The organism is Amycolatopsis silviterrae, assembly GCF_042684085.1.
Classification (GTDB): Bacteria; Actinomycetota; Actinomycetes; order Mycobacteriales; family Pseudonocardiaceae; genus Amycolatopsis; species Amycolatopsis silviterrae.
In genome coordinates this window covers 726797-781575 of the sequence record NZ_JBHUKS010000004.1, presented here as the reverse complement: position 1 = coordinate 781575, position 54779 = coordinate 726797, and the positions used below count along the sequence as shown (strand labels likewise).

The 54779-nt window shown below is 69.3% G+C and carries 57 protein-coding genes (2 of these 57 running past the window's edge); 27 read left to right on the top strand and 30 right to left on the bottom strand.

Going from position 1 to position 54779, the window contains the following annotated elements; all coding sequences use genetic code 11:
- On the bottom strand, positions 1–943 hold the 5' portion of the coding sequence (locus ACFSVL_RS07455; RefSeq protein ID WP_378301679.1) for a LuxR C-terminal-related transcriptional regulator. Its footprint begins 68 nt before the window's first position; the window shows 943 of its 1011 coding nt (coding positions 1–943); it begins with the start codon at positions 941–943; the stop codon falls past the left edge of the window.
- A 125-nt stretch (positions 944–1068) separates the two neighbouring features.
- Between ACFSVL_RS07455 and ACFSVL_RS07450 the strand changes: the two genes are divergently transcribed.
- Positions 1069–1605 (top strand): hypothetical protein, encoded by a 537-nt coding sequence (locus tag ACFSVL_RS07450; RefSeq protein WP_378301677.1) that lies wholly within the window; start codon positions 1069–1071, stop codon positions 1603–1605.
- Here the strand turns inward: ACFSVL_RS07450 and ACFSVL_RS07445 are convergent.
- From ACFSVL_RS07445 to ACFSVL_RS07435, 3 genes are all read right to left on the bottom strand, one after another.
- Positions 1551–1970, bottom strand: a complete 420-nt coding sequence (locus ACFSVL_RS07445) for an ATP-binding protein (RefSeq protein ID WP_378301675.1) — start codon at positions 1968–1970, stop codon at positions 1551–1553. The genes ACFSVL_RS07450 and ACFSVL_RS07445 overlap by 55 nt on opposite strands.
- A 64-nt stretch (positions 1971–2034) precedes the next feature.
- The gene (locus tag ACFSVL_RS07440; RefSeq protein WP_378301673.1) at positions 2035–2811 is read right to left on the bottom strand and encodes a SigB/SigF/SigG family RNA polymerase sigma factor; all 777 of its coding nucleotides are present in this window, start codon (positions 2809–2811) and stop codon (positions 2035–2037) included.
- The gene (locus ACFSVL_RS07435; RefSeq protein WP_182893754.1) at positions 2808–3224 is read right to left on the bottom strand and encodes an anti-sigma factor; all 417 of its coding nucleotides are present in this window, start codon (positions 3222–3224) and stop codon (positions 2808–2810) included. The genes ACFSVL_RS07440 and ACFSVL_RS07435 overlap by 4 nt, the downstream gene beginning before the upstream one ends.
- Positions 3225–3374: 150 nt before the next feature.
- Between ACFSVL_RS07435 and ACFSVL_RS07430 the strand changes: the two genes are divergently transcribed.
- The 3 genes from ACFSVL_RS07430 (at position 3375) to ACFSVL_RS07420 (ending at position 5097) form a co-directional block, all read left to right on the top strand.
- Positions 3375–3680 (top strand): WhiB family transcriptional regulator, encoded by a 306-nt coding sequence (locus ACFSVL_RS07430; RefSeq protein ID WP_378301671.1) that lies wholly within the window; start codon positions 3375–3377, stop codon positions 3678–3680.
- A gap of 219 nt (positions 3681–3899) precedes the next feature.
- Positions 3900–4253 carry an STAS domain-containing protein gene (locus ACFSVL_RS07425; RefSeq protein WP_378301669.1) on the top strand — a complete coding sequence of 118 codons (354 nt, stop codon included), beginning with the start codon at positions 3900–3902 and terminating at the stop codon, positions 4251–4253.
- 58 nt (positions 4254–4311) lie between these two features.
- On the top strand, positions 4312–5097 hold the full coding sequence (locus tag ACFSVL_RS07420; protein ID WP_378302016.1) for a metal-dependent hydrolase: 786 nt from the start codon (positions 4312–4314) through the stop codon (positions 5095–5097).
- On the opposite strand, the gene ACFSVL_RS07415 is transcribed toward ACFSVL_RS07420, so the two are convergent.
- On the bottom strand, positions 5063–6043 hold the full coding sequence (locus ACFSVL_RS07415) for a helix-turn-helix transcriptional regulator (protein ID WP_378301667.1): 981 nt from the start codon (positions 6041–6043) through the stop codon (positions 5063–5065). The two genes, ACFSVL_RS07420 and ACFSVL_RS07415, sit on opposite strands and share 35 nt — an antisense overlap.
- 86 nt (positions 6044–6129) lie before the next feature.
- On the opposite strand from ACFSVL_RS07415, the gene ACFSVL_RS07410 reads away from it, so the two are divergent.
- Positions 6130–6972, top strand: a complete 843-nt coding sequence (locus ACFSVL_RS07410; protein ID WP_378301665.1) for an NmrA family NAD(P)-binding protein — start codon at positions 6130–6132, stop codon at positions 6970–6972.
- On the opposite strand, the gene ACFSVL_RS07405 is transcribed toward ACFSVL_RS07410, so the two are convergent.
- Positions 6962–7732 carry a nuclear transport factor 2 family protein gene (locus tag ACFSVL_RS07405; RefSeq protein ID WP_378301663.1) on the bottom strand — a complete coding sequence of 257 codons (771 nt, stop codon included), beginning with the start codon at positions 7730–7732 and terminating at the stop codon, positions 6962–6964. The two genes, ACFSVL_RS07410 and ACFSVL_RS07405, sit on opposite strands and share 11 nt — an antisense overlap.
- Before the next feature lie 187 nt (positions 7733–7919).
- Between ACFSVL_RS07405 and ACFSVL_RS07400 the strand changes: the two genes are divergently transcribed.
- Positions 7920–8465, top strand: coding sequence for a TetR/AcrR family transcriptional regulator (locus ACFSVL_RS07400; RefSeq protein ID WP_378301662.1), 546 nt, complete (start codon positions 7920–7922; stop codon positions 8463–8465).
- Here the strand turns inward: ACFSVL_RS07400 and ACFSVL_RS07395 are convergent.
- Positions 8462–9679 carry an MFS transporter gene (locus ACFSVL_RS07395; RefSeq protein WP_378301660.1) on the bottom strand — a complete coding sequence of 406 codons (1218 nt, stop codon included), beginning with the start codon at positions 9677–9679 and terminating at the stop codon, positions 8462–8464. The genes ACFSVL_RS07400 and ACFSVL_RS07395 overlap by 4 nt on opposite strands.
- Positions 9680–9798: 119 nt before the next feature.
- Between ACFSVL_RS07395 and ACFSVL_RS07390 the strand changes: the two genes are divergently transcribed.
- Complete coding sequence (locus ACFSVL_RS07390) at positions 9799–10143, top strand: hypothetical protein (RefSeq protein WP_378301658.1); 345 nt, start codon at positions 9799–9801, stop codon at positions 10141–10143.
- A 2-nt stretch (positions 10144–10145) separates the two neighbouring features.
- Here the strand turns inward: ACFSVL_RS07390 and ACFSVL_RS07385 are convergent, their stop codons facing one another.
- Together ACFSVL_RS07385 and ACFSVL_RS07380 are read right to left on the bottom strand one after the other, a co-directional pair.
- A complete protein-coding gene (locus tag ACFSVL_RS07385; protein WP_378301656.1) occupies positions 10146–11741 on the bottom strand; it encodes an ABC transporter permease in 1596 nt (531 codons plus the stop codon).
- The gene (locus ACFSVL_RS07380) at positions 11738–12637 is read right to left on the bottom strand and encodes an ABC transporter ATP-binding protein (RefSeq protein WP_378301654.1); all 900 of its coding nucleotides are present in this window, start codon (positions 12635–12637) and stop codon (positions 11738–11740) included. Before ACFSVL_RS07380 ends, ACFSVL_RS07385 begins: the two co-directional genes overlap by 4 nt.
- Before the next feature lie 94 nt (positions 12638–12731).
- Here ACFSVL_RS07380 and ACFSVL_RS07375 point away from each other — a divergent pair, with 94 nt between their 5' ends.
- On the top strand, positions 12732–13217 hold the full coding sequence (locus ACFSVL_RS07375; protein WP_378301652.1) for a GbsR/MarR family transcriptional regulator: 486 nt from the start codon (positions 12732–12734) through the stop codon (positions 13215–13217).
- Here the strand turns inward: ACFSVL_RS07375 and ACFSVL_RS07370 are convergent.
- Positions 13214–13777 carry a TetR/AcrR family transcriptional regulator gene (locus ACFSVL_RS07370; protein ID WP_378301650.1) on the bottom strand — a complete coding sequence of 188 codons (564 nt, stop codon included), beginning with the start codon at positions 13775–13777 and terminating at the stop codon, positions 13214–13216. The two genes, ACFSVL_RS07375 and ACFSVL_RS07370, sit on opposite strands and share 4 nt — an antisense overlap.
- Before the next feature lie 89 nt (positions 13778–13866).
- On the opposite strand from ACFSVL_RS07370, the gene ACFSVL_RS07365 reads away from it, so the two are divergent.
- The 6 genes from ACFSVL_RS07365 to ACFSVL_RS07340 all read left to right on the top strand — a co-directional run bounded on the left by ACFSVL_RS07365 (position 13867) and on the right by ACFSVL_RS07340 (position 21735).
- Positions 13867–14499 (top strand): NAD(P)-dependent oxidoreductase, encoded by a 633-nt coding sequence (locus tag ACFSVL_RS07365; RefSeq protein WP_378301648.1) that lies wholly within the window; start codon positions 13867–13869, stop codon positions 14497–14499.
- Between the two features lie 640 nt (positions 14500–15139).
- Positions 15140–15889, top strand: coding sequence for an SGNH/GDSL hydrolase family protein (locus ACFSVL_RS07360; protein ID WP_378301646.1), 750 nt, complete (start codon positions 15140–15142; stop codon positions 15887–15889).
- Positions 15890–15989: 100 nt separating this feature from the next.
- Entirely contained in the window at positions 15990–16130 is a 141-nt protein-coding gene (locus ACFSVL_RS07355; RefSeq protein WP_378301644.1) for a hypothetical protein, read from the top strand.
- 1875 nt (positions 16131–18005) lie between these two features.
- Positions 18006–18611 (top strand): RNA polymerase sigma factor, encoded by a 606-nt coding sequence (locus ACFSVL_RS07350; RefSeq protein WP_067583896.1) that lies wholly within the window; start codon positions 18006–18008, stop codon positions 18609–18611.
- Positions 18608–19093: a carboxypeptidase regulatory-like domain-containing protein gene (locus tag ACFSVL_RS07345; RefSeq protein ID WP_378301642.1), complete on the top strand. Its 486-nt coding sequence runs from the start codon at positions 18608–18610 to the stop codon at positions 19091–19093. Before ACFSVL_RS07350 ends, ACFSVL_RS07345 begins: the two co-directional genes overlap by 4 nt.
- 53 nt (positions 19094–19146) lie before the next feature.
- Positions 19147–21735, top strand: coding sequence for a CHAT domain-containing protein (locus ACFSVL_RS07340; protein ID WP_378301640.1), 2589 nt, complete (start codon positions 19147–19149; stop codon positions 21733–21735).
- A gap of 171 nt (positions 21736–21906) precedes the next feature.
- Here the strand turns inward: ACFSVL_RS07340 and ACFSVL_RS07335 are convergent, their stop codons facing one another.
- The gene (locus tag ACFSVL_RS07335; RefSeq protein ID WP_378301638.1) at positions 21907–22665 is read right to left on the bottom strand and encodes a polysaccharide deacetylase family protein; all 759 of its coding nucleotides are present in this window, start codon (positions 22663–22665) and stop codon (positions 21907–21909) included.
- Between the two features lie 84 nt (positions 22666–22749).
- Positions 22750–23196, bottom strand: coding sequence for an SRPBCC family protein (locus tag ACFSVL_RS07330; RefSeq protein WP_378301636.1), 447 nt, complete (start codon positions 23194–23196; stop codon positions 22750–22752).
- Positions 23197–23270: 74 nt separating this feature from the next.
- Between ACFSVL_RS07330 and ACFSVL_RS07325 the strand changes: the two genes are divergently transcribed.
- Complete coding sequence (locus tag ACFSVL_RS07325) at positions 23271–25229, top strand: FUSC family protein (RefSeq protein ID WP_378301634.1); 1959 nt, start codon at positions 23271–23273, stop codon at positions 25227–25229.
- 121 nt (positions 25230–25350) lie between these two features.
- Here the strand turns inward: ACFSVL_RS07325 and ACFSVL_RS07320 are convergent, their stop codons facing one another.
- The 4 genes from ACFSVL_RS07320 to ACFSVL_RS07305 all read right to left on the bottom strand — a co-directional run bounded on the left by ACFSVL_RS07320 (position 25351) and on the right by ACFSVL_RS07305 (position 29222).
- On the bottom strand, positions 25351–25608 hold the full coding sequence (locus ACFSVL_RS07320) for an antitoxin (RefSeq protein ID WP_378301632.1): 258 nt from the start codon (positions 25606–25608) through the stop codon (positions 25351–25353).
- 65 nt (positions 25609–25673) lie between these two features.
- Entirely contained in the window at positions 25674–26642 is a 969-nt protein-coding gene (locus ACFSVL_RS07315; protein WP_378301630.1) for a prephenate dehydrogenase, read from the bottom strand.
- A gap of 29 nt (positions 26643–26671) precedes the next feature.
- A complete protein-coding gene (locus ACFSVL_RS07310; protein WP_378301628.1) occupies positions 26672–28678 on the bottom strand; it encodes an oxidoreductase in 2007 nt (668 codons plus the stop codon).
- 1 nt (position 28679) lies between these two features.
- On the bottom strand, positions 28680–29222 hold the full coding sequence (locus ACFSVL_RS07305) for a PadR family transcriptional regulator (RefSeq protein WP_378301627.1): 543 nt from the start codon (positions 29220–29222) through the stop codon (positions 28680–28682).
- Positions 29223–29336: 114 nt separating this feature from the next.
- Between ACFSVL_RS07305 and ACFSVL_RS07300 the strand changes: the two genes are divergently transcribed.
- Positions 29337–30266, top strand: coding sequence for a patatin-like phospholipase family protein (locus ACFSVL_RS07300; protein WP_378301625.1), 930 nt, complete (start codon positions 29337–29339; stop codon positions 30264–30266).
- On the opposite strand, the gene ACFSVL_RS07295 is transcribed toward ACFSVL_RS07300, so the two are convergent.
- The 3 genes from ACFSVL_RS07295 to ACFSVL_RS07285 all read right to left on the bottom strand — a co-directional run bounded on the left by ACFSVL_RS07295 (position 30230) and on the right by ACFSVL_RS07285 (position 32157).
- Complete coding sequence (locus ACFSVL_RS07295; RefSeq protein ID WP_378301623.1) at positions 30230–30712, bottom strand: hypothetical protein; 483 nt, start codon at positions 30710–30712, stop codon at positions 30230–30232. The genes ACFSVL_RS07300 and ACFSVL_RS07295 overlap by 37 nt on opposite strands.
- A 72-nt stretch (positions 30713–30784) precedes the next feature.
- Positions 30785–31633 (bottom strand): SAM-dependent methyltransferase, encoded by an 849-nt coding sequence (locus tag ACFSVL_RS07290; protein WP_378301621.1) that lies wholly within the window; start codon positions 31631–31633, stop codon positions 30785–30787.
- Positions 31634–31683: 50 nt separating this feature from the next.
- Positions 31684–32157 carry a MarR family winged helix-turn-helix transcriptional regulator gene (locus ACFSVL_RS07285; protein ID WP_378301619.1) on the bottom strand — a complete coding sequence of 158 codons (474 nt, stop codon included), beginning with the start codon at positions 32155–32157 and terminating at the stop codon, positions 31684–31686.
- A 167-nt stretch (positions 32158–32324) separates the two neighbouring features.
- Between ACFSVL_RS07285 and ACFSVL_RS07280 the strand changes: the two genes are divergently transcribed.
- Both ACFSVL_RS07280 and ACFSVL_RS07275 read left to right on the top strand, forming a co-directional pair.
- Positions 32325–33287: an alpha/beta hydrolase gene (locus tag ACFSVL_RS07280; RefSeq protein ID WP_378301618.1), complete on the top strand. Its 963-nt coding sequence runs from the start codon at positions 32325–32327 to the stop codon at positions 33285–33287.
- A gap of 155 nt (positions 33288–33442) precedes the next feature.
- A complete protein-coding gene (locus tag ACFSVL_RS07275) occupies positions 33443–34660 on the top strand; it encodes an alpha/beta hydrolase (RefSeq protein WP_378301616.1) in 1218 nt (405 codons plus the stop codon).
- 4 nt (positions 34661–34664) lie between these two features.
- Here the strand turns inward: ACFSVL_RS07275 and ACFSVL_RS07270 are convergent, their stop codons facing one another.
- Together ACFSVL_RS07270 and ACFSVL_RS07265 are read right to left on the bottom strand one after the other, a co-directional pair.
- Positions 34665–35537, bottom strand: a complete 873-nt coding sequence (locus tag ACFSVL_RS07270) for a hypothetical protein (RefSeq protein WP_378301614.1) — start codon at positions 35535–35537, stop codon at positions 34665–34667.
- 275 nt (positions 35538–35812) lie between these two features.
- Positions 35813–36391: a TetR/AcrR family transcriptional regulator gene (locus ACFSVL_RS07265; protein ID WP_378301612.1), complete on the bottom strand. Its 579-nt coding sequence runs from the start codon at positions 36389–36391 to the stop codon at positions 35813–35815.
- Between the two features lie 90 nt (positions 36392–36481).
- Between ACFSVL_RS07265 and ACFSVL_RS07260 the strand changes: the two genes are divergently transcribed.
- Together ACFSVL_RS07260 and ACFSVL_RS07255 are read left to right on the top strand one after the other, a co-directional pair.
- Entirely contained in the window at positions 36482–36928 is a 447-nt protein-coding gene (locus ACFSVL_RS07260; RefSeq protein WP_378301610.1) for an anthrone oxygenase family protein, read from the top strand.
- A gap of 132 nt (positions 36929–37060) precedes the next feature.
- On the top strand, positions 37061–37591 hold the full coding sequence (locus tag ACFSVL_RS07255) for a DUF4383 domain-containing protein (RefSeq protein WP_378301608.1): 531 nt from the start codon (positions 37061–37063) through the stop codon (positions 37589–37591).
- A gap of 63 nt (positions 37592–37654) precedes the next feature.
- Here the strand turns inward: ACFSVL_RS07255 and ACFSVL_RS07250 are convergent, their stop codons facing one another.
- Together ACFSVL_RS07250 and ACFSVL_RS07245 are read right to left on the bottom strand one after the other, a co-directional pair.
- On the bottom strand, positions 37655–39010 hold the full coding sequence (locus ACFSVL_RS07250) for a class-II fumarase/aspartase family protein (protein ID WP_378301606.1): 1356 nt from the start codon (positions 39008–39010) through the stop codon (positions 37655–37657).
- 325 nt (positions 39011–39335) lie between these two features.
- Positions 39336–39875, bottom strand: a complete 540-nt coding sequence (locus ACFSVL_RS07245) for a DinB family protein (protein ID WP_378301604.1) — start codon at positions 39873–39875, stop codon at positions 39336–39338.
- A gap of 318 nt (positions 39876–40193) precedes the next feature.
- Between ACFSVL_RS07245 and ACFSVL_RS07240 the strand changes: the two genes are divergently transcribed.
- Both ACFSVL_RS07240 and ACFSVL_RS07235 read left to right on the top strand, forming a co-directional pair.
- Complete coding sequence (locus tag ACFSVL_RS07240; protein WP_378301602.1) at positions 40194–41291, top strand: tryptophan dimethylallyltransferase family protein; 1098 nt, start codon at positions 40194–40196, stop codon at positions 41289–41291.
- 45 nt (positions 41292–41336) lie between these two features.
- Positions 41337–42710 carry a tryptophanase gene (locus ACFSVL_RS07235; RefSeq protein ID WP_378301600.1) on the top strand — a complete coding sequence of 458 codons (1374 nt, stop codon included), beginning with the start codon at positions 41337–41339 and terminating at the stop codon, positions 42708–42710.
- A 162-nt stretch (positions 42711–42872) separates the two neighbouring features.
- Here ACFSVL_RS07235 and ACFSVL_RS07230 read toward each other — a convergent pair whose 3' ends face one another.
- The 5 genes from ACFSVL_RS07230 to ACFSVL_RS07210 form a co-directional block, all read right to left on the bottom strand.
- A complete protein-coding gene (locus ACFSVL_RS07230; protein ID WP_378301598.1) occupies positions 42873–43460 on the bottom strand; it encodes a GTP-binding protein in 588 nt (195 codons plus the stop codon).
- Complete coding sequence (locus ACFSVL_RS07225; RefSeq protein WP_344287831.1) at positions 43441–43806, bottom strand: DUF742 domain-containing protein; 366 nt, start codon at positions 43804–43806, stop codon at positions 43441–43443. The genes ACFSVL_RS07230 and ACFSVL_RS07225 overlap by 20 nt, the downstream gene beginning before the upstream one ends.
- A complete protein-coding gene (locus ACFSVL_RS07220) occupies positions 43803–44228 on the bottom strand; it encodes a roadblock/LC7 domain-containing protein (RefSeq protein ID WP_009071597.1) in 426 nt (141 codons plus the stop codon). The genes ACFSVL_RS07225 and ACFSVL_RS07220 overlap by 4 nt, the downstream gene beginning before the upstream one ends.
- A gap of 42 nt (positions 44229–44270) precedes the next feature.
- Positions 44271–46634: a nitrate- and nitrite sensing domain-containing protein gene (locus ACFSVL_RS07215; RefSeq protein ID WP_378301596.1), complete on the bottom strand. Its 2364-nt coding sequence runs from the start codon at positions 46632–46634 to the stop codon at positions 44271–44273.
- Between the two features lie 388 nt (positions 46635–47022).
- Positions 47023–49407 (bottom strand): class III lanthionine synthetase LanKC N-terminal domain-containing protein, encoded by a 2385-nt coding sequence (locus ACFSVL_RS07210; protein WP_378301594.1) that lies wholly within the window; start codon positions 49405–49407, stop codon positions 47023–47025.
- A gap of 317 nt (positions 49408–49724) precedes the next feature.
- Between ACFSVL_RS07210 and ACFSVL_RS07205 the strand changes: the two genes are divergently transcribed.
- The 4 genes from ACFSVL_RS07205 (at position 49725) to ACFSVL_RS07190 (ending at position 51814) form a co-directional block, all read left to right on the top strand.
- Entirely contained in the window at positions 49725–50090 is a 366-nt protein-coding gene (locus ACFSVL_RS07205) for a hypothetical protein (RefSeq protein ID WP_378301592.1), read from the top strand.
- 22 nt (positions 50091–50112) lie between these two features.
- Positions 50113–50475 carry a hypothetical protein gene (locus ACFSVL_RS07200; RefSeq protein WP_378302014.1) on the top strand — a complete coding sequence of 121 codons (363 nt, stop codon included), beginning with the start codon at positions 50113–50115 and terminating at the stop codon, positions 50473–50475.
- 167 nt (positions 50476–50642) lie between these two features.
- Positions 50643–51356: a S1 family peptidase gene (locus ACFSVL_RS07195; protein ID WP_378302012.1), complete on the top strand. Its 714-nt coding sequence runs from the start codon at positions 50643–50645 to the stop codon at positions 51354–51356.
- A gap of 89 nt (positions 51357–51445) precedes the next feature.
- A complete protein-coding gene (locus ACFSVL_RS07190) occupies positions 51446–51814 on the top strand; it encodes a DUF427 domain-containing protein (RefSeq protein WP_378301591.1) in 369 nt (122 codons plus the stop codon).
- A gap of 417 nt (positions 51815–52231) precedes the next feature.
- On the opposite strand, the gene ACFSVL_RS07185 is transcribed toward ACFSVL_RS07190, so the two are convergent.
- A complete protein-coding gene (locus ACFSVL_RS07185) occupies positions 52232–53290 on the bottom strand; it encodes a LysR family transcriptional regulator (RefSeq protein WP_378301589.1) in 1059 nt (352 codons plus the stop codon).
- Between the two features lie 183 nt (positions 53291–53473).
- Here ACFSVL_RS07185 and ACFSVL_RS07180 point away from each other — a divergent pair, with 183 nt between their 5' ends.
- Positions 53474–54007, top strand: a complete 534-nt coding sequence (locus ACFSVL_RS07180) for a hypothetical protein (protein WP_378301587.1) — start codon at positions 53474–53476, stop codon at positions 54005–54007.
- A 415-nt stretch (positions 54008–54422) separates the two neighbouring features.
- On the opposite strand, the gene ACFSVL_RS07175 is transcribed toward ACFSVL_RS07180, so the two are convergent.
- On the bottom strand, positions 54423–54779 hold the 3' portion of the coding sequence (locus ACFSVL_RS07175) for a hypothetical protein (RefSeq protein ID WP_378301585.1). It continues 876 nt past the right edge of the window; the window shows 357 of its 1233 coding nt (coding positions 877–1233); its start codon lies beyond the right edge, outside the window — the gene reads right to left on this strand; its stop codon occupies positions 54423–54425.

The window sequence follows — 54779 nt, the reverse complement described above, 5'->3', positions numbered from 1 at the left end:
TCTGCACCCGCATCCGGGACATCAGGTCGTGGATCCGCCGCTGCACGGTCCGCTGGCTCACCGCGAGCCGGGTCGCGATCGCCTTGTCGGTGACCCCCGCGACCAGCAACGACAGCAGATGCCGCTCGTCCCGGTCCGGCCCGGTGCCGCCGGGCGTCCGTTCGGCGTCCTGCGGAGTCCCGTCCGCGCGCAGCGGCCACGCGCGTTCCCAATAGCTTTCGAACAACGCGATCAACGCGGCCAGCAGGCTGCTCTCACGGATCAGCGCGGCGGTCGGTTCGCCGGAGCCGTCGAGGTTCTGCACCAGCGGGCACAACGCGATGGTGCCGTCCGCGATCGCCAGCCGCACCGGCACGACGGTGGACGACCGCGCCTCCTCGCCGTGCCGGATCCCGTGCGCGACGTTCTCGATCATGCCGGGCTCTTCCAGCATCGCCCGCTCGTAGACAACCCGGTACCGCACGCCGCGAGCGAGCGCGTCGTACTCGTCGGCGTTCTCGCCGGACGCCATCGCGATGTGCCCGGCCCGGCAGAACCACAGCAGCTCGTTCCGGGCACCGACCTGGATGTTCGTCAGCTGCTGCCGGATCGCCGCGCTGCCGGTGATCACCTCGACCAGCTGCGTCGCGTCCCGCCGCCGCGCACCGCCCCGGTACTCCTCGGCCATCCGGCTCACCGCGGTGCGCGCCCACTCCAGCGATTCCTGCCCGCGCATCAGCAACGGCCCGAACGCGACGTCCGGCGGCGACGGCGCGTACCGCGGCTCGTCCCCGGCGACCAGGCTGACCAGCCCCTTGGCGTGCAGCGAACGCAGGATCGCCGACACCTGCGCCGGGCTCAGCCCCAGCTGATCGGCCACCTGATGCGGTCCGGCGTCGAACATCCCGACGAGGAGCCGGTAGACCCGCTCCTCGTCCCCAGTCACCCCGATTGCGTCCAGCATCCGGCGAGCGTAAGGCACCGGCAACGGGAGCGAACGAGACAAAACCGGACAGCGCCCGCCGGGGACCCGTCCCGGCGAACCGGACTACAACCGGGCCGAGGCACTCCCGATCGAGAGGTTCGACGATGACCGACGATCCCCGCCCCGCGACGTCCCCGGGCCCGGATGACCAGGCCTTCACCGGCGAGCACGCCGCCGGGCACCACGCGCGGATCAACCCGGCCCGGCGGCCCGCGCTGTGGATCGGGCTCGCGAGCGCGGCGGTCTTCGTCGCCGGGATCGTCTTCTTCCTGCTTCCGGTGACTGCCCTTTATTACCTCGACGGCGACGGAAATCCATACCACGTCGAGACCCTCTACGGGACACGAAGCGATCAGATGCTGGGACTGTCCAAGGACATGTTCGGCCCCGGTGATCCTCCGGATTCCGTCACCAGCGTCCGGGTCGGCTGCGGGACGGCACTCACCTCGCCGGAAACCGACACGATCCCGGACGCGCACGCCGTGGCGGGCTGTGCGGCGGCCGAACGGCCGCGGATGATCGTGGGCTGGCTAGGCGTCGGACTGGGATTGCTCGGTGCCGCCGGGCTCGCGGTGGCAAGCCGTCGTCAGCTGAGGGCGAATGCCGCCCAGACGCACTTCCCGCCCTCGGCCGGGTCGTAACCCCAGCGCCGGGACAGCGCGCGCACCAGCTGGAGCCCGCGGCTGCGCGCCGCGGACGGCGCAACCGGTTCCCTCAACTGCGGAAGGGCGGCAGAAGTGTCGAAGACCCGCACCATCAGCTCACCGTTGTCGAGACGGAGTTCGAGCCGGTCCGGCCGGTCGCCGTGCTCGAAGGCGTTGGTGACCAGTTCGGACGTCGCCAGCAGCACGTCGTCGCGCAGCTGGGCGGGGATGTCGAGCTGGGCGAGCGCGGCGCGGACCTGTGCCCGCGCGATGGCGGGCGCGGTGACGTCGTCCGGAAGCTCCAGGCGCACGGTGGCGGCGGCCGCCCCGGTGCTCCTGGTTGGCATCCTCGACGTCGTCATGGCCTTCGCACCTCCCGACCGCTGTGCTCGCAAGTGGTATCTACCCAACTGGGCCGAAGACAAATCAGGTGCCCTCGGTGATGTCCGTCTCGGCCAGTCCGGTACGGAGTTTTTTCAGCGTCGCCGCGAGCAATCGCGACACCTGCATCTGGGAAACCCCGACGCGGCGCGCGATGTCCGACTGGCTCATCCCGGACCCGAACCGCAACGCCACGATCTTGCGTTCGCGCTCGGGCAGGCTGTCCAGCATCGGCCGCAGCGCCTCGCGCAATTCGGCCTGGCCGAGGTTCGCGTCCGGCGCGCCGAAGCGGGTGTGCGCGGAGTTCTCCAGCAGATTGTCCAGCGAGGCCCCGTAACGGCCTTGACCGGCCCGAAGGCCCTCGTAGACGTCCTCGATCGGCACCCCGAGATGGCGGGCGATCTCACTGGGCTTCGGCGCGCGGGACAGCCGCACGGTCAGCTCCTCGCGCGCGGCCGAGATCGTCGCGTTGAGTTCCTTGAGCCGTCGTGGCACCCGGACCGACCAGCTGTTGTCGCGGAAGTGGTGCCGCAGTTCGCCGGAAATCGTGGGCACCGCGAAGGCCAGGAAATCGGTGCCCTGCGCGGGGTCGTAGCGGTCCACCGCGTGGATCAGCCCGACGGTCGCGATCTGCACGAGGTCGTCCATCGCCTCGTCGCGGTTGCGGAATTTCCGCGCGAGGTTGCGCGCGAGTTCGAGATGCTCGCGCACCAGCTGGTCCCGGATCTCCTCGCGGCGCGGCGAACGGTCAGGCAGCTCGGTCAGCTCGTGGAACAGTGCTGCCACGTCGGTGGGCTTGTCGCCGCCGGCGGGGTTCGTCACGAGCTGGCCGCCTCACTCTCCCGGACCAGTTGCACCCGGGAGAGGTACCGGCCGTTCGCCGGGGTCACGGTGCGCCGCGCCGAAGTCGCGAGCGCGGTCAGCAGCTGCCAGGACAATCCGGTCTCGTCGCCGTGGTCGGCGCGGTCCGAGACAACCGACACAGTGACCTCGATCCGGCCCTCCAGCCAGGAGAACACGCAGGTCAGCTTGCCGTCGGCGGCCGAGGGGAGCAGCATCGAGCAGGCCTCGTCCACGGCCATCCGCAGGTCCTCGACCGCGTCGAGGTCGAAGTCCTGGCGCATGGCGATGTCGGCGACGATGGTGCGCAGAGTGGGCACCACGTGCGGGATAGCCGCCGTCCGCACCTCGATGAGCTGTGCGTCCTCGCGCTCGAGCGGGGCGTTCTCCTCCACGTGCGGTCCTCTCTCCGGCGTTGCCTCGCCAGTCTTTCGTGCCCGATCTGCCACATGCCCGGGGGGTGAGCAAACCAAACCCGGGTTTGACCGCCGCGACCGGCGGGCATGTAGCGGTCGAGTGCTGATCCCGGGAAAGGTGGGGACGACATGGCTGACGTGAGCCGGCTGCCGAACGTGGTGGCCGAGGAGTGGGAGTGGCAGCTTCGGGGCTCGTGCCGCGGCGCGGACAGCAGCCTGTTCTTCCATACCGACAACGAGCGCGGTTCCGCGCGGGAACGCCGGGAGTCCAGGGCCAAGGCGATCTGCCACACCTGCCCGGTGCTGGCGCAGTGCCGCAAGCACGCGATGACCGTCGAAGAGCCGTACGGGATCTGGGGCGGGCTCGGCGAGATCGAGCGCCGCGAGCTGTTCATGCGCGAACGGCGGGCGAAGCGCAAGACGGTGTCCGCCTGAGCCGACCGGCCCCACGACCCGCGCGCCCACCTGCGGCGCGCGGGGTGCTGTGTGTCCGCTGTCTGGCCGCTCGCCAAGGTGTAGCCATGTGCCGACGCGGACTCAGTCACCCACTGGGTTAGGGTTGAGTCTCCAGATGCTTGGGACCGTGACACGGTTGCCGCTTGAGACTACAGGCGCGTACCGGCGCAGGAGCAGCGCCTGACGAGGAGAAACTGCATGCCCGCAGCCGACCAGAACGCCACTCCGCCCGGATTCGGCATCACGCTGGACACCGCGGCCGCCGAGCCGAGGGTGGTGGTCACGGGTGAGCTCGATCTGCTCACCAGCCCGCAGCTGCAGGAAGCTCTTGCCGGGTTGATCGCGGACAAGAATTCCCGTCGCGTGGTGGCCGACCTCACCGGGGTGACCTTCTTCGATTCTTCGGCGCTGAACGTCGTCCTGCACGCCCAGCGCCAGGCCGGCGAGCAGAACGTCGAACTCGAGGTCGTCCCGAGCGCGGCGGTCAGCCGGGTGATCGAACTCACCGGCGTGGCCGAACACCTGAGCGTGTCGGAGGAACCCCCGGCCTGATCTCCCGATACGGTCGCGGTCTGAAAAATGGCTCGCGACCTGGGGGACGACCATCATGATGGGGCGCACGCACGCCCTCACCGGCTGGTGCGCGGGGCTCGCCCTGGCACCCGTGGCCGGCGTCGGCACAGTGCACCAAGCGGTGGTCTTCGCGGCCACCACGGCCGGGTTCGCGCTGCTGCCGGACCTCGACCATCCCAGCGCCAGCGCCACCCGCCTGTTCGGCTGGCTGACCGGCGCGTTGTCCTGGCTGCTGCGCCGGGTGTCTGCAGCGGTATACGCGCTGACGAAAGGCCCGCGTGACGAGAAGGTGACCGGGACGCACCGGCACCTTTCGCACACCCTCTTGTTCGCCGTAGCCCTAGGCGCGGCGACCTCCGCGGGCTGCTCGGCTGGCGGGGCCTGGGCCGTGCTGGGCGTGCTTCTGTTCGGACTACTGCTAGCCGTCGCCGCCTTGGGCGACTGGCTATTGCTGCCTTACGGCGGCGCGGTGGCCTGGTGGTACTTCACCGCACCGGATGACCGGGTAGCCCAGCTGGCGGACATCTCGGGCTGGCTCGGGGTAGCCGTCGCGGCCGGGTGTTTCGTGCACTGCCTCGGCGATTCGCTGACCGTGTCGGGATGTCCGTTCCTGTTCCCGCTGCCGATCGCGGGGGAGACCTGGTACGAGATCCGCCCGCCCAAGCCGCTGCGGCTGCACACCGGGAAGAAGGTGGAGACGCGAGTGGTGTTCCCGGTGTTCGCGCTGGTGGGGGTGCTGCTGGTGCCGGGGGTGTGGGAGTGGTCGGTGTCCACTGTGGAGCATTTGTTCACTCCGTCCGCTTCGCAGACCGCGACTCAGTAGCCCGCCGATACCGCTCCCCGAGAACCCGCAGCGCCTCAACCAGTTCCGGCGGTTCCCCCACGGTGAAATCAACCCCGAGCGACCCGAGATGAACAGCAAGAGTCTCGACGCTGTCCGCCCCGGTATCCAGCACACACCGGTCGTCATCGACCGCCGTGACAACGCCAATCGCCGGAGTGATCCGCTCCGCAAGCTGCTCCGCGGACACCTCCACCACGACCCGCGCCCGGTACCGCCATGCCGCTGACGACGCACCCCGCCGTACCCGGTCGACCGCCTCCTCCGGAAGCGAGCGGGGAACGAACCGAGGACCGCCGGGGGTACGCAGGCTGATCCGGTCCACCCGGAAGTTCCGCCAGTCGTCCCGCTCGACGTCGAACCCGACGAGGTACCACCGCCGACCCCAGTTGACCAGCTGATACGGCTCCACGTCGCGACGGCTCTCAGACCCGTCGTGGCTCCGGTAGTCGAAGCGCACGCGGTCATGGTCGCGGCAAGCGGCGGCGAGGGTGCTGAGCGCGTCCGCGTCCACGCGCGGGCCAGGGTCGTCCCGGGGCACCGCGACGGCGTAGCGCTGGATGGCGTCGACCCGCCGCCGGAGCCGGGCGGGCAGCACCTTTTCCAGTTTGGCCAGCGCCCGCAGCGAGGTCTCCTCGACTCCGGTGATCGTGCCGCCGGCGGCGGTGCGCAGCCCGATCGCGACCGCGACCGCCTCCTCGTCGTCGAGCAGCAGCGGCGGCAGCGCGGCACCGGCCCCGAGCCGGTAACCGCCCACCGCGCCCCGCGTGCCGTGGACCGGATAGCCGAGGGTGCGCAAGCGTTCGACGTCGTTGCGGATGGTCCGGGCACTGACCGACAGCTGTTCGGCCAGTTCGGTTCCGGTCCAGTCGCGCGGCGTCTGGAGCAGCGAGAGCAGGCGCAGCAGCCGTGCCGAGGTTTCCAGCATTTCTTCAGTATCCCCGCGAATAGGAACGTACCTTGCCTAAACCCTTCCTACGCTGAGGCCAGACCCAAACAGCACGGGGGAAACGCATGTATCTCGTCATCGGAGCCACGGCCCACTTCGGACGTCAGGCAGTCGAGGAACTGGCCGCCGCGGGCGTGCCGGTGCGGGCGCTGACTCGTACGCCGGAGCGGGCCGGGCTCCCGGAAGGCGTCGAGGTCGTCCAGGGCGATCTGACCAAGCCCGAAACCCTGCCGCCTGCGCTCGCCGGGGTCGAGGCCGCTTTCCTGGTCCTCCAGTACGGGATGGACGTCGCGCCGCTGCTGGCTGCCGCGGTCGAGGCCGGGGTGCGGCGGCTGGTGCTGCTGTCCTCAGGCGCGGTCGTGCCCGGAGCCGACCAGCAGCCCGACGTGATCGCCCAGTACCACCGCGACGTCGAGCGGGCCGTCGAGGCGACCGGGATCGAGCGGACGTTCCTGCGGCTGCTCTTCCCCGCCATCAACTCCTTGACGTTCGCGATGCAGCTGCAGGGCGGCGACGTCATCCGCGCGCCCTACACCGAGGCGGCCTTCAGTGCCGTGCACGAGCGGGACGTCGCCGAGGCAGCCACCCGGATCCTGCTCGACGGCGGCCACGCCGGACAGGCCTACGACCTGACCGGCCCCGACTCGCTGACCCAGACGGAGCAGGTCCGGATCCTCGGCGAAACGCTGGGCCGGCCGCTCGTCGTTGAAGACCTCGACCCGGAGCCCGTCCGGGAGCAGATGAGCCAGTTCATGGACCCCGCGTTCCTGGCGGCGCTGTTCGACCTCATGGCCGGGACGGTCGGCAAACCCGCGCCGGTCAACGATCTCGTCGAGCAGCTCACCGGACACCCACCGCGCAGCTACGTGCAATGGGCGGCCGACCACCGAGCGGACTTCATCGGCTGACCGAGTCTTGAAGGACGGGCGGCCCCGAGTAGTCCCGGGAGTGCACGATCCGCCCGTCCCGCACCGTCATCACCATCGCGTACGTCGACACATACGCCTTGCCCTCGGACTCCCAGTGCAGGTCGTACTCCGCCACCAGCACCTCCGGATCGGCGGTCTCGTGCACCACGACCCGGTCCGCCTTCGTGATCCGCCGCCGGTCGCCGGCTTCGCGGAAGCGTTTGCGCAGTTCCTCCCGGTCCCGCGTCACCTTCGGCACACCGGCTGGCGCGAACGGGATTTCGATCACGACCTCCTCGGAGTACAGGTCGGCGAGATCGTCCCAGCGGTTCTCTACGGCCGCGGTCAGAAAGCGGTCGAACACCGCCTTCGTCCCCATCAACGTGCTCGCCGCGCCGTTGTTCGGGAAGTCGCGGTACCGGGTGATCTCGCCGTCCCGCACGGTCAGCAATCCGGCCGACGACGGGAGCCGGTAGCGGTGGCCGGTGTGCGGATTGCGGCCCTCGGCGACAAGTTCGACGGCGAATCCGTCGGCGGTTTCGGTGGTGGTGACCTCGACTTTCTCCAGGCCGATCCGGGCCGCGACCGCGCTGCCCGCGCCGAGCGTGGCCAGGACGGCGTCCCGGCCGGCGGAGCGATGGCCGGTGAACGGGATTTCGTAGACGGCGTCCTCGGCGAGGACGTCAGCGAGCGGTGCGGCGTCGAAGGCGCTCAGTGCGTTCGCGACGATTTCGGCCACTTCGGACACGGTGCGGGGCATCAGAAACCTCTTCACGGGAGATGGGCGGATAATCGGAACGGTGCACCCGCTTTTGACGATACGGAGTATGAACTCCGGTTGTCAACGAGGGTCTGGAGATCTGAGACACGGTCAGAAGCGGCGGAGATCGTTCCAAGGAAGAATCGGACGACCGCACCACTTGAGCTGGAAACCGAGGAGGCCGCTGGTGGAGAAGCCTGCGCTCCGCGCGGATGCGCGCAGAAACCGCGCCCGCGTGCTGGCTGCCGCCGAAGCGGCCTTCGCCGTCGACGGGCTCGCCGTGCCGCTTGACGACATCGCGCGGCTGGCCGGCGTCGGCGCGGGCACTGTCTACCGGCACTTTCCCAGTAAGGAAGCGCTGTTCCAGGCGGTCGTCGTGGAGCGGTTGGAGCAGTACGGCGTCGAGGCGCAGGAGTTGATCGACTCTGACGCGCCCGGCGAAGTGTTCTACGACTACTTCACGCGTGTCATAGAGCAGGCGTCGCGTAACCGTGCGATCTGCGAAGCGCTTGGTGAGACAAGCGGTTCTGCGTACAAGGCTGAAGCGGCGGAGCGGTTTCGCGTGAACCTCACGGCGCTTCTGGAACGCGCGCAAGCCGCAGGCGCGGTACGCACTGACATCGACGGCGAAGACCTGCGCGCGCTCATCGTCGGCGCGCTGGCGGTGGAGCGGTTTACGCCGGACAGCCGGCATCTCGTGCGCGTGCTGCTCGACGGTCTGCGCAAGGTCTAGTCCGGCAGGTCGCGCATCGTGCGAAGCGGCGAAGCGAGCAGAATCGTCGACGTCGCAAGGATTCCGATGCCGCAGACGTACAGCGTGACCCGGGTTGTGGTGAGTTCGGCGATAAAGCCGCCGATCAGGCTGCCGAGTGGGGTAATGCCGAAGACGACGGTCTGCGACACCGAGGACACGCGCCCCAGCAACTCCCGCGGCGTGATGGCCTGCTGAAAGCTCGTCTCGAAAATGCCGAGCACGATGATCCCGAAGCTGGACCCGAAACCGCCGGCGACCCACCAGGCGAGACCCCAGCCTTGCGTCGCGAAAGCGTTGAGCAGGAACGAAACGCTGTACACGGCGGCACCGAAATACAACGCCCGCGCGGCGCCGAAGCGAGCGCCGAGCCGTCGCGCGACGCCGCTCGCGAGCAGCGCGCCGAAGAGTCCGACCGTGCCGAGCAAGCCGATCATGAACGGTGCGACGTGCAGGTCGCGGACCATGAACACCATCGACACCGCCATGAACATCGACTGGAACAGGCTCGACGCGGCGCTGTGCAGGGCGATCGCCCGCAGGATCGGGTTGTGCAGCACGGTCCGCAGTCCCTCGCCGATCTCGCGGCGGAGGTTCCGCTCGGCGGGCTCGGGCCGCACGTCCGGCGTGCGAATGCGGCGCAGCCACGCGGCCGACCACACATAGGTCAGCGCGTCGACCGCCATCGCGCCCGCGCTCCCGATGAACTGCACGATGAACCCGCCGAGGCCAGGCCCGGCGATCGCGGCGACGGACAGGTTCGTCTGCAGCCGGGCGTTCGCCTCGGGCAGCTGGCCGCGTTCGACGAGATTCGGCAGGTACGTCGAGTGCGCGACGTTGAAGAACACGGTGAACGCCCCGGCCAGCAGCACGACGACGTACAGGTGGACCAGCGTCAGCGATCCGAACACCGCGGCGAGCGGCACCGAGCCGATGAGCAGCGCGCGGCCGAGGTCGGCGGTGATCAGCACCGGCAGGTTCCGCATCCGGTCGCACCACGCGCCCGCCTGCAGCCCGATCAGCAGGTACGGGAGCGTGCTCAGCGTCCGCAGCAGCGAAACCTCGACCACGGACGCGGCGAGCGTGGTGGTGGCCAGCAGCGGGATCACCAGGAAGTCGATGCGGTTGCCGACCTGGCTGAGGCCGTCGGCGAGCCAGAGCCGCCGGAAATCCGGCGAGCGAAGAATCCCCCTCATAGGATTAGTGTTATATAAGTTGAGCCGGTATATATCAAGTTGCACAGTGCGTAACGACGCCTATGATCAACGCGACGAGACCCTCGTAGCCGAGTGACCGTGCGGCGAGGAGGTGCCGGATGACGGACACCGCTCCCACCTGGGGTTATGTCGTCGTGACCGGTCTGGCCGGGCTGGCTGGCGGCCTGCTCGTCGCCGCGCTGCTGGTCGCCGGTCGCACTCCGCGTCCGGCCAGGGAATCGGCACCGCCCAGCCCGCCGCCCGCACAGCAGGTGACGGTCACGGTGACCGGCCTCCCTCTGCCGCCGATCACCGTGACCCATCGCCCGCAGGCCCCACCGGCTCCGCCGCCGCGGACCACCACGGCCACGGTGTCGGTCACCCCGGCTCCGTCGAACCCGCCGGCACCCCCGCCGACCACACTGAGCCCGACCGCCGGGTTCTTCCGCGGCGACGAACGCTGACGTCAGCCGACGTCGCGCCGCCGCCAGCCGGCCAGTCCCGCCCCCAGCACGACCGCCGAGACCGCAAGCAGCACGATCAGCGGCAGCGCGGTGAAGACCTCGCCGGGCACCTTCGGCGGATGCTGGAACGGCGAGACGTCCAGCAGCACCTGCGGCACGTTGACGACCGGCCCGAACAGGCTGATCAGCAACGCCAGCGCCGCCACACCCCAAGCGGCGGTCGCCAGTTTCGGCAGCAACCCGAAGATCAGCGCGGCCACCGCGACGATCACCCACGTCGCGGGCACCTGCACCGCCACGGCCGCGACCGTGTTCCCGACCGAACCCCCGACGTCACCGCTGCGCAGCCCGTTCGACAGCCCGAGCAGCACGCCCCCGACGAGCACGAGCAACGCGCTGCCGAGGAACGCGAACACCAGGTGGCTCGCGGCCCAGCGCAACCGTCCGACCCGGGTGGCGAGCAGCGGTTCGAGCCGGACCGCGGTTTCCTCGGTGCGCATCCGCAGCGTCGCCTGCACGCCGTAGAGCGAAGCGAGCATCGCGAACAGGCTCACCATCGTCGCGAGGAACGCGTCGACCAGTCCGTGTGAACCGCCGAGCCGTTCGAAGATCTGCCTGCTCTGTTCGGTGCCGCCGACCAGGCCGGAAATGCCCTGCGCGATCGTCCCGAACAACGCGCCGCCGACCGCGAGCCCGACCAGCCAGCCGAGCAACGGACCCCGCTGCAGCCGCCAGGCCAGCGCAAACGGCGAGCGCAGCGACGGTGCGGCCTCGCTGGGTCCGAGCCGCGGCGGAAGCAGGCCGACGCCGACGTCACGGCGTGGCAGCAGCGCGTAGGCCACGACGTGCAGCACGAGTGCGGTCACGATGGGCAGAATCAGTACCCACCAACGTTCTTCGGCGAACGGCCGGATCTGCTGCGCCCAGCCGAGCGGCGACAACCACGACAGCCAGTGCGCGTCGGTGGTCGAATCACCCGCGCCACGCAACAAGAACGCGACGCCGAGCACCGCCGTGCCGATGCCATTCGCGGTGCGTGAGTACTCGCCGAGCTGTGCGGCCACCGCGGCGATGCCGGTGAAGACCAAGCCAGCCAACGCGGTGCTCGCGCCGAGCGCGACGGATCCCGCGGCGGGAACCTTCGAAGCCAGCGTGATCGCTTGCAGCAGACCGATCAGCACGCTTGCCCCGCCGGTCACCGCGACCGCGGCGGTCAGCGGCGCGTACCGGCCGACCACAGTGGACGCCAGCAGCTCGGCGCGGCCGGTGTCTTCCTCCGCGCGGGTGTGCCGGACGAGCGTGAAGACGGCCATCAGGCCGGTCAGCAGCGCCAGGAACCCGCCCATCCGCCAGGCGATGAACCCGCCCGCCGTGCCGAGGTTGAACGCCGGGCCGTAGAGCAGCGCGAACGACGGGTTCGCGGCCGCCGACGTGACGAGTCCCGCCCGGCTCGCGGCGGTCGGATAGAACTGGTCGTAGCTGCTGATCGTGGCCACCGGGATGATGCTGAGCAGCACGATCCAGATCGGCAGGACAATCCGGTCGCGGCGCAGCGCGAGCCGGATCAGCGGTCCGGTGCCGACCAGCGTGCGGGTCATTTCCCGGCCTCGAGTTCGTCGGCGTAGTGGCGCAGGAACAGTTCCTCCAGCGTCGGCGGACGGCTCTCCAGGCTGCGCACGCCGATCTGGGTCATCTGGCGCAGCGCGTCCTCGAGCGAGCGCGTCTCCACGTCGAAGCGGACGCGGTTGCCTGCCACCTTGAGGTCGTGCACGTCGGAGAGCCGGGCCAGTCCGTTCGGCGGTCCGCACAGCTCCGCGGTGATGGAGGTGCGGGTGAGGTGCCGCAGCTCGGCGAGCGTGCCGGATTCGACGGTACGGCCGTTGCGGATGATGCTTACCTTGTCGCACAAGGCTTCCACCTCGGCGAGGATGTGGCTGGACAGCAGCACCGTGCGACCCTGCGCGCGCTCCTCCTGGATGACCTCCTGAAAGGTGGCCTCCATCAACGGGTCGAGGCCCGAGGTCGGTTCGTCGAGCAGCAGCAGGTCCACAGTGGACGCGAGCGCGGCGACGATGGCGACCTTCTGCCGGTTGCCCTTCGAGTACGTGCGGCCCTTCTTGCGCGGGTCGAGGTCGAAGCGCTCGACGAGTTCCTCGCGGCGCTTCTGATCGAGCCCGCCGCGCAGCCTGCCGAGCAGGTCGATGACCTCGCCGCCGGACAGGTTGGGCCAAAGATTGACGTCACCCGGCACGTAGGCGAGCCGGTGGTGCAGGCTCGCCGCGTCGCGCCACGGGTCGCCGCCGAGCAGCCGGACGTCGCCGGAATCGGCGCGCAGCAGCCCGAGCAGCACCCGGATGGTGGTGGACTTCCCGGCGCCGTTCGGGCCGAGGAATCCGTGCACTTCCCCCGCGGGAACCTGAAGATCAAGGCCGTCGAGGGCCTTTACCCGGCCAAATGCCTTGTGCAAGCCGGAGATCGCAATGGCGTTTCCCATGGTTCGGAAGCTACACTCTTTTCACGAAGTTGTGAAGTTAAGAAAACGTCTGGACCGAGTGATCTTCGGTGCGGCCGTGGGAGAGGATGAACGGATGACGACGCCTGAGACAGAACGCGACGAGGACGCCGTCCGCCGATACGTCGAAAGCCTGGGTCTGGTGATGTCCCAGATCGGCATGCAGCGCATGTCAGCGCGGGTGTTCGCGGCATTGATGACCACGGATTCGGGACAGCTGACGGCGGCCGAACTTGCCGAGCAGCTGTCGGTCAGCCCGGCCGCGATCTCCGGCGCGGTGCGGTATCTGGACCAGATCGGCCTGGTGACGAAGGTCCGCGAACCCGGCGAGCGCCGTGACCACTACCGGCTCTACGACGACCTCTGGTACGCGACTTTCCTTAAGCGCGACCGCTTCCTGATCATGTGGCGCGACGCGGCCACCGACGGCATCGACGCCCTCGGCGCGGATACGCCGGCCGGCAAGCGGCTGGCCGAGATGCGGGACTTCCTGGCGTTCATGCTGGTCGAGGTCAACAACCTGTACGACCGCTGGCACGAGCTGCGGAAGAACCGCGACTAGCCGATCTTGGCGAACGTCGCGACGAGCCGGTCCACCAGGTCCGGCCGCGGCGGGCGTTCCTCGAAGGACGCCAGGAACGCCTCCTGGAAACACGCGCCGAGCAGCAACCGGGCGGCCGCGTCGACGTCGAGATCGCTGGGCAGCCTGCCGATCTTCACCTCTGCGGCGAGGTAGCCGGCGACGTGCTGAATCGGCAGGTCAGGGCCGTTTTCGAGGGTGTCGCGGTGGGTGCGGAGCAGGTCGCGCGAGGAGAAGATGGAGACGGAGATCGGGAAGCTCGCGCAGTAGAACGCCAACGCCGTCGTGGTCAGCTCGGCGAGATTGTCGCTGAGCTGGGCTTTCTCCGGTGCTTCAGCGAGCCTCGCGGTCGTAGCGACGAGATCGGGCAACTCTTCGTTAAGCACGGCAAGGAAGAGCGCGGTCTTGTCGCGGAAATGCTTGTACAGCAGGGCTTCCGAGTATCCCGCGGCCTGCGCGATCGCCTTGGTCGTGGCGTGCGCGTATCCGCGCTCCCGCATCACCGTCGCCGCCGCGGCGACGATCTCCTCCCGGCTACCCATGCGCATGCTCCCTGAGGGTCTTCTCAGCGTGGTGAGTGTTCACTCACCCTAGCTGGTAAGTGTTCACTCACCCCTCTTGGAGGTCTCTGATGAAGATCACCGTCCTAGGCGCGAGCGGCCGAATCGGCGGCCTGGCGGTGCGGGAAGCACTGGCCCGCGGCTGGCACGTAACCGCCGTAGTCCGCGACCCGGCGCGACTGACGATCCCCGCACACCCCCGATTGGACGTCGCGATTCACTCCCTGACCGACCCGGGCTTGGCCGACGCCGTAACCGGCCGTGACGCCGTCGTCCTGGCTCTCGGCCCATCGGACCTCAAACCAACGACCGTCAATTCCGACGGCACCCGCTCCGTAGTGACCGCCCTGCGCGGCTCACAGACGCGGTTCGTGGTGGTGAGCGCGTCCGGCCTGCCCGCGGAGGGGGACAGTGTCTTTGCTCGGCTGCTGCTGAAGCCGTTGCTGGGAGCCGTGCTGCGCAACGGCTACGCCGACCTGCAGGTGATGGAGTCGATCCTGCATCAGACTCCGGAGGTGCGATGGACGATCGTGCGCCCGACGAGGCTGACCGACAAGCCCGCGCGGGACCGGGTACGCAGCCAGGTGGGGCGGGATGTGCGGGGAAGCTTCCAGATCTCGCGGGCGAACGTGGCCCGGTATTTGCTGGACGCGGCTGAGGATGAGTCGCTGGTGGGGAAGACGGTGTCGATCGCTCAGGGGTGAGGGGTGTCTGCAGTTGCCGACAACTTGGGTGGGCTGCCTGTGGCTCGCGGCTTCTCGTGGGGTGGGGACTGTCTGCGATTGCCGACAACCGGGCGGTGGTGCCTCCTGCCCGGAGGCTGTTCGCGGTGCGACGCCGGTGGGCGTGGTGCACGGCGAAAGCTCCTCGTCACGGGCGGGACTGCGGATGTCTGCGAATGCAGACATCCGCGCGGACCAGCGGCAGCGATGCGCGCCGGTGAACGCAGCTTTCTGCTGGGGCCGAAGTCGGTTGCCGTGTCGGCAATCGCCGACGCTGCTCGTTCCCACCTCACCCGTGCTCTGCTCGCGTTGTCCATCCCGGCACCGCCGTCACGCTCTCGCCCCCGAATTCTCAACCTCGCTCCCCGGAAACGGCCCTCAACCTGCCACCGGGAACCCCGTGCCGAATCTCCCACCGGGAACCCCGTGCCGAATCTCCCGCCGAACACCGCTAATCCCCTGCTCAACCCGCCTGCCGGAACAGCGCCCAGCCAACACCGTCCCTCCTGCTCAGCACCGCTTTCCCCAAACCATCCCCAGGGTTATCCACAACTCACATCCCCTGTGGACAACTCCCTCCACGAGCCCGGATCTGTCGTGCCTCCTCGTTACTGTCGTCGGCATGGCAGTTCTTCGGTTGTTCCTCCTCTTCCTGCTGGCCCCCGTCCTCGTCGCGCAGGCTGTCCGGGTGCGCCGGACGACCCCGCGGCTCCCTGGGGCCAGCGGGCCGATCGAGGGCACTCACGGCACCGGGCGGCCGCTGCGGCTCACCGTTATCGGCGAATCGACGGTGGACGGCGTCGGCGCGCTCACGCACGCCGAAGCGCTCACCGGCCAGCTCGCGGAAGGGCTGGCCCGCGGGCACCCGGATCGGGAGGTGCGATGGCAGGCGCTGGGCATCACCGGCGCGTCGGCGCGAATGGTGCTCGACGAGCTGGTGCCGCGGGTCCGCCCGGCTGACTTCGTGGTCGTCGTCCTCGGCGTGAACGACACCCTGGAACTGCACTCGGCCGCGCGGTACCGCCGGGATTTGCTGGCGATCATCGTGGAGGTGCGGCGGCGGATCGGCGACGTCCCGGTCCTGCTCGCGGGCGTGCCGCCGCTCGCGAGCTTCCCGTCCTTGCCCCGGCCGCTCCGGGACGTACTGGGCGCGCGGTCCGTCGCGCTCGACGGGGCGGCGCGCACGCTGACCCGGCTTCCCGGGGTCGCGCATGTCCCGTTGGTGCCGGGATTGCTCCGTCCGGGGATGTTCGCTGCCGACCGTTTCCATCCTGGACCGGAGGGCTACCGCGCCTGGGCCGCCGCGCTCTCGGAGGGGTTACCGATCGTCACTGACGGTTGGCATCCGGGGGAGGTGGGACGGCCGTCTTGACCGGCTGATTCACAAAAATCCCAAAAACTTTGGCGCTCCGTGTATCTAGGCGCACCCTGGATGCGTCCTATAGGGCGAACCAAGGGAAAGGGAGGGCCACATGCCTGCGGATCAGAACGACGAGCGGCAGCCGGGAACCACCGTTCCGCCTGTCAACACGAGCCCCGCGCCCGGGGCGAACCGGGGAGTGCAGCCGGACGGCAACCACGAGCCGCTCGACGACCACGGCACTGCCAAGTAGCCGGACGGGCGGCGGCCGGGAGCCGAGGGGGCTGCCGGACGTCGTCGGCCGGGCGGGGTTCGGGGAGGAACTCCGTCTGGCGGAGCCCGAAGAGAAGCGGGTTCCCCTGGGGGCGGGGAGTACCGGTCGGCGCGGACGAGCAGTTCTCGCCGGCCGGTGCGCACCCGCGCGACCGCGGGGCCGTCGGCCTGGTCGGAGCAAGGGGGCGACCAGGCCGCTGGCCGGCGCGAAGTGAGACGAACGACGTGACGAGGGACTGGCGACGCCGCCGGTCCGGTTCAGCTCGGCCCGGGTCTGGGGGACCCGGTTCGGCCGGACGGGTTCGGAGGGGACCCGACCGGCTTTCCGAGCCGTCCGGAACGGCGCGACTGACCAGTACCGGCGAACCGGCTCGCGAGCTGGCTCGGCTGAGCAGGTCCGGGGAGGGGCTGTCCAGCTGGAGGGCTTCGCGGGCCGGCTCAGCGGAACGGACGGAACTGGCTCGCGAGCCGGTCCGGCCGGCGGATCCGGGGAGGGATCCGGTCGGTCGGCGGGCGTCGTGGGCTGGTCCGGCGGGACTGGCGGACTTGGCTCGCGGGCCGGTCTGGCTGGCGGGATCCGGGGAGGGATCCAGCCGGTTGGCGGGCTCGCGGGTTAGTTCGGCGGGACTGGCGGACTTGGCTCGTGGGCTGGTCCGGCTGGGTGGATCCGGGGAGGGATCCATGCGGCCGACCGGCATCGCGGGCCGGTCCGGCGGAACTGACTCGTGGGCCCGTCTGGCCGGCGGATCCGGGGAGGGGTCCGGTCGGTTGGCGGGCGTCGCGGGTCGTTCCGGTGGGACCGACGGGTGGCTGGCGAGCTGTTCGGCTGGCGGATCTTGGGGAGGGATCTGGCTGGTCGGCGGGCGTCGCGGGTCGTTCTGGTGGGACTGACGGGGTGGCTGGCGAGCTGCTCGGCCGGCGGATCCGGGGAGGGTCCGGTTGGTCGACGGCGTCGCAATCGTCCCGGCGGGACTGACAGGTCGGCCGGTGGCCGGTTCGGTCTGGCGGGTTTCGAGAGGGAACCGTCAGGTTGTCTGGCGCGCGAGCGGTCTGACCGGCGGGATCCGGGGAGGGATCCGGCCGGTTGACAGGCTCGCGGAGCCGGTCCGGCAGGAATGGCGGAGTCGGCTTGCAGGCCCGGCCAGGCGGGAGAAAACCGCCTGGTCACCAGGGCCTCGCGAGCCTGCTCAACGAGGCGTGCGGGCGGTCCGGCAAGACGGGTTCGGGGAGGAACCCGCCTGGTCGGAGAGCCTGCGGAGCCGGGCTGGCCTGGGTGGGCGGATTCGGGGGAGGGATCCGTCCAGCCGAGCCAGTCCGGCGGGTCTGGTGAGGGAAGCGGCAGCTTCCGGACCGGGGATGCCGGGTGGATTCAGGGGAGGAATCCGTTCGGCCGAACCGGGCCGGCGGGGCGCGATGGGTCGTTGGGGGACTCATCGGGTCCAAACGGAGCTGTCGGGGCGCGGCCGTGCCGGAGGGGGAGCCCGGCCGGTCGCGCCCCGGCACCCGCCAGAACCCGTCAAAACCTGGCTGAACTGCGCAAACGCCGCCGCGCAGGACAGGAAGAACCGTGCCAAAGCCGCCCAAAACCGGCTCAAGTGAAAAATTCATCCAGCGAAGTCAGAGATTGATGTATCCCAGCGCCAGTTGTTTGCTCCTCAACCAAGAGCCCACCCACTGGGCACACACCGTGCCCCTGGACACCATCCGCATCACCGCACCCACTGAAAGAGCGCGCACAATTCACGATCGATCCGGTACCCGACCGGAGAGCCGACCCACGACGACCGGAGCCGTGCCGACACGACCGGAGGCTCTGTCGCCCGTGTCGGCCCACCTCCGGAGTGAGGCAGCTACGGTGACCGACGTGCACACCACCGAGGTAGACCCGCCCTGGGAAGGCCTGACCGGCGCCGACCTGCATGCCGCTTGCATGGAAGCGGCTCGGGGCGGTGATCGGCGTGCCATGGCGAAGCTGGTCGACGAGCTGACGCCGCTGGTGTGGCATGTCGCGCGCGCCAACGGGCTGGACCGGCAGCTGGCCGAGGATGTGGTCCAGACGGTGTGGCTCGCGTTGTTCAGCCAGCTGGCGAAGCTGCGCGATCCGCGCGCGCTCGCCGCGTGGCTGATCACCACGACTCGTCGCGAGGCGACTCGTCCGTACGGCAGGCGTGCGCAGCCGGTGCCGTTGTCGGACGAGGTCGCCGCGACATTGGAGAGCGATCATCCCGCGCCTGAGGAGGAAGCTGTTCGCGCCGACCGGGATCGCCGGGTCTGGCGCGCCTTCCTCCGCCTGCCCGCACGCTGCCAGGAGCTGCTGCGGTTGACCGTCCTCGCCGGCCGTGCGGAGTACCGCGCGGTCGCCGAGGCTATGCAGATGCCGCGCGGCAGCGTGGGGCCCACCAGGGGGCGCTGCCTCGACTCGATGCGCGATCTGCTCGCAGGAGAAGGGGGTGCCCGGTGAGCGACAACATCGGCAGGCCGGGACACGGCCACGCGATTCCGGACGACGAGGCCATTCTGGCGGACATCGGCCGGTTCCTCGAGGAAATCGACCCGCCGCCGGAAGATCTGGTGCAGCGGGTCCAGTTCGCGCTCGAACTCGAGAACCTCGACGTCGAGGTCGCGCGCTGGGAACGGCTCGATGAACTGGCCGGCGTGCGCAGCACGGCGACCGGGACGATCACGTTCACCGTCAGCGACCTGACCGTGATGATCAACCTGACCAAAATCGGGAAGGTGCACCGGATCGACGGCTGGCTCGCGCCCGCGGGCGAGTACGACGTGGAGGTCCGGGTCGCCGATCACGGCACGTTCGCGACGGCGACCGACGAGGGCGGCCGGTTCGTGCTCGAACGCGTCCCCTGCGGAACCACGCAGATCCTCGTGCACCTCGGCGCCGGCGCGCATCGCCGCACCGTGGTGACACCGACCGTCGTGCTCTGAGAAACCCGGACGGGCGTTATGGAGAGTGGCGGAGGTGTGCTCCCATAGAGTCCGTGTCCGCGCCCGTCCATGATCGAACGATCGCGGCGGCGTCTGATCTGTACGCGCGCGGCCGGGCCGCCGCGTCCGACCAGCGGCCCGGAGTCGCGGTGCGGTTGTTCCGCAGTGCGCTCACGCGGCTGGCACGCGTCGCCGAACCTCTGCCTGAGCATCGTGAACTGCAGGTGCGGGTACTGGTGAGCCTCGGCGCGGCCGAGGCCGAGGTCGCGTCCACCGACGCCGGTCTCGCGCACCTGGAAACCGCGCGGCAGCTTCGCGACCAGCTCCCGGAGAGCAAAGCCGTCCGCGAACTGGGGTTGCTGGTCACCGGCCAGCGCGCGGTCGTGCTGATGCGCGGCGGGCGGTTCAGCGAATCGCTTTCGGTTTACGACGCGGTGATTCCCGGGATCGAGGCCGAATTCGACGACGGCCGCCGTACCCTGGTGATCATGCTCATGAACCGAGCGCTCGGGCACATGGCGCTGAACCAGCCGAATGCCGCGCAAGCCGACCTTGAGCGCGCGCTCGACTTCGCCCGCGAAAACGGGCATACCCGGCTCGAAGGCAAGATCCGGCAAAACCTCGGCGACCACGCGCAGCTCATCGGCGACGTCCCGCAGGCGTTGTCCAGCTACGAACAGGCCGCGCGGATCCTCGTCACCGAATCGCCCGGCTCGATCCCGTTGATCCGGCTCGACCAGGCCCGCGCGCTGCTCACCGCGGGGCTCGCCGACGAGGCGGGACGGCACCTCGACGAGGCGCTGCCGGAGTTGCGCACCAACGGATCCGGCCAGCACATCGCGGAAGCCGAGGTCGCGCGGGCGGCGGCCGCGTTGCTGGAGGGCGATTTCGCGTTGGCGCGAAAGTCCGCGTCGGACGCGCGCCGCCGATTTCTCCGCCGCGGCAACCGAACCTGGGCCGAGATCGCCGGTCTGGCCCGGTTTCGAGCCGAAGCGCAGCAGGTGCTGTCGGACCGCGAAGGCCGCTCCACCTCGCGGTTGCCCGCCGAACTCGTCTCCATCGCCGAACGGCTGGCCGCGCTCGGGCTGCGCGACGAGGCAGCGGTCGCGCGGCTCTTCGCGGTGCGATTGTTGATCCGCCGCAAGGAAATCGCCGAAGCCTCGCTCGTTCTCACGCACGTGCCCGCCCCGCGCGCGACGTCGCCGATCGACCACCGGATGTTGTTTCGGCTGTGCCGCGCGGAACTGGCCGTCGCCGAGGACCGGCCGCGCGCCGCGCTCGCGCAGGCTCGTGCCGGACTGCGCGAACTCGGCACGATCCGCGACCGGATGGGCGGGCTCGACCTGGTGTGCGGCACGGCCGTGCACGGCGAGGAACTGGGCAGGCTGGCGATGCGGCTCGTGCTGCGGCGCGCGCGGCGGAACGCGGCGGGCGCGCGGCGGATGTTCGCGTGGCTCGAACGGACCCGGGCACAGGTTTACCGGTACGAACCGCTGCCGGTGATCGAGGATCCGGTGCTGGCCAAGCACATCAACGAAATGCGGCACGTCCAGCGCACCATTCAGCGCGCCCGGCTGGAGGGCGAACCGGTGAAGGCGCTGGAGCAGCGGTACACCGTGCTGCAGCGCGAGGCGAGCAGGCTCGGCTGGTACACGAGCCAGTGGGGCCGCCCGCGTCCGGTCGCGACGCCGGACGAGGTCGTCGCCGCGCTCGGCGACCGTGTGCTGGTGAGTTTGGTGCCGTACAAGAATCAGCTGTACTCGGTGGTCGTCGACCGGGGGACGTTCCGGCTGCTCAAGCTGGGGCCGCTGGACGACATCGTGGAGACCGCGACCCAGCTGCACGCCGACCTCGACGCCCTCGCGCCGGACCACCTGCCGCCGATGCTGGCCGAGACGGTGTCCGCGTCCGCACGCCGTCGCGCGGAGAAGCTCGACGCGTTGATTTCCGCGTCACTGGTCAAAACTCTCGACGATCGGGAGCTGGTGATCGTCCCGATCGGACAGTTGTACGCGATGCCGTGGGGCGCGCTGCCGTCGCTGCGCGGGCATCCGGTGTCGATCGCGCCGTCGGCGACCGCGTGGATCACCGCGAAACGGCCGGCGGAGGACGGGCCGGTGCTGCTGGCGGGCGGCCCCGGCGTGCCGGGCGCGGTCGGCGAGGTGAGCAAGCTGCGCTCGGTGTATCCGGAAGCGCAACTGGTCGAAGGCGACGCCGCGACGAGCGCCACAGTCCTGACCGCGCTGAACGGCACCCGTCTGGCACACGTGGTCGCGCACGGCGCGCACGAGCCGGCGAACGCGCTGTTCTCCCGCATCGAACTGGTCGACGGCCCGCTGTTCGCCCACGAGACGACCCGGCTCGCGAACCCGCCGGAACGGGTGGTGCTGGCCGCGTGCGAGCTGGCGATGAGCCACATCCGGCCGGGCGAGGAAGCGCTGGGCTTCGCGGGAACGCTGCTGGCGAGCGGCTCGCGGACGGTGATCGGCGCGGTGGCACGGGTGGGAGACCGAGCGGCGGCGGACACGATGGCCGACCTGCACCGGCGGCTGGCCGAGGGGACTTCGCCCGCGTTGGCGCTGGCCGAAGCGGTGGCGGTCGACCCGATGCGGCGGCCGTTCGTGTGCCTCGGGGCTGGCTGAGCGCGGCTGGGGGCAGCGGCGGGCTCGTGAGTGGCGATCGCGGTTAGAACCGGGATTGCCACTCACGACGGTCGGTGAGCGGGCGGCGGGAAGCGGTGCGCGGTGGACGGCTCGTGAGTGGCGATGCCGGTTAGAACCGGTGCCAGCACGCACGAGCCGCGCGAGCCCGGGTCAGCCCAGGAAGTCGGCTAGGGGCACCGGGGTCAGGCCGTCCTTTTTGGCCTGGGCGATGAACGCTTCGTAGTCTTCCTTGAAGGTCTTGCGGAAGTGCATCAGCACGATGTCGCCGGGGCGGAGCTTGTCGCCGACCTGGAACTGGACGACTCCGTCGTTGACCGAGGCGGTCCAGAGGACCGTCGCGCGCATGCCGCACAGTGCCGCGGCCTTCAGGGTGTTCTGGTCGTAGTTGCCGAACGGCGGGCGGAACAGGGTGGGGCGCACGCCGAGCGACTTCTGGAAGTCGTCGGCGTCGTCGCAGATTTCCTTTTTCTGGAAGTCCAGCGGTTTGCCCTTGAGGTTCGGGTGGTTGACCGTGTGGTCGCCGAGCACCGCGCCGGTCGAGTCGAGGATGGACTTGAAGTATGCCTCGTGGCCCTTCACGTACCGGTTGTTCAGGAACAGCACCGGATGTCCGCCGGACTGCTGGATCAGGCTCGGTGCCGACGGGTCCTTCACCGCGCCGTCGTCCATGGTGATGAAAACGTACGGTTTGTCGGTCTGGATGCGGCGGACCACGCCGACCTTGCCGTCCTCGAGCGCGGGGGCCTTCTGCTGCACGGTGCCGAACGGGTACGGGCCGGGCGGCGGGCCTGGCTTCGCGGCGCCTGGCGCGGGGTTCGCCTGTTCCGGGGATTGCTTCGAATCCGGGCTGGAGCATGCCGACAGCACGAGCAAACCGGCCACTGCCGCCGCCAGCCATCGCTTCGCCATGCTGGTTCCTTTCCCTCGGGGTCACCCGAGGGGATGACGTCTGTGCTCCGGCCTTAGTTGATCGTTGTGGTGCAGCGCACCCGGTCAGCCCGCACGGTTGCCCGCTTTGACCAAATGCGTGGCGAGAAATCCGATCACGCCGCGCAACGCTGCGCGGGCGGCGGGACCCGTTCCGGGGATGCGTTCGGCGAACGAACCCGACCAGCGGAGATCCGTGCCGCCGTGGGCGTTCGGGGTGAACACCACCTCCGCACGATAGTCGTGGACCGGGCTGAAACCGTCGAATGTGTAGACGTGCCGCCGATCCGGTACGTATTCGAGAGTTCGTTCGTGCGCCAGAACCGGCCACAATCCGACTTCCCGGACAGCGCCGACCCGGCCGTCGTCGCCGAGTGCGGACCAGCGGGACTGCCACACCAGCGGGCGCGCCCACGTCGACCACAGCGTCCCGTCGCTTTCCAGCCGGAACAGCACGGACGGCGGCGCGGTGCTCACCCGGTTCACCTCGTACGAATACCTGCGACCCGGCATGAAAGCTCCCTGTACACGTTGTTGACCGAGCGACAAATCAATCCCGGACGGCCCCGGTAGGTCAAGATGGGGCGGTGAGCCGTCCCGACTTCGCCGCGCCGCACTGGCTGACGCAACTTTTGCGGTCAAAACCCGTTCCCATTCCGTGGAACATGGTCGCTCGCGCGGTGGTCGCACTGGCCACGCCGCTGGCGGTCGCGTACGCCGCGGGTGACATCGCGGTGGGCGCTCTGATCTCCACTGGCGCGTTGCCGACCGTGCTGTCCGAGGCGGCCGGGGCGTACCGCTACCGCGCGCGCCGGCTGGGCGGCGCGACGTTCGCGGCTGCGGTCGGATACCTCCTGGGGCTGCTGACCGGTGGCATGCCGGCCTGGTCGATCCCGGCGATCGTGGTGGTGGCCGCGGTTTCCGCGTTGATCAGCGCGGCGGGCAGCAACGCTTCGGTGGCTGGGCTGCAGATGTTCGTCTTCTGCGTGCTCGGCACCGCGCAACACGCGACAGGCGTGCGTACCGAGGTGCTTTTCGGTTACTTCTGCGCGGGCGCGGGCTGGGGGTTGCTGGTCGCGCTCGGCACCTGGACGCTCCGCGCGACGAGCCCGGAACGCACCGCCGTCGCGCAGGTCTACATCGAACTCGCGGCGATGCTGTCGGCCGAGGACGAGCCGACGTCGCGGGTCGCGCGTCATCAGTTGACCACCGCGATGAGCACGGCGTACGACCGGTTGCTCGTCGCGCGGTCCTGGCTGTCCGGTCGCGACGCCGCGTACCGCAGGCTGCTGAACCGGCTGTCCGCGACGACGCCCGCGGTCGAGGCGTCGGTGGCGATGGTCAACGCCGGACAGCGCCCGCCGGACGAGGTGATCGACTACCTGACGCGCGTGGCGGCGTCGGTACTGGCGAGCCAGCCGTTGCCGCCCGCGCCGGAGTTGCCGGACGAGAACGCGGACGCGGTGGTCAGCGCGCTTTACGCTGGGCTGGCGCGGATCGGGAAGCTCGACGACCGCAAGCGGCGCAAGAAAGTCTCGCCGCTGCGCCGCGTGCGCGAGTGGGCGAGCGGGCTTTCCGGACCGCTGACCTGGGTGGCGACGCTACGGCTCACGTTGTGCGTCGCGGTGGCCGAAGTGGTGGCGTTGCTGGTGCCGTTCGAGCGGTCGTACTGGATCACGCTCACCGTCGGCGTGGTGCTGAAACCGGACTTCGGCTCGGTGTTCGGCCGCGCGGTGCTGCGCGGGATGGGGACGGTCGCGGGCGTCGGGATCGGCGCGGTGGTGCTCGCGTTCGGCGCGCGCGGCTGGGTGCTGGTGGCGTTGATCGCGGTGTTCGCCGGCGGTGCCGCGGTGGGGAAGGTGCGCAATTACGGGATGCTCGGCACGTTCGTGACGCCGCTGATCATCCTGCAGATGGACCTCGCCAACACCGGCAGCTGGACGGTCGTGCTGGCGCGGCTGGTCGACACGGTGATCGGCTGTGTGATCGTGCTCGTCTTCGGCTATCTGCTGTGGCCGGGTTCGCGGCGGCCGACTGTCGGCGGGCGGCTGGCGGACAGTTTCGACACTGTCGCCAAGTACGTCCGGACTGCGATGGTGCTGAACTCGACCGGCGAAGCGCGGCTCGCCCGGTCGCGGGCCCGGCGCGGGGCGTATCGCGCGCTCGCGGACCTGCGGACGGCGTTTCAGCAGGTGATCGTGGAACCGTCGCCAGCGGGGCGGCAGGCGGTGGCGTGGTGGCCGGTGATCGCGGGGCTGGAACGGGTGACGGACGCGGTGACCGAGGTCGGCGTGACGATCGGCGAAGGCGCGCCTGCTCCGTCACCTGCGGACATTGAGCTGGTCACGGATGCGCTGGCGGAGCTGGCGGCCGCGGTGCGCGAGCAGCGGGACCCGGATTCGGTGCCGATGCCGGACAACCCGCGGCTCGCCGGGGTGGTGGACCAGCTCGGCTCGACGTTCGACGCGGTGCGCGGGCCGGACCTGGTGGAACGCTCGCCGCTGCGGCTGGTGCGCCGGTTCCTGCCGTACCACCGGCGCACCTGAGCCGAGAGCGCCCCAATATGGCATTGGGTGCGCTGGACGCACCGAATGCCACATTGGGTGCGTGGGATGCACCCAATGCCACATTGGGGCGCAACCCGGGCCCAACCTGGAGGCGGAGGGATTACTGCTGTCCGCCGGGCTGGCCGCCCTCGGGCTTCGGGCCGTCTTCCGGCTTCTCGCCGCCTTCTTCGTTCTTGCCGGTGACCTTGCCGAGCAGGTCCTTTGCCTTGTCCACGCCGCCGTCGATCTGCGAGTCGTGGCCGCTGACCTTGGACTTCGCGAACTCCGCCGCCTTCTCGAGACCCTGCTCGAGCTTGCCGCTGTTCTCGCGCAGCGCTTCGGTCGCCTTGTTCTTGATCTCGTCGAAGTTGATGCCCATCGAATGCCTCCCCGGGGTTGGGATTGAGAGGCTTCAATCGTCACACACCAGGCGTTCCAGGCAAGTCAAGACACTTCGCCGAGTGCGACCGCTCCGTCCAGTCCGGTGATGCGCCCGCCGCGTTCGCCGAGTGCCACCAAGCCTTCGCGGGCGTCGGCGGCGGTGAGGTCGACGCGGACGCCGGACAGTGCCGCGTCACGGGCCGCTTCCAATGCCAACGCACCCTCGTGACCTGCGTTGATGGTCGCGGCGAGGCCGCCGGTGGACGCGAGCGAGCCGCGGGCGGCACCGAGCCGGCCGAGTGCGTCGTCGACGATCGGGAGCAGGGCGTCGCGGTTGCCTTCGGTCATGGCGCGCACCAGGTCCGGCGACGAACCGGCCACGCGGGTGCCGTCGCGGAACGAGCCGGCGGCCAGCGACATCGCGAGCGGGCCGCCCTGTGCGCCGACCGAGGCGAGGATCGCGGCGAACAGGTGCGGCAGGTGCGAGATCCGGGCGACCGTCTCGTCGTGCGAATCCGCTGGCAGCGGCACCGCGTGCGCGCCGACGTCCAGGACGAGCCGGGTGACCTCGGCCCATGCGGTGAGGTCGGTGTCCTCTTCGACGCCGACGACCCACGCGGCGTCGCGGAAGAGCATGGTGTCGCCGGCCAGCCAGCCGGAGTGCGAGGTGCCCGCCATCGGATGCCCGCCGACGTAGCGCGTGTACGGCGCGCGCCGGCGGACTGCGTCGAGCATCGGGCCCTTCACGCTGACCACGTCGGTGAGGATGCAGTGCGACGCGTGTTGCGCGACCTGCCGCAGCAGGTTCTCCACCGCGGGCAGCGGCACGGCGATGACCACGATCGCGTCCGCGGCCGCCGCGCGTTGCAGGGCGGCTTCGGCGTTGGTGGTGACGTCGTAGCCGCCGCGGCTCGCCGCGTCAGCGTCCACTTCGGACACTGTGGTTCCCCAGACCGTCCTGCCGCTCGCCGCGGCGGCCCGCAGCAGGGAACCACCGATGAGCCCGAGCCCGATTACGCATACGTCTCGCACGGGGCCATCCTGCCAGTGCGCGCAACCCGCTACAGCACGGCGGCCAGCCGGGTGCCCTGGTCGATGGCGCGTTTGGCGTCGAGTTCGCGTGCTTCGTCGGCCCCGCCGACGAGATGCACCGGCACGTCGCCGAGCGCACCGGCGAGCTCCCGGACCGATTCCTGGCCAGCGCAGACCACCACGGTGTCGACCTCCAGCAGCCGCGGTTTCCCGTCGACCGTGACGTGCAGGCCGGCGTCGTCGATCCGTTCGTAGGAAACTCCGCTGATCTTTTCCACGCCCTTGGCGCGCAGGGCCGCGCGGTGCACCCAGCCGGACGTCTTGCCGAGCCCGGCTCCGATCGGCGACTTCTTGCGCTGCAGCAGGTAGACCTGCCGCGGCGACGGTTCCGGCTTCGGTTTCGCCAGCCCGCCGGGCGCGAGCGCCGGGTCGGTGACGCCCCATTCGGCCATCCAGGCGTCGCGGTCCAACGCGGGCGACGAGCTGTGCGTGAGGAATTCGCTGACGTCCACGCCGATGCCGCCCGCGCCGATCACCGCGACCCGTTCGCCGACCGGCTTGCCGTGCCGCACGACATCCACGTACGACAGCACCTTCGGATGGTCGATCCCCGGCAGCGACGGGACCCGCGGCGTGACGCCGGTGGCCAGCACGACCTCGTCGAAGCCGGTCAGCTCCGCGGCGGTCACCCGGGTGCCGAGGTGCACCTTCACGCCGGTGACCTCCAGTCGGCGGGTGTAGTACCGGATGGTCTCGGCGAACTCCTCCTTGCCCGGAATCCGCTGCGCGATCCCGAACTGGCCGCCGATTTCGTCGTCGGCCTCGAACAGTTCGACGTCGTGGCCGCGTTCGCCGAGCGCGGTCGCGGTGGCGAGCCCTGCCGGTCCGGCTCCGACGACGGCGACGCGTTTGACCCGCCGGGTCGGCAGCAGATTCAGCGTCGTCTCGTGTCCGGCCCGCGGATTCACCATGCAGGACACCGGTTTCCGGCTGAATGCGTGGTCGAGGCAGGCCTGATTGCACGCGATGCAGGTGTTGATCTCGTCCGCGCGGCCGGTTTCGGCCTTGCGGATCCAGTCCGGGTCGGCGAGCAGCGGCCGGGCCATCGAGACCAGGTCCGCGTCGCCGTCGGCGAGCGCTTGTTCCGCGACGTGCGGCAGGTTGATCCGGTTGGAGGTCACCACCGGCACCGACACGTGCGGCTTCAGCTTGCCGGTGACCCAGGTGAACGCGCCGCGCGGCACGGACGTGACGATCGTCGGCACGCGAGCCTCGTGCCAGCCGATCCCGGTGTTGATGATCGTGGCCCCGGCCGCCTCGACCTCGCGGGCGAGCGCGACGACGTCGTCCCAGCTCTGCCCGCCTTCGACGAGGTCGAGCATGGACAGCCGGTAGACGATGATGAAGTCCGGCCCGACCTTTTCCCTGGTGCGCCGGACGATCTCGACCGCGAACCGGCGGCGTTTCTCCGCCGTGCCGCCCCAGGCGTCGGTGCGCCGGTTGGTGCGTTCGGCGAGGAACTGGTTGATCAGATAGCCCTCGGAACCCATGATCTCGACGCCGTCGTACCCGGCGTCGCGGGCCAGCGCGGCGCAATCGGCGAACGCGCGGATGGTCCGGTGCACGCCGTACGCGGTGAGCGCGCGCGGGCGGAACGGGTTGATCGGCGCTTTGCGGCTCGACGCGGACACGCTCAGCGGGTGGTAGGCGTAGCGGCCGGCGTGCAGGATCTGCAACGCGATCTTGCCGCCCTCGGCGTGCACCGCGCTGGTGAGCAGCTGGTGTTGTTTCGCCTCGGCGGGCGTGGACAGCTTCGAGGCCAGCGGCAACAGCCAGCCGGTGCGGTTCGGCGCGAACCCGCCGGTGACGATCAGGCCGACGCCGCCGCGGGCGCGTTCGGCGTAGTACTCGGCCAGCTGCGGGAAGCGGGACGCGCGGTCCTCCAGTCCGGTGTGCATCGAGCCCATCAGGACGCGGTTGCGCAGCGTCGTGAAACCGAGGTCGAGCGGGGACAGTAGGTTCGGGTACTCGGTCATGTCAGTCCTTTTCGTCGGCCCGCAACGCGGTCAGGATTTCTTCCAGCCACTCGACCTGGCCTTCTTCGACGCGGATTCCGCCGCGCAGCACGAGGTACTGGTGCAGCGGACGGCCGCGGAGCCGGTCTGGGGAGGGGAAGTCGCGCTTCTCGATCTGCCGGTACAGATCAAGCCGCTCGGCGTGCGCGTCTCGGTGCCGGGCGATCTCGGCGGCGACCGCGCCGGCGTCGCCGAACGACGCTCCGCGCAGCTTCACCGCCAGCTCCTGCGGCCCGGCCGACGGCGCCGGTTCGGCGAGCCAGCGGCGCAGTTCGACGCGGCCCGGTTCGCTGACGGTGTAGACCTTCTTGTCCGGCCGCCCGTCCTGCGGGACCACGTCGACGGCGACCTGACCGGCCTCCTCCATCCGCTTCAGCACGCGGTAAATCTGCTGGTGGGAGGCGCTCCAGAACAGCCCGATGGACTTCTCGAACCGCCGCGCCAGCTCGTAGCCCGAGCCGGAGCGTTCCGACAGCGAGACGAGGATCGCGTGCTCCAGTGCCATGCCGGACAGTGTCATATGCAACTAGGTGCAGTGCAACTGTGTGCAAGCCAGGTCACCCGCGGAGGGGGGGCAAATCGGGTCGATCGGCACCGCGGAAAGGATCAAGATGGAGGGGTGGATCCGGTTTTGGAACTGCTCGCCGCGCGGATCGCCGAGGGAAGCGTGCCAGGGCAGCGGACGGACGGCCGACGGCTCGCGCTCGCCGTCGAGGGCGGCAGCAGCCGCGGCACGTATTCGAGCGGGATGGTGCTCGCGCTCGACGAACTCGGCGCCGCGGCCGCGTTCGACGACGTCTACGGGTCTTCCGCCGGTGCGCTGAACGCCGCGTGGCTGCTCTGCGGGCGATCGCGGACCGGCGTGCGGACCTGGTGGAACCCGGTGGTGATGCGGCGGATCATCAACCCGTTGCACGCCCTGCGCGGCCGGGCGGTGGTCGACCTCGAGTACCTCGTGCACCAGGTGTACTCGGTGCTCGAACCGATGGATTTCCCGGCGATCCTGGCGAATCCGGTCGGCTTCCATCCGCTCGCCACCGACGCCGACTCCGGCGAATCGACCGACCTGCATCCGTTCATCGAGGACGTGGACGCGATCAAAACGGCGCTCGCGGCGTCGTCGTGCATGCCGGTGCTGGCCGGTCCGCCGATCGCGATGGGCGGACGGCGGTTCGTGGACGCGGGGATCGCCGAGCCGCTGCCGTTCCGCACCGCGCTGGCCCAGGGCGCGACGGACGTGCTGGTGCTGCGGACCCGGCGCGAGGACGAACATCCGGCGCGGCCGCCGCGCGTGCAGGACGTGGTCGTGCCGCGGTTTCTCCGCCGCCACGCGCCGGGCACGATCGACGCGTGGCGGACGCAGTATCACCGGGACCTGGAGGATGAGCGCCAGTTGCGGGAAGATCCGCGGCTGGCGAGTGTCCGGCCGCCGTTCGGGGCGCCGGAGGTGACTGTGCTGGAACGGGATCCAATGGTGCTGCGGCGCGCGGTGGAGCTGGGGCGGGAAGCGGTTTACGCGGCGCTGGAAGAGCTGCGCCGGGCTTCGTGAACGCGGGATCGGACTGTCAGCCGTTGCGCGGCAAGGGAAATCGCTAGGTACAGCAGGATGGACGCGCCGCCGAGGCCTGGTACCGGATTGACCGCGTCGACCGCGATATCAAGTCCTAAGTGGACGCCGAAGGAAACGAGCCACAGTGCGGCGGTTCGCCAGTTCCCTTGCCGCCACCGGGTTCCGCCGGCGTACCAGAGCCGCATGGTGTAGCCGCGGGCCACGCCGAATCCGGCGGCAACCACGAAACTGAAGGCCAGCAACAGGATCGCCGCGGTGGTCGGCGTGGTCTTCGCGATGGCGACGCCTAGGGAGGCGACCCCGAGCACGCCGATGACAAGCAGGACCACCGGCGGCCGGTCGGCGCGGCGGACTTGAAGCTGCCGCCACATCAGCCAGGCCAGGACGACCAGGCCGATCAGGACGTTGTCGAAGGTGTTCGGCACATCGGCAACACTGCCCGGGCCAGGCCGCCCCGCGCCTCCACCCGAGGGTGGAGGCCGGGTGGGAAAACCGTGTCAGGCCTGCGGTTTGCGGGCCACGCCGCCGATCACCCGCGACTCCGAGGGCACCTTCGCGAACACCGTGTCGGCGTCCGGATGCCACGCCGGCGCGTACACCAGGCCCGGTTCGAGCAGCGGCCAGCCGCCGAAGAACCGCTCGAACTCCGCCTTCGTGCGCAGGATGCCCGGGTTGGTGGTCGACTCGTAGTACTTGATGATGTCGACCAGCGCCTGGCGTTCGTTGTCGTCCACCGGGTTTTCGTTGGTCATCTGGGAAAGAATGAGCAACGAGCCCGGCGCGAGCTGCTTGCGGTAGAAGGCGAGGATGCCGTCCGGATCCTGCTCGTCCTTGATGAAGTGCAGCACCGCGTTCACGATCAGCGCCACCGGCTTCCGGATGTCGATCACGTCCGAATCGGCGACCCGGTCCCACAGTTCGGCGGGCTGCAGGAGGTCGGCGGCCATCGCCTGGTGCCGGTCCTCGTCCGCGGTGTCGGCGAGCAGCACCTGCGAGTGCGCGAGCGCCACCGGCTCGTTGTCCAGGTACAGCACGGAAACGTCGTGCTCCGGGCGTTCGTCGTCGGCCACCTCGTGCACGTTGCCCGCGGTAGGCAGGCCGGAGCCGATGTCGACGAACTGCCGGATGCCCTCGCGCACGCTCTGTCGCACCGCGCGGCCGAGGAACTGCCTGCTGGTGCGGCAGTAATCGCCCATCAGCGGCAGCCGTTCGCGCACCTTCTCGGCGAAGACGCGGTCGATCGCGTAGTTGGTGGTGCCGCCGATGAAGTAGTCGTAGACGCGGGCCGCCGACGGCCGGTCCAGACTGGCTTCCACCGCGCGCAGTGCTTCGTCCTGTGTGCTCATCGCCGTCCTCACGCTTGCCCCTGGCGCTCATGCTAACCATGGCGTCCGGGTCAGCTCGGGCGGTAGGACTCCCGGTAGGCGTTGACCGACGCCGTGAGCTGGTCCATCGCGGCACGCATCCGGCCGAGTTCGGCGTTGTCCAGGTTCATCGCGGCTCCGACGTGCGGCGGGATCCGTTCCGCCTTGGCACGCAACGCGGTTCCCTCATCGGTGAGCCGGATGCGGACCGAACGCTCGTCGTCGGATTGGCGTTCGCGCTTGATCAGCCCGGCCTTCTCCAGGCGCTTCAGCAGCGGCGACAGCGTGCCGGAGTCGAGGTTCAGCGCGGAGCCGAGTTCCTTGACCTGCTGTTCGTCCTGCTGCCACAGCGCGAGCATCACCAGGTACTGCGGGTAGGTGAGGTCGAGCGGTTCGAGCAGCGAGCGGTAGAGCGCGGTGACTGCCCGGGAGGCCGAATACAGGCCGAAGCACAGCTGGTCGTCGAGCAGGAGCGAGCCGGTTTCGCCGGCGTCGGTGCTGGTCATCGGTGGCCTCCTCCGGATTTCTGTCGCCAGCTCTCCATCCTCTCTCTCCTGGCCGCGAAGGGCAACTCAAGTGCTCTAGATCTCATTGTGCGTCATTAAATTGTGCACAACTAAGTTGCGGAGCTATGTTTTGGGCAGTCCGAACGAAGCAGCTACTGGAGGAAGTCATGACCGCGAACCCGCAGAACCTCGCCCTCGAGCCGGCCGCACTGGCGTTCGCCGAGGCCACCGACCAGCCGCCGTACCTGTACCAGCTCCCGCCCGCCGAGGGCCGGAAAGCGGTCGACGGCGTGCAGGACGGTGATGTCGAACTGGCGCCCGCCGACATCGAGACGCTGACTGTCCCGGGTGGACCGAACGGGGACGTCGAGGTCCGGATCGTGAAGCCGCAGGGCGTCACCGGGCCGCTGCCGGTGCTCGTCTACATCCACGGGGCCGGCTGGGTCTTCGGCGATTTCCACACCCACGAGCGGCTGGTGCGCGAACTCGCCGCCGGAACCGGTGCGGCAGTGGTTTTCCCGGAATACAGCCGTTCGCCTGAGGTTCGTTACCCCGTCGCGATCGAAGAGAACTACGCCGCCGTGAAATGGGTTGTCCAGAACGGTGCGGAGAAGGGGCTCGACACGACGCGGATCGCGATCGCGGGCGACTCCGTCGGCGGAAACATGACCGCGGCGCTGACGCTGATGGCGAAGGAGCGCGGGGACGTCAAGTTCCTGCAGCAGGTGCTGTTCTACCCGGTCACCGATGCGTCCTTCGACACCGAGTCGTACACCAAGTTCGCCGATGGCTACTTCCTCAGCCGCGAAGGCATGAAGTGGTTCTGGGACCAGTACACGACCGACGAGGCGCAGCGAGCCGAGATCACCGCTTCGCCGCTTCGCGCCACTGTCGAACAGCTTGCTGGACTGCCCCCGGCGCTCGTGATCACCGGTGAAGCGGACGTCCTTCGCGACGAAGGCGAGGCGTACGCCGCGAAGCTGCGTCAGGCGGGTGTGCCGGTGACGGCGGTTCGGTACCAGGGCGTGATCCACGACTTCGTGATGGTGAACGCTCTTCGGGAAACGCACGCCGCGGAAGCCGCGATCACGCAGGCGATCACGGTGTTGCGTGGCGCATTCGGCAACTAATTAGGGACGAACGGGCAATCCTGAGGTTTTGCTGAGTTTGCTGGGGCCATTCTGGCGTGATCGACGTCACGTGATCACAACGGGAATGGCCCCTCAAACGTATCTAGAGCAGCGGGTCCCGCCTTCCGGGCGCGCGATCGGTCCTGGAGGTTCCCGTGCACCTGAGCCAAATCAGGTTGGATTCGCCCGTCATGCTCGCGGTGATCGGCGTACTCGCGCTCATCGCGGTCGTCTCCGTCCCGTGGTTCTGGGACAAATGGCGCAAGCGCAAGCAACTCGGCCGCAGTGCCACGGTGCTGGTCGCGCTGTGTCTCGTGATCGTCACGCTTGGCTTGACCGGCAACATGATCGGCGGATTCTTCCCGACGCTCGGCTCGCTGCTCGGAACCGGCGCGTTCGCCGCCGAGGGGATCGACGTCGAGGGCGGCGACAACGGGGTGGATCTCGGCCGGGCGCGCGACCTCGGGGTGGCGCACGCGCGGGTCGGCAAGGGGACCATCGCGCACGTGACGGTGACCGGAAAGCGCACCGGCCTCACCCGCGACGTGACGGTTTACCTTCCGCCGCAATACTTCCAGCATCCGTACAAGGCGATGCGGTTCCCAGCGATCACCTGGATCCCGAACTATCCCTCCGGTCCGGAGGTCACTACCGCCCCGATCGGGTACCACCTGCCCGAGCAGCTTGACTCGGCGATCTCGAAGCACCTGCTGCCGCCGGTGATCGTGCTGATCCCGGACCCGACCGGAACGCCGAAAATCGGCCACGACACCGAATGCGTCGACGAGGTCAACGGAAGCCCCAACGACACCTATCTGTCCGCGGACGTCCGGGACTGGGCGATTCAGCGCCTCGGCGTCAATCCGGACCGGCGGGCGTGGACGATCGCGGGCTGGTCGTCCGGCGGCTACTGCGCGCTGAATCTCGTGACGCGGCATCCGCAGTGGTACGCGCAGGCGGCGAGCGTCAGCGGATACGAAAAGGCGCAAGTGGACGGCGAAACCGAGAATCTTTTCCGCGGCCGCAAGGACATCGAGGACGCGAACAACGTCCGGATCAACGTCCGGCTGCACCCGGCTCCGCTCGAACTCCTCGCGATTTCCGGGGAGAAGGAACAGAACGAAAGCCGTGCGGTCGACCAGATGCGCGCGGCCGCGCAGCCTCCGGTGCAGTTCACGACGTGGCGGATTCCGGACGCCGGGCACAACATGAACACGTTCAAGGCGCAGCTGCCGGACGTCCTGTCGTGGATCGGGCAGCGGATCCCGGGGCCGTCCGCGCCCGCGCACCAAGCCGACGTGACCGGCGGGGTGAAGCCGTGGCCGCTGCCGAAGACGGGCGCGCGGGGCGCGCTGGCGGAGGTGGAGCAGTGACGGTTCAGCGGATCCCGGGAAGGTGCTTGACCACCTCGGTGACCTGAGCCGAGGCGGTTTCGTAGCTGACCGAGCGGGGATTCTCGGTGAGGACGGTGACGATGTACCGGTCGTCGTTGACGAGGCCGGTGGTGTGCAGGATGCGCCCGGGGTTGCAGCAGGACCAGCCTTGTTTGACGGCCCAGTGCGCGTCGCCGAGCGCGTCCGGGATGCCGAAGTACTGGCGGAAGCCGTCGGCACCGTTTTCGGTGGCGCCGCGGAGTCCCCGGAGAATCGTGTCGCGCTGCTCGGCGGGTGCTTTGTCCATCAGGTAGCGGTAGACGCGCGTGATGTCGGCGGCGGTGATTTCCGTGTCGCCCCACCGTCCTGGGTTTCTCGGCGGCTTGGTTTCGGTGAGGCCCATCTCCGGCACGGCCGCGCGGACGATGCTGGTTTGGCCGCCGGATACCCACAGCTTGCTGGCGGTGTCGTCGTCGCTGCGGGACAGCATTTCCCGCACAGTGGCCGGACTGGTGCCGCGATCGAGCGCGTCGAAGGCGATCAGGATCTTCACCAGCGACGCGGAGGTGTAGTGCCGGTGCGCGTCGAGGGAGACCGGGGTCGTTTCGGTGCTGCGGTCGTAGACGACCACGCTGACGTGCCCTTGGGGGACGAGCGCGGGGAGTTCGGCGGCCTGCTGGGGCGCGGCGCTGCCCGTGCTGTGTTTCGGGCTGGCGCCCGGGGTGCCCGGGTCGGTCGACGCGGCGAGGACGCTGGACCCGGATGCCGGACCGGCCGCGGTGATCACCTGCCGGTACGGCTCGGCCGTGGTGACGAGGAACGCGATGACGGCACCGAGAATCATGCCGGCCAAGAGGAACGTGTTCGTCCTGCGCATGACCCGAGTTCCCCGATCACCCGATCAGGGTTCGCCGAATCAGGTGGGTTTGTGGGATGGGTCTCCGTACTGGCCGGTACGCGTGACGGTCGGGAGGGCTGCGGGCAAGCAGAGCTGGTTCGGTTTCCGGAGACTTCAGCCGCGCCGCTCCAGCCCCGCTTCACGTCCGTGAGGGCCACCTTGGGGGACTCTGATTCCCCCAGGGTTCCCTTCACGGACCGCAGTGGGCCTTTGAACCGGGCGGACCGTGGGCATTGGGGCTGGGGTTCGGCCGGTCAGACCACGGTGAGCCGGTCCACCAGCAGTTCGATCCGCAGGTCGGTGAACTCCCTCGGCTGCCGTCCGGCGCGGGTCAGGGTCGCGATTCCGTGCAGGGACGCCCAGAACAGCTCGGTGAAGAGGGCGGGGTGGACGCCGTCTCCAGCGACCTCGCCGAGGGTTTCCCGCAGGGCGGCGAAGGCGTCTTTCAGCGGTTCCGGCGTGTCCTCCTGCGCGAAAGCCAGGCCGCCGTCGAGCTGGAAGATGGCGTCGTAGACCGCTTGATGGCGCTCGGCGAAGTCGAGGTAGGCGCGGGCGAGGGCGGTGACCCGGGCACGCGGGCCGTCCGCGCTTTCGGTGGCGGCTCGCAGCGTGGCGGCCAGTTCGGCGGACCCTTCGAGGGCGACGGCGCCGATGATCTCGCGCTTGCCGCGGAAATGGCTGTAGAGCACGGGCTGGCTGTACTCGATGCGCTCGGCGAGCTTACGGGTGGTGACCGCGTCCCAGCCCTGCTGCTCGGCGAGTTCGCGGGCCGTCGCCACGATGAGCCGCTCGCGTTCCGCCTGTTCGCGCTGCTTGCGTTCCTGGACCGACATGAGCTGACTCTAGCACTGCTAGACAAGAGAGCGGCAGTAGATCTAGCATCGACTCATTCGCTAGCGACGCTAGATCCTGGGAAGGTCATCATGCTCAGCGCACTTGAGGTCTGCACCATCGTGGTTGTCGGCGTGATGGTGGGGGTGGAGTTCTCCGTCGCCTTCGTCATGAACCCGATCTTCGACGCGCTCCCCGACGACAGCGCCCAGCGCGCCCGTTCCCACGGCGGCCGGATGCTCGGCGCGGTCATGCCGTTCTGGTACTTCGGATCGCTTGCCCTGAGCGCGATCTGGGCCGTCGCCGCGTGGAGCGACCCTGGTGCCGGACTGGTCGTGATCGCCGCCGGGCTGCTGGTCGTGAGCGTGGCGATGTCGATTCTGCTGCTCGTTCCGATCAACAACCGGGGCAAGACGTGGACCCCGGAGAACCGGCCCGCGGACTGGAAGGAGCAGATGCGCCGCTGGGACCGTTACCACTACGTCCGCGTCGCGGTCCTCATCGCCGCGTTCGCGCTGCTCGCCGCCGCGCTGGGTTGATTGCTGCTCACCTGTCTCACGTGCCCCGGCTGCCTCGTCGAACGGCCCGGATTCGGGTTTCGGGCCGGTTTGACCGGGGGTATTCCTTCAGGGTTGACCCACCGTCACCTCGGTACGGGAAGGACTGGAGTCATGGTTCGTGCGCACGGAGCCCGCGTTCGGGTGGAAGGGCTGCAGCCCGCGCAGGTGCTGGCCGTTCTGCTCGGGGTCCTGTTTCTCGCCTACGGCATCGTCGGGCTCGTGAAGTCCGGGTTCGGGGACTTCACCGGACAAGGTGTCACCTTGTGGCGGTTTTCCGCCAATCCGCTGAACAACGTCGTCCACGTCGTGACCGGGGTGATCGGCCTGCTGCTGGCGCTGGGTTCCGGCCGCGCGCGGACGTTCGGCTGGCTGCTCTTCATCGGCTACGGCGCGCTGTTCGTCTGGGGCCTGATGCTCGCCGGGACGATCACGGTCAACCCGGTGTCCGGCCTCGGCAACCCGCTCAACCTCGCCGACGCCGACAACTGGCTGCATCTCGGCATCGCGGTACTCGGCCTGCTGACCGCGGTTCTCCCGGCGCGCCACGGGGTTCTGCTGCCGGAGGACGACGAGCCCGCCGACGTCGACACGGCCGCGCCGCCGCATCGGCCCGAGCACGGCGGGCACGGCTTGGCCCACTGAGATTCTGTCCACAGTGGAATAACTCGGGATCGCTCGCCGGACCTGCTCCGGCGGCGATCCCGTTTATTCGCTGGGGTTCTCCAATGCCCGGTCTACCAACCGGCCCGCCGCGCCAACGTAGTGCGCAGGGTCCACGAGATCGGCCAGGGTCTCGGCATCGACGACAGCCGTGATCTCCGGAGTGTTCGCCAGGATCTCCGCCAGGGAACGGTTTTCTTCGATCGCCCGGCGGGAAGCGGTGCCCAGCAAGTCCTTCGCGCGGGCCTTGCCCACCTTCGGTGCCAGCGCGGCGGACAGTCGTTCCGAGACGATCAATCCGTTGGTCAGCGCGAGGTTTTCTCGCATGCGATCCGCGTGAATCGTCAAGCCGCGCACCAGATCCACGGTCGTGTGGGTGGCTCCGCCGGTCAGTCGCAGGCATTCGCGCAGCAGTTGCCACTCGGCTTGCCAGACGCCCGCCGAACGTTCGTCTTCAGCCAACCCGGATTGCGTGACCCCGGCGGCCAGCACCGGTACCTGCAATGCGGCCGACCGGATCAACGCCGACTGGACCGGGTTTTGCTTGTGCGGCATCGCCGAAGAACTGCCGCCGGCCGCCTCGGTCGCCTCGCCGATTTCGGTACGGGCCAGGACCTGGACGTCGACTGCGATTTTCCCCAGCGCCGTGGTCACCCCGGCTAGGACGGAGACCAATTCGGCTATCGGAGTGCGGTCCGCGTGCCACGGCAGAATCGGTGCGGTGAGCCCGGTTTCCTCGGCGAAGGCGGTGACTAGACGTTCGGCGTAGTCATCGGTGCCGTCGCCGTACTGGACGTACGCGGCCAACGTTCCGGCTGCGCCGCCGAGGGACACCGGCAACCGCAGCGAAGCCACCCGGCGGGCGGCTTCCTGGATGCCCTGCCGCCAGATCGCGGCCTTCAGCCCGAAGGTCGTCGGGACCGCGTGTGCGGTGAGGGTCCGTCCGGGCATGACGGTGTCGCGGTGGGCGCGCGCCACTTCGGCGAGGGCGTGCGCGATCACCGTCAGGTCCGCGCTGATCAGCCGGAGGGTGTTGCGCGCGACGAGCATCATGGCCGTGTCGACGATGTCCTGGCTGGTGGAGCCGCGGTGCACGAAGTCCGCGACGTCCGGGACCTTGGCCGACAGCGTGCGCACCAGGCTGACCACCGGGTTTCCGGTCGCACGCGCGTCGCGGGCCAGCTGGACGACGTCGAGGCCGGTTTCCGCCAGCTCCCGCGCGGCGACGGTGATGTGCTCGGCCGCCTTGGGAGGCGTCGTGCCGAGCCGCGCCTGCGCCCGCGCGAGTGCGGCCTCCGCCTCCAACAGGGCGGCGGCGAAGGCCCAGTCCCCGGTCACAGCTTCAGCCGGGGTTCCGGCGCGCACCGGGGAGAGGAGGCCGGAGTCGGGATCGGCGGTCATGTCGTCCAGCATCGCACGCCTAGTGGAGTGGGGTGGAACGGTTGCTGGTCGCTGTGGTGGGCGGGTCCATTTCGGAGGGATCGTGGCAGGTGTGGGCGCGTTGGCTGGTTCGGGTGTGGGTGGGCCGGGTTGCCGGTCGCTTTGGCTTGGTCGCACCGGCTGGTTGGGGCGTGGGTGCCTGTCGTGGGCTGGGTTGCTGGTTGCTTCGGCGTTCTTGGCCGCTGCAGGCTGAGCTGCCAGTCACCTCGGCATGATCGCGCCGAAACGACGAGCCACGTCGCTCCATCACCTCCACTTCGGACTCAAGCCCCGAGCACCAGTCACCTCACCGTCCCGTAGCTCCGTCCGTCACCTCGCGCAGCAGGTCGGCGTGGCCGTTGTGGCGGGCGTACTCCGCGATCATCGACACCAGCATCCACCGCAGCGAGAACGGTTCTCCCGTTGTCTTCACCACGCCCTGGGCGTCCAGCGACGGCGCGGCCGCCAGGATTTCCCGGCTGCGGGCGCACTCCGTGTGCCATCGCGCCAGTGCCTCGTCGAAATCGCCGTCCAGGCGGTCGAAGTCCTCGTCCGGGTCGTCGTCCGAGTAGTGCAGCAGCGGGACGTCGTCGCCGGCGAACTGGATGCGGAACCACCATCGTTCGCAGCTCGCCAGGTGCCGGACCAAACCATGCAGGGACATCGTGGACGGTGGTACCGCGCGCGTGGACACGGCTTGCTGGCTTAGGCCGGAACACTTCAGCGCGAGGGTTTCGCGGTGCCACTCCAGGTAGGCGACGAGCGTCTCGCGTTCGTCGGCGAGGCGGGGGATCGGCTGGCGGTCGCTTTCGGCGACTTTGGACAGATGCTTCGGGGTCTGCGTCATGAGACGAGCGTCTCACCCGCCACCGACAATTTTCCGGGAGCGGCGGCACGGGAGAACGTCCGCGTGCAGTAGTGGGCTAGCCCACATAGCGGGCCCGGGTAGCTGGCCCGGCCGGTTCTGTCGATGCGGAATTCAGGTGAATTCCGGTGTCGATCAGCACACTCAGACACGGTTTCCGGCCGGTGTTGTCGCTCCGTCAGAGGTATGGTGATCGGCATTCCGGGGATTAATCTTTTGGACGGCCCACGTCGGCTCCTGGGCCGGACGGCGGTAGTGCGACAGGGCCGAACGCACTAATGAAACGGTGAATAGGGCGCCATGGTCGGAGCGAGTGTGCCGATGGTCGATTCGTCGATGTACAGCCACGCCGGTGGTCAACTCGACCGGCTTTGCCGGGCGGTGGGATTCGACCCGGAAGAACGTCGTCACCTGGATCTTCTCCGGTTGTTGCTCGGGGAGTCCGGGGAATTGACCGTCGATGCTCCGGCGCAGTTCCCGTGCAATGTGGCGGACGACACCACGCCCGTTGAATTCTCGGTCGCATTCGACGCCAATGGCGAATGTGTGGTAAGGGTTCTCGGCGAGACCGTCGGGGCTTCGGATCCGCGCGAGTTCCTCGCTCAGGTGGCCGGCGAGTACGGCCTGGTCACCGACCGGCTGGACGCCGTCGCCGACCTCTTCCTCCCGCACGACGAGCGGCGCGGGCCGTTCACGCTGTGGTACTCGCTGATCTTCCGCAACGGGGCCGCGCCGCGGATCAAGGTCTATCTGAACCCGCAGATCAGCGGTCCGACCATGGCGGATTCCCTGGTCAGCGAGGGGTTCCGGCGGCTGAACCTTGGCGAGGCGTTCGACCCGGTGGTCAAGCACGCGCTGCGCCGCGGGGAGCGCGACAACTTCACCTTCTTCGCGCTCGACCTCGACGACGACCCGCTGTCCCGGGTCAAGGTGTACGTCTCGCACGACGCCGCCGAGGCCGAGGACGCCGTGCGCGCGGGGCAGCTGGTGCCCGGCGCGGACCCGATGCTGATCCGGGAATTCCTCGCTGTCCTCGGCGGCGGAAAAGGGCCGTTCGAGGGCCGTCCGCTGGTTTCCAGTTATTCGTTCGTGGAAGGGATGGGCGGGACGCCGGGAAACTACAGTCTCTATCTCCCCATTCGGAGTTACGTCCCGGATGACGAAGTGGCCAGGGCGCGCGTGCACGCCATTCTCGCGCAGTATGACTTCGACCCGGAACAACTGGACAAAGCGCTGGCAGCGGTTTCGGAGCGGCCCCTGCGCGACGGCGTTGGATTGATCGCGCATGTGTCGTTGCGAATGGGCGAATTCGGCTCCGGAATCACGGTTTACCTGTCCTCTGAGGCTTATGCGGTCGCGCCGCCGAGAAAACGGCCGGTGCTCGGCCGGATGACCTGACGCGGTAGTTTTCGGCAGTCACCCACAACTGGAGGAATTACCCTGATGCGGACCTTCCCGCCGTACCGCGCCCAAGTCGTCACCGAAATCCCGGTCACCACCCGTGCCGAACGGGAGCAGGCGCTCGCCGCGGCGGGCTACAACGCCTTCAACCTGCCCGCGAACAAGGTCAGCATCGACCTGCTCACCGACTCCGGCACCGGCGCGGTCTCGACCCGGCAGGAGGCCGCCGCGGTCGCCGCGGACCGCTCGTACGCTGGCTCGGACTCGTTCTACCGCTTCCGCGACGCGCTGCGCGAACTCACCGGATACCCGCACCTCCTGCCGGTGCACCAGGGCCGCGCGGCCGAGCGCGTGCTGTTCTCCAGCGTGCTGGAGAGCGGCCGGATCTCGGTCAGCAACACGCATTTCGACACCACCCGCGCGAACGTCGAACTGCTCGGTGCCGAGGCGATCGACCTGCCGTGCGCGGAGTTCGGCGACCTCGACAGCCTCGAACCGTTCAAGGGCAACATCGACCTCGACGCCCTCGAACGCCTCTTGACCGGCCCGGACGGCAGCCGCGTCGGCCAGGTGCTGCTCACCATCACCAACAACGGCGGCGGCGGACAGCCGGTCTCGATGGCCAACCTGACCGCGGCGGCGAAGCTCGCGCGTACGCACCGGGTGCCGGTTTTCCTTGACGCCGCACGGTTCTCGGAGAACGCGTGGCTGGTCATCCAGCGCGAAGCGGGCTACGCGGACAAGACGCCGCGTGAGGTCGCGCAGGAGGCGTTCAGCCTGGTCGACGGCTGTGTCGCGAGCCTGAAAAAGGACGGCATCTCGCCGATGGGCGCGTTCATCGGCCTGACCGACCCGGAACTCGCGCAGCGCTGCGAAACCAACCTGATCGCCACTGAGGGCTTCCGCACCTACGGCGGGCTCGCCGCGCACGACCTCGATCGTGTCGCCAAGGGCCTGCAGGAAGTCGTGGACCCGCACTACCTGGCCGCGCGCGCCGCGGAGGCAGCCCGGCTAGCGAAGCAGGCCAACGACGCCGGTGTGGACATCGTGCAGCCGCCGGGCATCCACGCGCTCTACCTCAACGCCGGCCGGCTGCTGCCGCATCTGTCCGCCTCCCGGTTCCCCGGCCACTCGCTGGCCTGCGAGCTGTACCTGGCGGGCGGAATCCGTTGTGTGGAGCTGGGTTCGCTCTACCTCGGCACGCTCGACGAGCAGAATGAGCTGGTCACCCCGGCCCCGTTCGAGCTGGTCCGGATGGCGCTGCCGCGGCGCGTGTACAACCAGGGCCACTACGACTACGTGGCCGGAATCCTCGGTGACATCGCGGCGAACCCGGAGAAGGTGCCGGGCTACCGGATCGTCGAGGCACCGAAGATCCTGCGCCACTTCAATCTCCGGATGGCTCCGGTCCACTAAGGACAGAACGCGAACGAGGGGGCTCCCCGCGCCGGGAACCCCCTCGCTGGTCTCTCCTCCGGTAGTGCCCCAATGTGGCATTGGGTGCATGGGACGCACCCAATGCCACATTGGGTGCGCAGGATGCACCGAACGCCACATTGGGGCGGTCGCGGCGCCGGGTCAGGCGGGCTGCGGGACCACCGTCATCGCGTGCTTCACCAGCCGGATCAGCGCGATCTTGCTCGAATCGCGCTGCCGCGCGTCGCACATCACGATCGGCACGCCGTCGGGCACCACGAGCGCCTCGCGGATCTCGTCCGGGGTGTAGCGCGGCGCGTTGTCGAAGCAGTTCACCGCCACGACGAACGGGATCTTCCTCCGCTCGAAGAAATCGACCGCCGCGAAGCTGGTCTCCAGCCGGCGCGTGTCGACCAGCACGATGGTGCCGATCGCGCCGCGCGCCAGGTCGTCCCACATGAACCAGAACCGTTCCTGGCCCGGAGTGCCGAAGAGGTACAGCACGTGCCGCGGCGAGATGGTGATCCGGCCGAAGTCGAGCGCGACCGTGGTGGTCTTCTTCTGCTCGACGCCGGACAGGTCGTCGACGCCGGTGCTCGCCTCGGTGAGCACCTCCTCGGTGGACAGCGGCGGGATTTCGCTGACCGAGGCGACCATAGTCGTCTTCCCGGCGCCGAATCCGCCGGCGATGATGATCTTGACCGGCGTCGGTACCGACGCCGCGGCGTCGTCAGAGCTTGATGAGGCCATCGAGAACCGCCTGGAGAGTTTCGTGGTCCGGCGCCTGGGCCGGCTGACGGGACGGGGCGCGGGTGATGACGAGGCCGCGGTCGATCAGGTCCCCGCACAGCACGCGCACGACGCCGAGCGGCAGCTTCACGTACACCGCGATCTCGGCCACCGACAAGGGTCTGCGGCACAGCTGGGTGATCGCGAGGTGCTCCGGGCCGAGCCCGACCGGGTCCGATCCCTGTTGCAGGGTCATCACCTGGGTGGAGAGGTCGAGCTGGTGTTCGGACGGGGTGCGCCCGCTGGTGATCGTGTACGGCCGGACCAGCGGTCCGGCGGCCTCGTCGTACCAGCCATCCTCAGTCACGTCGCCTCCCGCAGCAGGTTCGCGGCCTCGCGCGGCGCCGACGCCAGGTAGTCGCCCACGCGCTTGACCAGTCGGTTCATCTCGTACGCGATCATTTCGACGTCGATGTCCGCGCCGGCGAGCACGGCGAGGCACGCGCCCTGCCCGGCGGCCGACACGAAGAGATACCCGCGCTCCATCTCGATCATGTTCTGCAGCACCGGCCCGCGGTTGAACTGCCTGCTCACCCCTTTGGCGAGGCTCTGCAGGCTCGACGCGATGGCCGAGAGCTGGTCCGAGTCGTCCTTGCTCATCCCGGACGACTTGCCGAGCAGCAGGCCGTCGGCGGACAGCACGATGGCGTTCTGCGCGCCGACGACGCGGTTGACGACGTCGTCGAGCAGCCAGTTGAGATCGGGGGTGGAGTTCCCGTACTCGTTCATGCGGACAGACCCTGACTTTCGGTGTGGTGAGGTGTGCGGTCGTTATGACTCATTTTGCCCGCCTCGCGCCCGGCGGGTGCCCTTGTGGAACGCCATCAGCGTCCGCGCGGTGGTCTCGCCCGCGTTGGTGACGTCCGCTTCGGCTGCGGCGTCCGGGTCGTCGTGCAGCTGGGCGACGAGATTCTGCTGCGGCTGCCTGCGCGGGAGCCGGGGCCGGTCGTCGCCCTGCAGCCCGCTGAGGTCCGGTTCCGCGGCGCGCGGCGCGGCCGGGACGTCCGGGATCTGGCCCGCGGACGGCGGGTACGGCTCCGGCGAGGTCCGCGGGCTCGGCGTGGGCAGCGGCCGGGCCGGGTAGGGCCGCGGCGTCGGCTGAGGCGCCTCCGGGGCGGGCCGCTGGACGGCGCTTTCCTGTGCTGGCGCGCCGACCTGGGCGAGCGCCGGAGCCTCGTCGGGTTCGGGCGCGTTCGCGTCGGCGAGGTGGCTCGACGGGATCAGCACGGTGGCCCGGGTGCCGCCGTAGCGCGACGGGTCGAAGGTGACCGTGATGCCGAGCCGGGAAGCCAGCCGTGCGACCACGAACAGGCCGAGGCTGGAGTCCGCGCGCAGCGCCATCGCGTCGAATTCGGGCGCGTCGGCCATCATCGCGTTGGCCCACTCGCGCACGCCCTCCTTCATGCCGAGCCCCTGGTCGGACACGTCGACCACGACGCCGCGGGCGACCATCCGGCTGGTCACCTCGACCTGCGAACCGGGCGGGGAGAACGACGTCGCGTTGTCCACCAGCTCGGCGACGAGGTGAATGGTGTCCGCGACCGCGGTGCCGACGATCGCGACGTCCGGCACCTGTTCGACCTGCACCCGCGAGTACTGCTCGGTTTCCGAGACGGCCGCGCGCAGCACCTCCATCAGCGAAACCGGCTTGCGCCAGCGCCGTCCGGGCTGCTTGCCGCCGAGGATGATCAGGTTCTCCGTGGTCCGCCGGGCCCGCGCGGCGAGGTGGTCCAGCTGGAACAGCGACGCCAGCTGGGTCGAGTTCTCTTCGCGGCTTTCCATTTCGTCCAAGATCTGCAGCTGCCGGTGCACCAATACCTGGTTGCGGTGGGCGATGCCGAGGAACACGTTGTGCACGCCGCTGCGCGCCTTCGCCTCGCTCGCGGCCGCGTTGACCGCGGTGAGCTGCGCGGTGTTGAACGCCTCGGCCACCTGGCCGATCTCGTCCCGGCCGTGGTCCAGTTTCGGCAGCTCGGCCTCGATGTCCACCGGATCGCCGCTCTTGAGCCTGCCGACGATGTTCGGCAGCCGGTTGCGCGCGAGGTCGAGCGAGTCGTTGCGCAGCCGTTCCAGCCGCGTCATCAGGGTCCGGTCGACGAGCGAACGCGACACCCGCACCGCGACGATGATCGCGGCCAGCGAGGCGAGCAAGGCCACGATGCTGCCGATGATGGCGTTGCGCAGCTGCTCGTTCCCGGAATCGATCGCGGCGGCGGAAACCTGGTCGGCCTGTTCGATGGTGAGCTGGGTCAGGCCTTGGGCGACCTGTGCGGTCAGCGCGTGCCAATCGCCTGCCGAGACCGGCACATTGCTCTGGTCGCTGCTGGTCCATGGACCGTGCTTGATCAGCGAGTCCTCGGCCGCGTTGAGCCGTTTCCACGCGTCGCTCGCGGACAGCTGCTCGTAGTGCTGGCGCACCGCCGGTTCGAGGAACGGCGAGATCTGCGCCAGCTGCGTGCGGTAGTAGCCGACGAGCTGGGAGAACTCGACGAAGTCGTCCGGCGCGAAGTTGTTGCCGGAGAACGCCGCGGACACCAGCGACGTCTCGCGGGACATCAGGTCGCCCGCGCGGAAGAGCGAGGTCGCCGAGATGGCTCCCTGGACCGCGGTGGCGTCCGGGACGATGCGCGCCTGGGTGTCGAACAGCGTCGCCGCGGAGTCGAGGACGCCGTTGTAGTAAGCGTTTACCTGCGCGCGGTTGATGCTGCGGAAGTTGACCTGCGAGCGCAGCACCGGCAGCTGGTCGAGCTGCGCCTTCAGCGTGGTGACCTTGCTGGCGATCTCGTCCGGCGCGCTGGAAATGGTGGCCGCGAAGGCTTCCTGCAGGCCCTTCAGCTTGCCGTCGCTGTCCTGCTCCTGTTGCTGCAGCTGCTGCGGGCCGGAGCTGGGGCTGTCGAGGTACTGCAGGGCGAGCTGGCGTTCCTGCTGCAGCGACGACAGCGCGGTGAGCGCGGGGATCGACACGTCACGCACCGAGCCTGCGACGAGCCGCACGTACAAGCCGTTGATGAAGAAGGCCGTCGCCAGCACCGCCCACAGCACGAGCAGGGTGATGCTCGGGATCAGGACCGTCCGGGTGAGCCTCTTCCGGATCGACTTGTCGTACGCCTTGCCGGGATCGTCCTTGTTCTCCACGATGATTCACGAACTCCTGGGTCACCCTCGGCGAGAGTGCGGACACGGCCGGGGAAGCGGACACGCCAGTGGGTGCGAGTGGTCCTCGTCACGGAAATCTCGGATACACCCTTCGTAGGCCCACCGAACGGAACAGCCCCGGTTTCTATCACGAACGAGGGCCGCGTGGTTCCGCTGATCGAGCAGCCGAACGTCGTCTTGACGACGGTTACCGAACGTAGCGCCGAGTTCCCCCGGCATTTGTCGAGGCCCTGGCCCCGGCTGCGGTTTTCGGACCAGCGGGCTGGGCTGAATGAGTGATTCAAAAAGTGGCCCGACACTCATTCAGTGTTCCGTGGGGTGGAACTGTCGGCGAATGGACATGTCGACAACTACTGTCCATAGTGGACTAATGGCTGATCCTCGGCGTCGGCCCGAGGAACGGGAGCAGCTCGGTGCCGTCCTGGAGCGCGGAGAGGGTGCGCAGGACTCCGGCGCCGCCGGTGGCGACGTCGGCGGACAGTCGTAGCAGGCGAGTGCCGGGGAAGGCAAGGCCGCCGCGGAACGGGACCGCGTACCACGAAAGCCGCGTCAGGTGCCGGTCGATCGCGTCCTGGGTGCGCCGGTCCGGGGTGCTGCTGAACGCCAGCCCGGCGGCGAGCCCGCAGCGGCCGTTGAGCAGTCCGGGATGGAGCGCGAACTCCCCGCGGCACGCGACGCGCAGCGCGGGCAGGCTGCGCGCGGCCTTCGCGTCGAGGCGATAGCGCGCCAGCTGTTCGGTGACGATCAGTATTCCGGCGCTGCCGATGCCCGCGCCACGGCGCGAGCCCCGATTGCCGTCGCGGACCGGCAGCGAGCCGTCCAGTGCCGGGACGCATTCCTCCAGATCGCGTTCGAGCGCCTGGTCGGCGAACGACAGCCAGGCCGGTTCGCCGGTGCGTTCGTAGAGCCGCAGGAACAGCAGCGCCGGGCCGGACCAGCCGTACAACAGCCCGGCCTGCGCTTCCGCGCCGGGCGGCTCGGCGGTGTCCAGCGCTTCGGCGAGCCGGATGCCGATGTTCAGCGCCTGCCTGCCGAACTCGTTGTCACCGCGGGTGGCGGCGAAGTGCAGCCGGGTCAGTCCGATGCCCGCCAGGCCGCTCGCCAGGTTGTGGCAGACGGTCTGTTCCACCAGCGCGCGGGAGGCGGCCAGCAGGCTGCTGGCGGCCGTCCGGTAGCCGAATTCCTCCAGCACGTAAGCGATTCCGTGACTGCCGTCGAAGAAACCCGCGCGGCTCGGCTGTTCTCCGTGGATCGCGTCGAGGAGCCATTGCTCGTGTTCGGGGAAGCGGCCGGCGCCCGCGACGTGCAGCGAATGCAGGACGCCCGCCGCGCCGGTGCCGAAGGTCGCGCCGCCGACGCGGAACTGGTCGATGTCGCCAGGGAACAGCCGGTCCCGCCGATCCGGGGTCGCGGAGGCGAGCAGTGCCTCGGCGATCTGCTTGCGCACCAGCGGCCAGTCCGGACGGGGTTCGTCGAGTTCGGTGTGCGCGGGCTCGGTGTGCGGCGCGATGCTGTCGGCGTAGCCCTCGGGCAGCGAGAACCGGCGTTCGGTGAGTTCGGCGGCCCAGCGGAGGCGCTCGGGCACCAGGTGATAGAGCGGGGCCAGCGGCAGGAAGAGGCGCAGCCGCAGGGCGGTCTCGTCGCGGTCGAAGCCGGTCAGCGAGACGGTTCCGGCGCTGTCGACCAGGATGTTGTGCGGATTTTCGAGCACGACGCCGCGTTCGCGGGCTTCGGCGACGATGCGGTCGACCTGCGCCAGCACCGACAGCGCCTGCCTGCGGTAGGCGGCGAGGTCGGCTTCGGGGCAGTCGCGGCGGGTGAGCGGGTAGTGCCGGGTGAGCCAGACGTCCAGCGGCAGGCCGGGCCGGTATTCCCGCACCAGGTAGTGGCGTTGCCCGGCGACGTACGCGTGGACCTTCGGAATGCCGCGGATTCCGGCGAGCCGCTTGAGGAGGTCGTGTTTGCGTTCCAGTCTCGCCACGGCGTCGACGCCGTCGCGGTCCAGCCCGGTGTAGGGCCAGGCCTCTTCGACGAGCACCTGCTCGCTGCCGCGTTCGGCCAGGTAGACGGCGGTGCCGTGGGCTTGCCGGACGACCTCGGCGACCGGGTGCGGCGGAACCGGCGCGTCGGTGTACTCCGCGACGCAGTCCGGGATCCGGACCCAGTCCGGCACCGAGAAGTCCGGGCCCTGGTGCTCCGGTTCGAGCGCGCTGCTCGGCCTGCGGATCGCGGGCACGCGGGCGCCGGCGTGCTCGGTCCACAGTTCGGCGAATCCGCCATAATGCACGTGAACCGGGCATTCTCCGCAGCGAAGCGCGCCCTCGATATCGGGTCCGGGCTCGCCGGTGAGGAGTTCGGAAAGATCATCGAGGATCCGGTCGAGCGTGTTGTTGTCGGGCGGATAAATAGTCGCGATCGCACCGCTTCCGGATGTGGTCGGGTATTCCGCATTGTGATCGAGGAAAATCGAGCGGGAACGCAGGTGCCGGTGGTGCAGTCCGCGGTCCAGGCAGTACTCGCGCACGCGGTCCAGTACCCGCGCGGCGTTGCCGGGGGCGGCGGAAACCTCGACAGCCCAGCCTTGTTCGGGCACTGTTTCACCAGTTGGGTGGAGGAAGCGCCAATGTCCGCGCTCCTCGATAGTCCACAATGGACTCTTCGGGACGGCGGCCAGGTCGTCGACGGAGATTTCCCGCCGGCGGTCGAAGAACCACGGATCGGCGAGGCAGAATGCCTCGTGCCGGACGTTCATAAAAGTGGATCCTTCCGCGTGCGCGCCATCCGGTTCTCCGGCGACGGAAACTATTCCCGCACAGCTTCGACGTCGCGCCAATCCGCCAATTCAGCGTTCGGCGGACCCGAGCGGGGCGAGGATAAAACCGGATCTCGCCGACTGAGGGTGATTCCCCGTCGCCCGGTCGAGCGGGATTTCCCTGGCATTCGGGAATTGACGTAATGCCAGCGACCCGTTCCGGTGAACGTGGTCCCGGCCACGCCGTCGGCCCCTCGCCCGTCCGGGGCGGCGGACCGGGCGGGTACGTTGAGCTCGGCGGGCAGAAGGAGGAACGGGTGATCTTCGGGTTCGCGATAGCGGTGGCCGGGTGCGCGCTGCTCGTCGCGCTGTGGAGTTTCGTCCAGGCGGCGCGCAAGCGGCTGCCGGACACCCCGCTGCTCGTCGCGCTCGCGGTGATCGAGGTGCTGCTGGTCGCCCAGCTCGTGATCGGGGTCGTGCTGCTCGTCGGCGGGCACCATCCGGGCAGCCTCGCGACCTATCTCGCCTACCTGATCGGCTGCCTCGTCGTGCTGCCGGTCGGCGTGGCGTGGGCGCTGGCCGAGCAGAGCCGGTCGAGCACGGTCGTGCTCGGCATCGCCTGCCTGGCCATTCCGGTGATGGTGCTGCGACTGAACGAGGTGTGGAGTGGAGCAAGCGCGTAAGACGGCCACCGGTCCCGGCCGGATCCTGGTCGCGGTGTACGCCATCTTCGCGCTCGCCGCGACGTCGCGGGCGGGCGTCCAGATCGGTACGAAGTTCCACGAGGCGCCGCTCGCGTACGTGTTGTCGGCCTTCGCCGCGCTGGTCTACATCCTGGCCACCGTCGCACTCGCCCGCGGCGGCCGGACGTGGTGGCGGATCGCGCTCGCCGCTTGCACGGTCGAGCTGCTGGGCGTGCTGACCGTCGGCACCCTGAGCATTTTCGACCGGAAGGCGTTCCCGGACGCCACGGTGTGGTCGGTCTACGGCCAGGGGTACCTCTTCATCCCGCTGGTGCTTCCGGTGATCGGCCTGTACTGGCTGCGCCGGAGCCGGGTCGCTGCCTGAGCCTTTCGCCGGAACAGTACGCGGAACTGTCCGTAGCGCCGAGGTCAGAAGAAGAACAGGTGGTCCCCGGCTACTTTCGCCGGTTCTGGTTCCCGCGCGCGGTGCCGATGATCGAAGGCCCCGTCCCCACCGGAACCGCGGCGACGACGCCGCAGAAACGAGCGACCATGCGTTTGCGCACCTGTTTCCTCGTGCTCGCTACCGCGCTTGGCCTAGCCGGATTCGCCGGTCAGGCCGGCGCTGCCAGCGGGCCGACCTCGACCCCGGCGATCATCGGCGGCGGCTACGCCTCCAACGCCCCGTGGGCGGCCCGGCTGTTCGTGAACGGCAGGCAGAACTGCACGTCCACGATCATCGCGCCGCAGTACATCCTCACCGCGAAGCACTGCGTCGCCTCCGGCGGCACGTACACCTTCCGCATCGGCAGCCTCGACCAGAGCAGCGGCGGCACGATGGCCACCGGCGCCGCGATCACGCGGTACCCAGGGGCTGCTGACCTGGCCATCGTGCGCCTGTCCACCTCGGTGAACGCGACGTACTCCCCGCTCGGTACGTCGGGTGACGTCCGCTCCGGGCAGACCGTGCAGGTGTACGGCTGGGGCGCGACGAGCCGCTGCGGTTCGGAGATCAACTGCCAGTCGCGGTACCTGAAGGTGGCCAACGTGCGCGTGAGCACGCCGCAGTGCAGCGACTACGAAGGCGGCGTCGCGGTCTGCGCCACCCGCATCGACGGCATCACGGCCGGCGGCGACTCGGGCGGCCCGATGTTCGCGTCCGGACGTCAGGTTGGTGTCGCGTCGACCAGTGACCGCCAGTCCAGCACCGCGTACACCAACATCACGCAGTACCGCAGCTGGATCTCGCAGGTCGCGGGCGTCTGACCGTTCGGCGTCTGATTTTGTCGGTGGTCCGGCCTAGTGTTGGGAGTGCGCACCGCTTCCGTTGCGCGTTGCGCGGAGGAGGAGAACGAATGCCCGACAAGCTGATCCCTGGGCCGGACCACCCGATCACCGTAGAGCCGAACCCCGCGCGGGTGGTGGTCAAGGCGGGCGACCGGACCGTCGCCGACACCACCCGCGCGCAGGTGCTGCGGGAGGCGAGTTATCCGCCGGTGCAGTACATCCCGCTGGAGGATGTGGATCTGGCGATGCTGTCGCCCACCGAGCATCGGACGCATTGCCCGTACAAGGGGGACGCGTCGTACTACAGCCTCACCGTGGTGCCGGACGGCGAGAACGCGGTGTGGGTTTACGAGGAGCCGTATGACGCGGTGGCTCCGATCAAGGGGCATGTCGCGTTTTATCCGGACCGGGTGGAGATTGAGGAGGTGGGTGGCTAGTCGTGCGTGGTTGCGCCGGTTAGAACCGGTATCGGCACTCACGAGACCTCGGACGCCCGGGATTCGCGGCCAGTCAACGGCACCGGTGGCTGGCCTTGGTGCGCGGGCGGGTGCTGGGCGGTGCTGGCCCCGGTCTGCGTGGATGCTGGCTCCGTGCTGGTCTCGGTCCGCGGCTGAGGGGCGTCCTCGGCTGATCTTTGGCCGGTGCTGATCCGGGTGTGCGGTGGGTGCTGGTTCCGTGCCGGTTTTGGCTTGCCGCGGGTGCTGATGTGTCCTGCCGTTTGCGGGTGCGCGGCGGGTGCCGGTTTTGGCCTGCTGCGGGTGCTGGCGCGTCCTGCTCCGACCTCCTCCGACCTGCCCCGACCCGCGGCTGACCCCGGGCCGGTGCTGGTCCGGGCCGAGCGCGGCTCAGCGGGCTCAGCGGGCGGCGGCTCCGTCGACCTCGAGCCACGAGGCTTCCCCGGCCTGGCGCAGCGCGTTCCACAGCAGGTTGAGCGGGTGGCTGTCCGGGTAGGAGGACCGTTCGCCTCGGCGGGCGAACACGCCGACTAGCAGTTCCAGTTTTGGCTCGATGTCGTCGACGAGGGTGATTGTGCGCAATCCGGATGCGGCGTGCAGGCGGTTTTCGCCTGCGGCCTCGCCTAGGCCTTGGGTGACGAGCATGCAGCCGCGGATCAGACCCGAACGGAGCAGTTCGAATCCGTATTGCGCGGAGTCGATCTCGGCTACGATGTCGAGCCGGTTGCGGTAGTCGGAGCCGAACCAGCCGTGCATAAAGTCATTGATCACGCCGCCGCTGGGGACGACGAGCGGCAGCGTCGGCAATTGACTCGTGGACACGGACTCGCCGGCGCGCGGAGTGTCCATATTGGTCAGGATGCCGAGTCCGCTGCGCCGCCACTCCAGCACGTCGACGGTGTCCAGCGCGTTGGTCGTGACGACGCTGCCGCAGACCAGGTCCACGTCCTTGGCCAGCAGGCGGTCGATCAGGTCCTTGGTGCGCACGTGCACCACGTTCAGCTCGATGTCGCGGGCGCGGAACTGCTCGGCGACGAGATCGCCGGCGTGCGCGAGGCTGCCGAGGGTGTAGCGGGTCGCGCCGACGGTCAATGTTCCGCCGAGTTCGCGGCGGCATTCGTGAATGGTGTCCAGCCATTCGGTGAGCGTGCGGCGAGCCTGTTGCGCTACGGCGCGTCCGGTGTCGGTAAAAAGAACGTCGCGGCCGCGTCCCTGGCGGTGCAATAATGGTTCTCCGCACAATTCCGAGAAATTGCGGTTGAGGGTGTCGAGTTGTTTCTGCACACTGGACTGGTCACGGCCGAGCGTGCGGGCCGCGGCGAGGGCGGTTCCGGTTTCCGCGACCGTGATCAGCGTGCGCAACTGGTCGAACGTCGTGTCCAGCAGTGCCGGTGACGAGCGCAGGAGCCGGCTGAGGACGTTGAACGACGGCGACCGGAACGGGCTGGGTGCGGACATCTGGCAAGGCTCGCCTTCTGCATTCACTTCTCGGACGACGGAGAGCGTAACCCGGCTCTCCTGATCTCGCGGCCAGTTAAAAAAATCTGCAGATTTTATCGGCGAACCAGTGGACGGCGCAAGCGGTCGGCGGGAAACTCCCTCACGCTTGATTCGATTGCTGATCCAAGGAGTTCGACAGAAGTGAGTTCGTACAGTTCCACCGGCGCGCGACGTTCCCGCACCCTGACCATCGGCGGGGGGCTGGGGCTGATCGGCGCGCTCAGCGGGCTGCTGTGGGGTGCGATGGTGCTGGTGCAGGGCGAGGGCCTGATCCGCCCCGCCGTGCAGGAATACTTGCAGAACGAAGGCCGCGAACTGGCCTCGAGCGGTCTGCTGACGGCAGACGACCTGACCGGGATCGCCATGTCGTCGTTCAACAGCCGCGCGGCGATCTGGCTGGTCATCGGCCTGGTGACCCTGGTGTCGGCCGCGATGGTGCTCGCCGCGCACAACTGGGCCCGGGTGGTGCTGACGGTGTTCGCGGTCTTCGGCATCGGCCTTGGCCTGCGCGACCTGATCGACCTGAACCCGCCGCTGCTCAACGCCTTCGACGCGATCGCGGTGCTGACCCTGCTGGCAGTGCTCGTGGTGCAGTGGCTGCCCGGGGCCAACCGTGCGGTCCGCGCCCGGAAGAACTCGGTGATCGCCCGCAAGGCGGCTGCGTTCGCGGTCTGAGGGCCTGGTTGAAGCTGGGGCGTCGCTCGTGAGGAAGCGGCGCTTGCGGGCGGGACGTCTGAGGGGTCGTGCCGCTCGCGAGGGATTGTTGGGGGCAGTTGAGGGGCAGAGCCCGGAGGCGGCTGTGGGGGGACGGCTGTTGAGGGCGGTCGTCTGAGCAGTTGAGAAGGTGGCTGTTGAGGGGCAGTTGCCTGGAAGGACTGTGCGGGCGGCTCTCTGGGGGCGACTGCTTGAGGGGGCAGCGCTTGAGGGAAGCGATGCCCGAGGGGAGTTCCGCGAGAGGGGGAGTTCCGCCTCGCCGCCTGACCCGCGGCGAGGCGGGACCGGGGCGCGGAATTCGGCTAGTCGTACCAGCGAGGCACATCTTCGCGCCGGTCTTGGGGGTTCGGCGCAAGCTTTCCGTGCCAGCTACTTGCTAAGCGCCAAGAGTCGGGGGCGTCGGACGCATTCCGGTTTCCGGGTCTACGGCGGTGCCGTCCTCGGCGAAGAGGTCGACGTCGAGGACGTACTTGCGTTGGTGCTCTTCGTCCTCCTCGCCCTTGCCGCGTTGGCCGCCGGGGGCTACCGCGCCGGGCGTGCCTTTTCCGCCGGTGGCACCACGTTCCGCGCTTACTCGGGAAGCCGCGCCTTCTCCGGACCGCGGGCCTGCTTCACCGCTGAATCGTCCGGAGCCGCCGCCTGGGCGTCCTCCGCTGCCAGGCCGTCCTGGACCGCCTTCGCCGCCGAGTTTGCCGGGGCCGCTGCCGGTCCGTGCGGAGCCGCCTAGTCGTTC

Bases quoted from the DNA above. Each gene is read 5' to 3' on its own strand.
- ACFSVL_RS07285 (WP_378301619.1), bottom strand. From the start codon at position 32,157: ATGACCAGCACCGACGCCGGCGAAACCGGCTCGCTCCTGCTCGACGAC.
- ACFSVL_RS07320 (WP_378301632.1), bottom strand. From the start codon at position 25,608: ATGGGCATCAACTTCGACGAGATCAAGAACAAGGCGACCGAAGCGCTG.
- ACFSVL_RS07335 (WP_378301638.1), bottom strand. From the start codon at position 22,665: ATGGCGAAGCGATGGCTGGCGGCGGCAGTGGCCGGTTTGCTCGTGCTG.
- ACFSVL_RS07375 (WP_378301652.1), top strand. From the start codon at position 12,732: ATGACGACGCCTGAGACAGAACGCGACGAGGACGCCGTCCGCCGATAC.
- ACFSVL_RS07445 (WP_378301675.1), bottom strand. From the start codon at position 1,970: ATGACGACGTCGAGGATGCCAACCAGGAGCACCGGGGCGGCCGCCGCC.
- ACFSVL_RS07245 (WP_378301604.1), bottom strand. From the start codon at position 39,875: ATGACGCAGACCCCGAAGCATCTGTCCAAAGTCGCCGAAAGCGACCGC.
- ACFSVL_RS07450 (WP_378301677.1), top strand. From the start codon at position 1,069: ATGACCGACGATCCCCGCCCCGCGACGTCCCCGGGCCCGGATGACCAG.
- ACFSVL_RS07395 (WP_378301660.1), bottom strand. From the start codon at position 9,679: ATGAGGGGGATTCTTCGCTCGCCGGATTTCCGGCGGCTCTGGCTCGCC.
- ACFSVL_RS07330 (WP_378301636.1), bottom strand. From the start codon at position 23,196: ATGCCGGGTCGCAGGTATTCGTACGAGGTGAACCGGGTGAGCACCGCG.
- ACFSVL_RS07290 (WP_378301621.1), bottom strand. From the start codon at position 31,633: ATGAGCACACAGGACGAAGCACTGCGCGCGGTGGAAGCCAGTCTGGAC.
- ACFSVL_RS07415 (WP_378301667.1), bottom strand. From the start codon at position 6,043: ATGCTGGAAACCTCGGCACGGCTGCTGCGCCTGCTCTCGCTGCTCCAG.
- ACFSVL_RS07235 (WP_378301600.1), top strand. From the start codon at position 41,337: ATGCGGACCTTCCCGCCGTACCGCGCCCAAGTCGTCACCGAAATCCCG.
- ACFSVL_RS07380 (WP_378301654.1), bottom strand. From the start codon at position 12,637: ATGGGAAACGCCATTGCGATCTCCGGCTTGCACAAGGCATTTGGCCGG.
- ACFSVL_RS07210 (WP_378301594.1), bottom strand. From the start codon at position 49,407: ATGAACGTCCGGCACGAGGCATTCTGCCTCGCCGATCCGTGGTTCTTC.
- ACFSVL_RS07270 (WP_378301614.1), bottom strand. From the start codon at position 35,537: ATGCGCAGGACGAACACGTTCCTCTTGGCCGGCATGATTCTCGGTGCC.
- ACFSVL_RS07410 (WP_378301665.1), top strand. From the start codon at position 6,130: ATGTATCTCGTCATCGGAGCCACGGCCCACTTCGGACGTCAGGCAGTC.
- ACFSVL_RS07195 (WP_378302012.1), top strand. From the start codon at position 50,643: ATGCGTTTGCGCACCTGTTTCCTCGTGCTCGCTACCGCGCTTGGCCTA.
- ACFSVL_RS07185 (WP_378301589.1), bottom strand. From the start codon at position 53,290: ATGTCCGCACCCAGCCCGTTCCGGTCGCCGTCGTTCAACGTCCTCAGC.
- ACFSVL_RS07265 (WP_378301612.1), bottom strand. From the start codon at position 36,391: ATGTCGGTCCAGGAACGCAAGCAGCGCGAACAGGCGGAACGCGAGCGG.
- ACFSVL_RS07220 (WP_009071597.1), bottom strand. From the start codon at position 44,228: ATGAACGAGTACGGGAACTCCACCCCCGATCTCAACTGGCTGCTCGAC.
- ACFSVL_RS07425 (WP_378301669.1), top strand. From the start codon at position 3,900: ATGCCCGCAGCCGACCAGAACGCCACTCCGCCCGGATTCGGCATCACG.
- ACFSVL_RS07190 (WP_378301591.1), top strand. From the start codon at position 51,446: ATGCCCGACAAGCTGATCCCTGGGCCGGACCACCCGATCACCGTAGAG.
- ACFSVL_RS07430 (WP_378301671.1), top strand. From the start codon at position 3,375: ATGGCTGACGTGAGCCGGCTGCCGAACGTGGTGGCCGAGGAGTGGGAG.
- ACFSVL_RS07405 (WP_378301663.1), bottom strand. From the start codon at position 7,732: ATGCCCCGCACCGTGTCCGAAGTGGCCGAAATCGTCGCGAACGCACTG.
- ACFSVL_RS07310 (WP_378301628.1), bottom strand. From the start codon at position 28,678: ATGACCGAGTACCCGAACCTACTGTCCCCGCTCGACCTCGGTTTCACG.
- ACFSVL_RS07230 (WP_378301598.1), bottom strand. From the start codon at position 43,460: ATGGCCTCATCAAGCTCTGACGACGCCGCGGCGTCGGTACCGACGCCG.
- ACFSVL_RS07250 (WP_378301606.1), bottom strand. From the start codon at position 39,010: ATGACCGCCGATCCCGACTCCGGCCTCCTCTCCCCGGTGCGCGCCGGA.
- ACFSVL_RS07260 (WP_378301610.1), top strand. From the start codon at position 36,482: ATGCTCAGCGCACTTGAGGTCTGCACCATCGTGGTTGTCGGCGTGATG.
- ACFSVL_RS07390 (WP_378301658.1), top strand. From the start codon at position 9,799: ATGACGGACACCGCTCCCACCTGGGGTTATGTCGTCGTGACCGGTCTG.
- ACFSVL_RS07240 (WP_378301602.1), top strand. From the start codon at position 40,194: ATGGTCGGAGCGAGTGTGCCGATGGTCGATTCGTCGATGTACAGCCAC.
- ACFSVL_RS07385 (WP_378301656.1), bottom strand. From the start codon at position 11,741: ATGACCCGCACGCTGGTCGGCACCGGACCGCTGATCCGGCTCGCGCTG.
- ACFSVL_RS07280 (WP_378301618.1), top strand. From the start codon at position 32,325: ATGACCGCGAACCCGCAGAACCTCGCCCTCGAGCCGGCCGCACTGGCG.
- ACFSVL_RS07360 (WP_378301646.1), top strand. From the start codon at position 15,140: ATGGCAGTTCTTCGGTTGTTCCTCCTCTTCCTGCTGGCCCCCGTCCTC.
- ACFSVL_RS07365 (WP_378301648.1), top strand. From the start codon at position 13,867: ATGAAGATCACCGTCCTAGGCGCGAGCGGCCGAATCGGCGGCCTGGCG.
- ACFSVL_RS07305 (WP_378301627.1), bottom strand. From the start codon at position 29,222: ATGGCACTGGAGCACGCGATCCTCGTCTCGCTGTCGGAACGCTCCGGC.
- ACFSVL_RS07255 (WP_378301608.1), top strand. From the start codon at position 37,061: ATGGTTCGTGCGCACGGAGCCCGCGTTCGGGTGGAAGGGCTGCAGCCC.
- ACFSVL_RS07370 (WP_378301650.1), bottom strand. From the start codon at position 13,777: ATGGGTAGCCGGGAGGAGATCGTCGCCGCGGCGGCGACGGTGATGCGG.
- ACFSVL_RS07420 (WP_378302016.1), top strand. From the start codon at position 4,312: ATGGGGCGCACGCACGCCCTCACCGGCTGGTGCGCGGGGCTCGCCCTG.
- ACFSVL_RS07355 (WP_378301644.1), top strand. From the start codon at position 15,990: ATGCCTGCGGATCAGAACGACGAGCGGCAGCCGGGAACCACCGTTCCG.